The organism is Pseudoflavonifractor sp. SW1122, assembly GCF_012027765.1.
GTDB classification, from domain to species: domain Bacteria; phylum Bacillota; class Clostridia; order Oscillospirales; family Oscillospiraceae; genus Enterenecus; species Enterenecus faecium.
Genome location: NZ_SJOS01000001.1, coordinates 57,672 through 114,165, shown reverse-complemented (window position 1 = coordinate 114,165; position 56,494 = coordinate 57,672). Strand labels below are relative to the sequence as shown.

General features: G+C 57.7%; 57 protein-coding genes, 1 tRNA gene and 2 pseudogenes (2 of these 60 only partly in view). 39 read left to right on the top strand and 21 right to left on the bottom strand.

All coding sequences use genetic code 11. The features are described 5' to 3' along the window. From E0L15_RS00550 to E0L15_RS00465, 18 genes are all read left to right on the top strand, one after another. Positions 1 to 234, top strand: partial view of a J domain-containing protein gene (locus tag E0L15_RS00550; RefSeq protein WP_168124160.1) — the 3' end only. It extends 372 nt beyond the left edge of the window; the window shows 234 of its 606 coding nt (coding positions 373-606); the start codon falls outside the window, past its left edge; the stop codon is at positions 232 to 234. Between the two features lies 1 nt (position 235). Next, on the top strand, positions 236 to 766 hold the full coding sequence (locus tag E0L15_RS00545) for a hypothetical protein (protein WP_168124159.1): 531 nt from the start codon (positions 236 to 238) through the stop codon (positions 764 to 766). A 7-nt stretch (positions 767 to 773) separates the two neighbouring features. Further along, entirely contained in the window at positions 774 to 1,661 is an 888-nt protein-coding gene (locus tag E0L15_RS00540) for a YicC/YloC family endoribonuclease (protein WP_168124158.1), read from the top strand. 15 nt (positions 1,662 to 1,676) lie between these two features. Continuing rightward, positions 1,677 to 1,949 (top strand): DUF370 domain-containing protein, encoded by a 273-nt coding sequence (locus E0L15_RS00535; protein WP_087234086.1) that lies wholly within the window; start codon positions 1,677 to 1,679, stop codon positions 1,947 to 1,949. Then, positions 1,946 to 2,566: a guanylate kinase gene (gene gmk, locus E0L15_RS00530; RefSeq protein ID WP_087234084.1), complete on the top strand. Its 621-nt coding sequence runs from the start codon at positions 1,946 to 1,948 to the stop codon at positions 2,564 to 2,566. The genes E0L15_RS00535 and gmk overlap by 4 nt, the downstream gene beginning before the upstream one ends. 29 nt (positions 2,567 to 2,595) lie before the next feature. Continuing rightward, positions 2,596 to 2,808: a DNA-directed RNA polymerase subunit omega gene (gene rpoZ / locus E0L15_RS00525; RefSeq protein ID WP_087234082.1), complete on the top strand. Its 213-nt coding sequence runs from the start codon at positions 2,596 to 2,598 to the stop codon at positions 2,806 to 2,808. Between the two features lie 88 nt (positions 2,809 to 2,896). Continuing rightward, complete coding sequence (priA, locus tag E0L15_RS00520; protein WP_168124157.1) at positions 2,897 to 5,374, top strand: primosomal protein N'; 2,478 nt, start codon at positions 2,897 to 2,899, stop codon at positions 5,372 to 5,374. Between the two features lie 22 nt (positions 5,375 to 5,396). Further along, positions 5,397 to 5,885 (top strand): peptide deformylase, encoded by a 489-nt coding sequence (def, locus tag E0L15_RS00515; protein WP_087369277.1) that lies wholly within the window; start codon positions 5,397 to 5,399, stop codon positions 5,883 to 5,885. Beyond that, the gene (gene fmt / locus E0L15_RS00510; RefSeq protein ID WP_168124156.1) at positions 5,882 to 6,811 is read left to right on the top strand and encodes a methionyl-tRNA formyltransferase; all 930 of its coding nucleotides are present in this window, start codon (positions 5,882 to 5,884) and stop codon (positions 6,809 to 6,811) included. Before def ends, fmt begins: the two co-directional genes overlap by 4 nt. A gap of 13 nt (positions 6,812 to 6,824) precedes the next feature. Then, entirely contained in the window at positions 6,825 to 8,150 is a 1,326-nt protein-coding gene (rsmB, locus tag E0L15_RS00505; protein WP_168124155.1) for a 16S rRNA (cytosine(967)-C(5))-methyltransferase RsmB, read from the top strand. Positions 8,151 to 8,153: 3 nt separating this feature from the next. Next, positions 8,154 to 9,206 carry a 23S rRNA (adenine(2503)-C(2))-methyltransferase RlmN gene (rlmN, locus tag E0L15_RS00500; protein ID WP_168124154.1) on the top strand — a complete coding sequence of 351 codons (1,053 nt, stop codon included), beginning with the start codon at positions 8,154 to 8,156 and terminating at the stop codon, positions 9,204 to 9,206. Continuing rightward, on the top strand, positions 9,203 to 9,940 hold the full coding sequence (locus E0L15_RS00495; RefSeq protein WP_087234071.1) for a Stp1/IreP family PP2C-type Ser/Thr phosphatase: 738 nt from the start codon (positions 9,203 to 9,205) through the stop codon (positions 9,938 to 9,940). Before rlmN ends, E0L15_RS00495 begins: the two co-directional genes overlap by 4 nt. Before the next feature lie 25 nt (positions 9,941 to 9,965). Then, positions 9,966 to 11,984, top strand: a complete 2,019-nt coding sequence (gene pknB, locus E0L15_RS00490; protein WP_168124153.1) for a Stk1 family PASTA domain-containing Ser/Thr kinase — start codon at positions 9,966 to 9,968, stop codon at positions 11,982 to 11,984. A gap of 3 nt (positions 11,985 to 11,987) precedes the next feature. Then, positions 11,988 to 12,866, top strand: a complete 879-nt coding sequence (rsgA, locus tag E0L15_RS00485; protein ID WP_087234066.1) for a ribosome small subunit-dependent GTPase A — start codon at positions 11,988 to 11,990, stop codon at positions 12,864 to 12,866. Positions 12,867 to 13,081: 215 nt separating this feature from the next. Then, the gene (locus tag E0L15_RS00480; RefSeq protein ID WP_168124152.1) at positions 13,082 to 14,596 is read left to right on the top strand and encodes an SPOCS domain-containing protein; all 1,515 of its coding nucleotides are present in this window, start codon (positions 13,082 to 13,084) and stop codon (positions 14,594 to 14,596) included. A gap of 107 nt (positions 14,597 to 14,703) precedes the next feature. Further along, positions 14,704 to 16,182: a stage IV sporulation protein A gene (gene spoIVA / locus E0L15_RS00475; protein WP_168124151.1), complete on the top strand. Its 1,479-nt coding sequence runs from the start codon at positions 14,704 to 14,706 to the stop codon at positions 16,180 to 16,182. Between the two features lie 1,019 nt (positions 16,183 to 17,201). Further along, a complete protein-coding gene (locus tag E0L15_RS00470) occupies positions 17,202 to 17,690 on the top strand; it encodes a sigma-70 family RNA polymerase sigma factor (RefSeq protein WP_168124150.1) in 489 nt (162 codons plus the stop codon). Then, positions 17,687 to 18,463 carry a zf-HC2 domain-containing protein gene (locus tag E0L15_RS00465; protein ID WP_168124149.1) on the top strand — a complete coding sequence of 259 codons (777 nt, stop codon included), beginning with the start codon at positions 17,687 to 17,689 and terminating at the stop codon, positions 18,461 to 18,463. Before E0L15_RS00470 ends, E0L15_RS00465 begins: the two co-directional genes overlap by 4 nt. Positions 18,464 to 18,506: 43 nt before the next feature. On the opposite strand, the gene E0L15_RS00460 is transcribed toward E0L15_RS00465, so the two are convergent. Further along, entirely contained in the window at positions 18,507 to 19,112 is a 606-nt protein-coding gene (locus tag E0L15_RS00460) for a Crp/Fnr family transcriptional regulator (RefSeq protein ID WP_168124148.1), read from the bottom strand. A 109-nt stretch (positions 19,113 to 19,221) separates the two neighbouring features. Here E0L15_RS00460 and leuC point away from each other — a divergent pair, with 109 nt between their 5' ends. From leuC to E0L15_RS00390, 14 genes are all read left to right on the top strand, one after another. Beyond that, a complete protein-coding gene (gene leuC, locus E0L15_RS00455; RefSeq protein ID WP_168124186.1) occupies positions 19,222 to 20,481 on the top strand; it encodes a 3-isopropylmalate dehydratase large subunit in 1,260 nt (419 codons plus the stop codon). 15 nt (positions 20,482 to 20,496) lie between these two features. Further along, positions 20,497 to 20,982, top strand: a complete 486-nt coding sequence (gene leuD, locus E0L15_RS00450) for a 3-isopropylmalate dehydratase small subunit (protein WP_168124147.1) — start codon at positions 20,497 to 20,499, stop codon at positions 20,980 to 20,982. Continuing rightward, positions 20,979 to 22,055, top strand: a complete 1,077-nt coding sequence (gene leuB / locus E0L15_RS00445; RefSeq protein ID WP_168124146.1) for a 3-isopropylmalate dehydrogenase — start codon at positions 20,979 to 20,981, stop codon at positions 22,053 to 22,055. The genes leuD and leuB overlap by 4 nt, the downstream gene beginning before the upstream one ends. 85 nt (positions 22,056 to 22,140) lie before the next feature. Next, on the top strand, positions 22,141 to 22,953 hold the full coding sequence (locus E0L15_RS00440; RefSeq protein WP_243155327.1) for a type III pantothenate kinase: 813 nt from the start codon (positions 22,141 to 22,143) through the stop codon (positions 22,951 to 22,953). Positions 22,954 to 23,120: 167 nt separating this feature from the next. After that, complete coding sequence (locus E0L15_RS00435) at positions 23,121 to 24,269, top strand: pyridoxal phosphate-dependent aminotransferase (RefSeq protein ID WP_168124184.1); 1,149 nt, start codon at positions 23,121 to 23,123, stop codon at positions 24,267 to 24,269. 83 nt (positions 24,270 to 24,352) lie between these two features. Beyond that, the gene (locus E0L15_RS00430) at positions 24,353 to 24,553 is read left to right on the top strand and encodes a DUF1858 domain-containing protein (protein WP_087234294.1); all 201 of its coding nucleotides are present in this window, start codon (positions 24,353 to 24,355) and stop codon (positions 24,551 to 24,553) included. Positions 24,554 to 24,619: 66 nt separating this feature from the next. Further along, positions 24,620 to 25,300, top strand: a complete 681-nt coding sequence (locus tag E0L15_RS00425; protein WP_168124145.1) for a class I SAM-dependent methyltransferase — start codon at positions 24,620 to 24,622, stop codon at positions 25,298 to 25,300. Further along, positions 25,297 to 26,088, top strand: coding sequence for a Nif3-like dinuclear metal center hexameric protein (locus E0L15_RS00420; protein ID WP_168124144.1), 792 nt, complete (start codon positions 25,297 to 25,299; stop codon positions 26,086 to 26,088). Before E0L15_RS00425 ends, E0L15_RS00420 begins: the two co-directional genes overlap by 4 nt. A 59-nt stretch (positions 26,089 to 26,147) precedes the next feature. Next, positions 26,148 to 26,861, top strand: coding sequence for an N-acetylmuramoyl-L-alanine amidase (locus tag E0L15_RS00415; protein WP_168124143.1), 714 nt, complete (start codon positions 26,148 to 26,150; stop codon positions 26,859 to 26,861). Beyond that, positions 26,862 to 28,229, top strand: a complete 1,368-nt coding sequence (radA, locus tag E0L15_RS00410) for a DNA repair protein RadA (protein WP_168124142.1) — start codon at positions 26,862 to 26,864, stop codon at positions 28,227 to 28,229. It begins immediately after the preceding gene. 307 nt (positions 28,230 to 28,536) lie between these two features. Further along, positions 28,537 to 29,541, top strand: a complete 1,005-nt coding sequence (locus E0L15_RS00405) for a tyrosine recombinase XerC (RefSeq protein WP_087389774.1) — start codon at positions 28,537 to 28,539, stop codon at positions 29,539 to 29,541. A gap of 158 nt (positions 29,542 to 29,699) precedes the next feature. Continuing rightward, positions 29,700 to 30,665: a class II fructose-1,6-bisphosphate aldolase gene (gene fba, locus E0L15_RS00400; RefSeq protein ID WP_087229829.1), complete on the top strand. Its 966-nt coding sequence runs from the start codon at positions 29,700 to 29,702 to the stop codon at positions 30,663 to 30,665. Positions 30,666 to 30,708: 43 nt separating this feature from the next. Then, positions 30,709 to 31,947 (top strand): 6-phosphofructokinase, encoded by a 1,239-nt coding sequence (locus tag E0L15_RS00395; protein ID WP_087229832.1) that lies wholly within the window; start codon positions 30,709 to 30,711, stop codon positions 31,945 to 31,947. A gap of 97 nt (positions 31,948 to 32,044) precedes the next feature. After that, positions 32,045 to 33,028, top strand: coding sequence for a Gfo/Idh/MocA family oxidoreductase (locus E0L15_RS00390; protein ID WP_243155326.1), 984 nt, complete (start codon positions 32,045 to 32,047; stop codon positions 33,026 to 33,028). 54 nt (positions 33,029 to 33,082) lie between these two features. Here E0L15_RS00390 and E0L15_RS00385 read toward each other — a convergent pair whose 3' ends face one another. The 13 genes from E0L15_RS00385 to scfA form a co-directional block, all read right to left on the bottom strand. Continuing rightward, positions 33,083 to 33,232, bottom strand: a complete 150-nt coding sequence (locus E0L15_RS00385; protein ID WP_168124140.1) for a hypothetical protein — start codon at positions 33,230 to 33,232, stop codon at positions 33,083 to 33,085. 15 nt (positions 33,233 to 33,247) lie between these two features. Further along, complete coding sequence (gene mgtA, locus E0L15_RS00380; protein WP_168124139.1) at positions 33,248 to 36,013, bottom strand: magnesium-translocating P-type ATPase; 2,766 nt, start codon at positions 36,011 to 36,013, stop codon at positions 33,248 to 33,250. 208 nt (positions 36,014 to 36,221) lie between these two features. After that, positions 36,222 to 36,719, bottom strand: a complete 498-nt coding sequence (locus tag E0L15_RS00375) for a helix-turn-helix domain-containing protein (RefSeq protein ID WP_168124138.1) — start codon at positions 36,717 to 36,719, stop codon at positions 36,222 to 36,224. A gap of 17 nt (positions 36,720 to 36,736) precedes the next feature. Then, positions 36,737 to 39,409, bottom strand: coding sequence for a magnesium-translocating P-type ATPase (gene mgtA / locus E0L15_RS00370; protein ID WP_168124137.1), 2,673 nt, complete (start codon positions 39,407 to 39,409; stop codon positions 36,737 to 36,739). Positions 39,410 to 39,538: 129 nt separating this feature from the next. Continuing rightward, complete coding sequence (gene pfkA / locus E0L15_RS00365; RefSeq protein WP_087229850.1) at positions 39,539 to 40,525, bottom strand: 6-phosphofructokinase; 987 nt, start codon at positions 40,523 to 40,525, stop codon at positions 39,539 to 39,541. 37 nt (positions 40,526 to 40,562) lie between these two features. Then, positions 40,563 to 41,999: an adenylosuccinate lyase gene (gene purB, locus E0L15_RS00360; protein WP_168124136.1), complete on the bottom strand. Its 1,437-nt coding sequence runs from the start codon at positions 41,997 to 41,999 to the stop codon at positions 40,563 to 40,565. Between the two features lie 227 nt (positions 42,000 to 42,226). Then, positions 42,227 to 42,505, bottom strand: a complete 279-nt coding sequence (locus E0L15_RS00355) for a zinc-ribbon domain containing protein (RefSeq protein WP_087229856.1) — start codon at positions 42,503 to 42,505, stop codon at positions 42,227 to 42,229. Between the two features lie 65 nt (positions 42,506 to 42,570). After that, entirely contained in the window at positions 42,571 to 43,161 is a 591-nt protein-coding gene (locus tag E0L15_RS00350) for a sigma-70 family RNA polymerase sigma factor (RefSeq protein ID WP_168124135.1), read from the bottom strand. Positions 43,162 to 43,261: 100 nt separating this feature from the next. Continuing rightward, on the bottom strand, positions 43,262 to 44,323 hold the full coding sequence (ruvB, locus tag E0L15_RS00345; RefSeq protein ID WP_168124134.1) for a Holliday junction branch migration DNA helicase RuvB: 1,062 nt from the start codon (positions 44,321 to 44,323) through the stop codon (positions 43,262 to 43,264). 16 nt (positions 44,324 to 44,339) lie between these two features. Continuing rightward, entirely contained in the window at positions 44,340 to 44,942 is a 603-nt protein-coding gene (gene ruvA / locus E0L15_RS00340) for a Holliday junction branch migration protein RuvA (protein ID WP_087369302.1), read from the bottom strand. Between the two features lie 10 nt (positions 44,943 to 44,952). Next, on the bottom strand, positions 44,953 to 45,453 hold the full coding sequence (ruvC, locus tag E0L15_RS00335; RefSeq protein ID WP_087229868.1) for a crossover junction endodeoxyribonuclease RuvC: 501 nt from the start codon (positions 45,451 to 45,453) through the stop codon (positions 44,953 to 44,955). An 843-nt stretch (positions 45,454 to 46,296) separates the two neighbouring features. Continuing rightward, on the bottom strand, positions 46,297 to 47,658 hold the full coding sequence (gene scfB / locus E0L15_RS00330; protein ID WP_168124133.1) for a thioether cross-link-forming SCIFF peptide maturase: 1,362 nt from the start codon (positions 47,656 to 47,658) through the stop codon (positions 46,297 to 46,299). Between the two features lie 74 nt (positions 47,659 to 47,732). Beyond that, a complete protein-coding gene (gene scfA / locus E0L15_RS00325) occupies positions 47,733 to 47,876 on the bottom strand; it encodes a six-cysteine ranthipeptide SCIFF (protein ID WP_087229878.1) in 144 nt (47 codons plus the stop codon). Positions 47,877 to 48,034: 158 nt separating this feature from the next. On the opposite strand from scfA, the gene E0L15_RS00320 reads away from it, so the two are divergent. Both E0L15_RS00320 and E0L15_RS00315 read left to right on the top strand, forming a co-directional pair. Next, on the top strand, positions 48,035 to 48,487 hold the full coding sequence (locus E0L15_RS00320; RefSeq protein WP_087390076.1) for a spore coat protein CotJB: 453 nt from the start codon (positions 48,035 to 48,037) through the stop codon (positions 48,485 to 48,487). After that, positions 48,487 to 48,678, top strand: a pseudogene (locus tag E0L15_RS00315) (manganese catalase family protein); the annotation flags it as partial. The gene E0L15_RS00320 and the pseudogene E0L15_RS00315, both read left to right, overlap by 1 nt. Before the next feature lie 95 nt (positions 48,679 to 48,773). Here E0L15_RS00315 and E0L15_RS00310 read toward each other — a convergent pair. The 7 genes and pseudogenes from E0L15_RS00310 to E0L15_RS00280 form a co-directional block, all read right to left on the bottom strand. Continuing rightward, positions 48,774 to 48,850 (bottom strand) — tRNA-Pro (locus E0L15_RS00310). A 139-nt stretch (positions 48,851 to 48,989) separates the two neighbouring features. Continuing rightward, positions 48,990 to 49,673: an ElyC/SanA/YdcF family protein gene (locus tag E0L15_RS00305; protein ID WP_347565955.1), complete on the bottom strand. Its 684-nt coding sequence runs from the start codon at positions 49,671 to 49,673 to the stop codon at positions 48,990 to 48,992. Positions 49,674 to 49,792: 119 nt separating this feature from the next. Then, entirely contained in the window at positions 49,793 to 50,335 is a 543-nt protein-coding gene (locus tag E0L15_RS00300) for a methylated-DNA--[protein]-cysteine S-methyltransferase (protein ID WP_243155325.1), read from the bottom strand. Further along, positions 50,268 to 50,687: pseudogene (locus E0L15_RS00295) on the bottom strand (NifB/NifX family molybdenum-iron cluster-binding protein); the annotation flags it as partial. The gene E0L15_RS00300 and the pseudogene E0L15_RS00295, both read right to left, overlap by 68 nt. A gap of 31 nt (positions 50,688 to 50,718) precedes the next feature. Beyond that, positions 50,719 to 51,402, bottom strand: coding sequence for a DNA alkylation repair protein (locus E0L15_RS00290; protein ID WP_168124131.1), 684 nt, complete (start codon positions 51,400 to 51,402; stop codon positions 50,719 to 50,721). 45 nt (positions 51,403 to 51,447) lie between these two features. Further along, positions 51,448 to 52,923 carry a recombinase family protein gene (locus E0L15_RS00285; RefSeq protein ID WP_168124130.1) on the bottom strand — a complete coding sequence of 492 codons (1,476 nt, stop codon included), beginning with the start codon at positions 52,921 to 52,923 and terminating at the stop codon, positions 51,448 to 51,450. After that, positions 52,920 to 53,105: a hypothetical protein gene (locus E0L15_RS00280; RefSeq protein ID WP_168124129.1), complete on the bottom strand. Its 186-nt coding sequence runs from the start codon at positions 53,103 to 53,105 to the stop codon at positions 52,920 to 52,922. The genes E0L15_RS00285 and E0L15_RS00280 overlap by 4 nt, the downstream gene beginning before the upstream one ends. 121 nt (positions 53,106 to 53,226) lie before the next feature. On the opposite strand from E0L15_RS00280, the gene E0L15_RS00275 reads away from it, so the two are divergent. The 5 genes from E0L15_RS00275 to E0L15_RS00255 all read left to right on the top strand — a co-directional run. Next, positions 53,227 to 53,601: a BlaI/MecI/CopY family transcriptional regulator gene (locus E0L15_RS00275; protein ID WP_087229905.1), complete on the top strand. Its 375-nt coding sequence runs from the start codon at positions 53,227 to 53,229 to the stop codon at positions 53,599 to 53,601. Further along, positions 53,594 to 54,430: a M56 family metallopeptidase gene (locus tag E0L15_RS00270; RefSeq protein ID WP_168124128.1), complete on the top strand. Its 837-nt coding sequence runs from the start codon at positions 53,594 to 53,596 to the stop codon at positions 54,428 to 54,430. Before E0L15_RS00275 ends, E0L15_RS00270 begins: the two co-directional genes overlap by 8 nt. Before the next feature lie 15 nt (positions 54,431 to 54,445). Beyond that, positions 54,446 to 55,147, top strand: a complete 702-nt coding sequence (locus E0L15_RS00265; RefSeq protein WP_243155324.1) for a DUF1287 domain-containing protein — start codon at positions 54,446 to 54,448, stop codon at positions 55,145 to 55,147. Positions 55,148 to 55,162: 15 nt separating this feature from the next. Then, on the top strand, positions 55,163 to 55,831 hold the full coding sequence (locus tag E0L15_RS00260) for a hypothetical protein (RefSeq protein ID WP_168124127.1): 669 nt from the start codon (positions 55,163 to 55,165) through the stop codon (positions 55,829 to 55,831). 189 nt (positions 55,832 to 56,020) lie between these two features. After that, positions 56,021 to 56,494, top strand: the 5' portion of a protein-coding gene (locus E0L15_RS00255; RefSeq protein WP_168124126.1) for a hypothetical protein. The gene runs 69 nt beyond the window's last position; the window shows 474 of its 543 coding nt (coding positions 1-474); it begins with the start codon at positions 56,021 to 56,023; its stop codon lies beyond the right edge, outside the window.

Sequence of the window (56,494 nt, the reverse complement as noted above, 5' to 3'; positions counted from 1 at the left end):
TACTTCCTCATGGGTAGTATCGCCTACCGCCGAGGCTGGCTGGACGAGGCCAGACAGAACTATCAGATCGCCTGCCAGATGGAGCCGGGGAACATGGAGTACCGTCAGGCTCTGTCCATGATGCAGCAGGGCGGCTATGGGTATAATACCAATATGACCGGAGGGCAGTGCGACAGCCTGGACTGCTGTACCACCATGCTCTGCCTGAACTGTCTGTGTGGGGGATGTAATTGATATGAAACCAGGCAAATCTGCCAGCAGCATCACCTATCCGGCCCTGTTGGGGGCGGTGTCCATCATTTTGCTGTACGGCTCGGCCATCTCACCCACCGGAGCCATCGGCCTGGTGGCCTTGGCAGGGGTACCCTGCGCAGGTGTGGTGATTGCCGGGGGAACTTCCGCCGGACTGCTGTGTTGGGGTGCGGTGTCGGTGCTGGGGCTGCTTCTGGTACCGGATAAGTTCTGCGTGCTCCTGTATGCCGCCCTGTTTGGCCTGTACCCGGTGGTAAAGTCCAAGGTGGAGGCCTTGCGCCGCAAACCCTTGGAGATTCTCTGTAAGCTGGTGTTTTTCAACCTGGCCTACACAGTTGTGGTCTTGGTCACCAAGGCGGTGGCTCTGGACGGCCTGCCCCTGGAGCAATTGCACTTGGGGCTGGTGTATTTGCTGGGTAACGTGGTATTTTTACTATATGACTTTGGCTTTAGCGGGCTGATTACAGCCTATCTCTCCCGCATGGGGAAGGGAAGAAACTGGAGAAAGGGCTGATGAAACCATGGTTAAGAGTATGACCGGATACGGACGGGGGGAGTGCAGCTACGAGGGCGGCACTTTCACCGTGGAAGTGCGGTCGGTGAACAACCGCTATCTGGACTGCGGCATCAAGATGCCCAGAGCGTACATTTTTGCAGAGGACGCCATGAAAAGCCGGGTACAAAGTTCCATTTCCCGGGGCAAGGTGGATGTGTTTGTCACCTTGACCGCCCAGGCGGAGGATGACTCCACGGTGACCGTCAACGAGGGCCTGGCCAAATCCTATATCCAGGCTCTGGCCAAACTCTATGATCTGGGCAAGGGCGAGTGGGTGAAGGGCAGCTATTATGCCACCGACTTGGCACGCTTCCCCGATATCCTTACGGTGGAGAAAAAGGAACGGGACCAGGAGCAGGTGAAGGCCGGACTTCTGGGGGCTCTGGATGCCGCTCTGGCGGACTTTGACTCCATGCGGGTGCGGGAAGGGCAGCGCTTGGCAGAGGACATTCTCGGCCGGGCTGTGACCATCGAGGGACTGGTGTCCAAGGTAGAGGAGCGCTCCCCCCAGACGGTGGCGGAGTACCGAGCCCGCTTGGAGGCCAAGATGGCGGAGATTCTCCAGAACACCCAGATTGAGGAGAGCCGGATTCTCACCGAGGCCGCCATTTTTGCCGACAAGGTGGCAGTGGACGAGGAGACGGTGCGCCTGCGCAGTCACATCGCCCAGCTGCGGGAGCTGCTGGACCAGGGCGGCGCTGTGGGCCGCAAGCTGGACTTCCTCATCCAGGAGTTCAACCGGGAGGCCAACACCATTGGCTCCAAGTGCAATGACATCGACATTGCCCGGGTGGTGGTGGACATCAAGGCGGAGATCGAGAAGATTCGCGAGCAGGTCCAAAATCTGGAGTGATATCGAGGTGACGGCATGGAACTGATCAACATTGGGTTTGGCAATGTGGTGTCAGCCCGGAAAGTGGTGGCAGTGGTGAGCCCGGAATCTGCCCCCATCAAACGTCTGGGCCAGGAGGCCCGAGATCGGGGTATGCTCATTGACGCCAGCTTTGGCCGCAAGACCAAATCGGTGCTGATTATGGACAGTGGACATGTGGTGTGGTCGTCCCTGACCCCGGAGGTGCTGGGGCAGCGGTTTGACCCCTCGTCACCGGAAGAAGAGCAGATGGGAGAGAAAGAGATATGAAGAAGAAAAAACGTGGCGAGTTGATTGTTCTGTCCGGCCCCTCTGGGGTGGGCAAGAGCACGGTGATCTCCGAGCTGCTCAGCAGCCGACGGGACATCCATTTCTCGGTGTCCTTTACCACCCGGCAGCCCCGGGTGGGTGAGGAGCACGGCGTAAATTACAACTTTGTCGCCCGAGAAGAGTTTGAGCGCATGATCCGGGACAATGAGTTTTTGGAGTATGCCCAGTATGTGGACAATTACTACGGAACCTCGCTCAAAATCATTGAGGAGAAGCTGCAAGCCGGTGTGGATGTGCTGCTGGACATTGAGGTCCAGGGTGCAGCCAAGGTGCGGGAAAAGTGCCCGGAGGCTGTGTGTATCTTCATCATCCCTCCCTCTCTGGAGGAACTCTCCCGCAGACTGCGCAAGCGCAACACCGACAGCGAGGATGTGATTGCCCAGCGGCTGGCCAAAGCCCGGGAAGAGTGCCGGGAGTGCACCAAGTACGACTACTTGGTGGTCAATGACAACGTGATGTCTGCCGCCCAGGAGATTTTGTCCATCCTGGAGGCGGAGAGTTGCCGAGTCAACAAGCGAATTCAGCTGGCCGAGAGCATCATCGGCACCAACGACTAATTGGAAGAAAACGAAAGGATTGAAGAATTATGTTGCTCTATCCCCCTATGAAGGACCTGTTGGAGAAAGTGCCCAGCCGTTACATGCTGGTGAATGTGGTGGCCCACCGTGCCCGTGAGATTTCCAGCGAGTCGGAGCAGACCGGTATCCCCCTGGAGGAGAAGGCGGTGACTCTGGCCGTGCGCGAGGTGGCCGACGGCCAGCTGCAGGTGGAGGAACCGGTTGAGGAGACCGAAGAGTAAGAAGTCAAAAGGCACGGCCTGTGAAGCCAGGGCAAGCGGCGAGGCGCTGCTTGCCCTTTCGCGGTCAAAAGGAGGAGGTTGACGGGAGGTGCCACAGACAGCAAAAATCGCAGTGGCAGCCGCCGTCTACGCCATTGACCGGCCCTTTGATTATAAAATCCCCCCGCACATGGCGTCCCGTGTGCAGGTGGGAATGCGGGTGGCCGTCCCCTTTGGCCGGGGAAACCGGCTCAGTGACGGCATTGTGCTGGCCTTGGGCCAGCAGGAAAACGTGGACGGATTAAAACCCATCCAGACGGTTCTGGACCAAGAGCCGGTACTGACTGGGGAGAACATCCAGCTGGCGTTGTGGATGCGGGAGCACTACTTTTGCACCGTGTACGAGGCCATCCGGGTGATGCTCCCCGCCGGGCTCTGGTACGCTCTGAAAGAGAGCTGGAGCATAGCTCCAGGACTGGACCGAGAGGCCCTGTATCAGTTGGCTGGAGAGGACCGGCCGTCGGTGCGTCTGTCGGACATTCTATGCGCCTATGGGGGTAGCGCGGAACTCAGTGAGATTCAGCGGGCCTTTGACGGAGCGGACCCTTGGCCTGCCCTGCGCCGCTTGTCTGAGGCGGGGGGTATCATCCGCCGGGCGGACGGCATCCCTGGAGTGAAGGACAAGCTGGAACAGCGAGTAACCTTGGCGGTTGAGCCAGAGGAGGCCTTAGCCCAGGTATCTGGCCGGCGGCGGAGAGCGCCCCTCCAGTATCAGGCGGTCAAAGTCCTGGGCGAGATGGGGGAAGTGTCCGCCAAGGAGCTGTGCTATTTCACTGGGGCCTCCATGAGTACCCTGCGGTCCCTGGAAAAACAGGGGCTTCTCACCCTGCGCAAGCAAGAGGTGTTCCGCCGCCCGCCTCAGGTGGGCGTGCAGAATGCCCAAGCTCCCACCCCTGTGGCCCTCAATGACCAGCAGCAGCAGGCCATGGACGGTCTGTGGGCGCTGATGGAGACCCGGCGGGCCGCTGCCGCTCTGCTATACGGAGTCACTGGCAGCGGAAAGACCCAGGTCTATATCCAGCTCATTCATAAGGGGCTGAAGGAGGGGAGAGGCGCCATGGTGTTGGTGCCCGAGATCTCCCTCACCCCCCAGCTCATGGACCAATTTACCTGCCAGTTTGGCCAGCAGGTGGCCATTCTCCACAGTGGCCTATCCACGGGAGAGCGGTACGACGAGTGGAAACGTGTCCGCTCTGGCCAGGCTATGGTGGTGGTGGGTACCCGCTCGGCGGTGTTTGCCCCAGTGCGCAATTTGGGACTTGTGGTGCTGGACGAGGAACAGGAACCCACCTACCAGTCTGAGCAGAACCCCAGGTACCATGCCCGAGATGTGGCCAAGTTCCGGTGTTCGAAAGAGAACGCTCTGCTTCTTTTGGGCTCGGCTACCCCGTCGGTGGAGACCATGTACCACGCCAAGGCAGGCACCTACCACCTGTTTACTTTGGAGCACCGCTTCAACCAGCGGGAGCTGCCCCAGGTGACGGTGGTGGATATGCGGGAGCAGCTGCGTGAGGGGAACGGAGTTGCCCTCAGCCAGCCCCTGGTGGAGGCATTAAGAGAGACCATAGACCGGGGAGAACAGGCCATTCTCTTTGTTAACCGGAGAGGCAGTAGTCAGATGGTGGTGTGCGGAGAGTGCGGGGAGTCCCCCAGCTGTCCCAGATGCTCGGTACACCTGACCTACCATAAGGCCAACGGACGGCTCATGTGCCACTACTGCGGCTATTCTCAGCCCTTGCCCCAGCACTGCCCCCAGTGCGGTGGCATTTACAGCTTTGTGGGGCTGGGCACCCAGAAGGTGGAGGAGGAGCTGCAACGCCTCTTTCCCGGCGTATCGGTGATGCGTATGGACACCGACACGGTGTCTGGCGTCCAGGGCCACGCCAAGCTGCTGGCCCAGTTCCGGGAGGAGAAAATCCCGGTGCTGGTGGGCACCCAGATGGTGGCCAAGGGGCTGGACTTTGAAAATGTGACTTTGGTGGGGGCTGTAGCCGCTGACCAGACCCTGTATGTGGAGGACTACCGGGGCGGAGAGCGCACCTTCTCTCTGCTCACCCAGGTGGTGGGCCGGGCAGGCCGGGGCGGCAAGACCGGTCGGGCCTTTATCCAGACCTTCACCCCCGGCAATGAGGTCATTCAGTGCGCCTCCCGTCAGGACTATGACGGGTTTTACGAGCAGGAAATCCGCATGCGCCAGCTCCGGGATTGTCCCCCCTTTGGGGACTTCTTCGTGTTGCACATCACCGGAGACCAGGAGCACGAGGTGTTGCGGGTGTGCATGCGGCTGCGCCAGGCCTTTGAGCAGATTCTCTCCCAGCCCGGCTATCGCTCCATGGCGTGTCGTCTGCTGGGCCCCGCTCCGGCGGCGGTGGTGAAGGTGAATAACCGCTACCGCTATCATTTGACGTTACAGACCAAAAACACCAGGCAAGCCCGGGAACTGGTGGCCCACATGGTGCGCCAGGCCCAGACAGACAAGGCCAACCGGGGCGTGTCGGTGTATGCAGATATCAACCCGCAGGATTAATCCAACAAAGGAGGACCTAACAATGTCTTTGAGAACCATTTTGACCCAAGGAGATCCGGCGCTGGCTAAGACTTGCCACCCGGTGGAGAAATTTGACGAGAAGCTGCACGATCTGCTGGACGATATGAAGGAGACTCTGGCCCAGGCCAATGGCGTGGGCCTGGCCGCTCCCCAGATCGGCATTCTGCGCCGAGTGGTCATCGTCATGGATGACCAGGAGAACATGGTGGAGCTAGTCAACCCCCAGATCATTGCCTCGGATGGAGAGCAGACTGGTCTGGAGGGCTGTCTGTCCGTGCCAGGGAAGTACGGTGTAGTCACCCGTCCCGCCACCGCCACCGTGCGGGCCCAGGACCGCAACGGCAACTTCTTTGAGATGAGCGGCGAGGGCATTGTGGCTCGCTGCTTCTGCCACGAGCTGGAGCACCTGGACGGGCACCTGTTTGTGGAGCACACCGACCGGCTCTACACGGTGGACGAGTTGGATGCCATGGAGGACGAGGACGCATGAGAATCGTCTTTATGGGCACCCCGGACTTTGCCGTCCCCTCTCTGCGCCGCCTGGTGGAGGATGGCCATGAGGTGTGTGGAGTCTTCACTCAGCCGGACAAGCCCAAAAACCGCGGCATGAAGCTGCTGCCGCCTCCTGTGAAGGAGTATGCCTTGTCGGTTGGGATTCCCGTGTTCCAGCCTTCCACCCTGCGGGATGGAAGCGCTCTGGAGCAGCTGCGGGAGCTGGCTCCCCAGCTCATTGTGGTGGCGGCCTACGGCAAAATCCTCCCCGTGGATATTTTGCAGCTGCCCCCTCTGGGGTGCATCAACGTCCACTCCTCTCTCCTCCCCAAGTACCGGGGTGCAGCCCCCATCAACTGGGCCATCCTCAACGGGGAGAGCGAGACCGGGGTGACCATCATGTATATGGCGGAGGGGCTGGACACCGGCGACATGCTAGCCAGCGCCGCCACGCCCATTGATCTCAACGAGTCTGCCCAGCAGCTCCACGACCGTCTGGCCCAGATGGGGGCGGACCTGCTGCCCCAGGTGCTGGACCAGTTGGAGCAGGGAACGGCGGTGGCGGTGCCACAGGACGACACCCAGTCCTGTTATGCCCCCATGCTCTCCCGAGCCCTGTCCCCCATTGACTGGACCCACACGGCCACCCAAATCCACAACCAGGTGCGTGGCCTGACCCCCTGGCCCGCTGCCACGGCTGTGGTGGACGGCGTGCGGTGCAAGATCATCCGCACGGCGGTGGGAACCGAGCAGACGACCCAGGCCCCTGGCACCTGCGTCAAGGCAGACAAGCGAGGCCTGTGGGTGGCCTGTGGAGAGGGCACCGTATTGGAAATTTTGGAGCTTCAACCCGACGGGAAGAAGGCCATGGCGGCCCACGCCTTTTTGCTGGGCCACCCCCTGAAGGAGAAGGAAGCCATCTGAGAGGAGTTTACCTATGGGTTCTGCCAGAGAAGCGGCCATGCTGACCCTGACAGCCTGTGACAAGCAGGGGGCTTGGTCTGAGGGACATTTGAAACGAATTCTGAAAGAGAGCGCCCTGGACCGTCGGGATGCCGCCCTGGCCACCCGGCTGTGCTTTGGCGTGCTCCAAACCCGGATGACCTTGGACTGGTATCTGGAGCGCCGCTGTGCCGGAGGCTTGAAAAAGCTGGAACCCAAGGTGTTGTCCATTCTGCGCCTGTCCCTGTATCAAATCCTGTATATGGACAAGATTCCGCCCAGTGCGGCGGTAAATGAAGGGGTGCAGCTGACAAAAAAGCACTGCCGCAACCCCCGAGCGGCTGGGATGGTCAACGGCGTGCTCCGGGGCATCCTCCGGGACATGCCTCTGCCGCCTCCCCAGGGGAAGGACGAGCTGGAGACCATCGCCCTCCAGACCAGCCACCCCCGGTGGCTGGTGGAGGAGTTTGCCCAGGTGCTGGGCGTGGACGGCGTGAAGGCCTGGGCCCAGGCAGACAACTGCCAGCCCCCCACCACGGCCCAGGTAAACACGGTGGTATGCACCGTGGACCAGGCGGTGGAGGAGCTGGAGCGAGACGGGGTGGAGGTACAGCGTCACCCCTGGCTGGAAGGCTGCCTGCTGCTGAGTGGTACCGGAGATATGGAGCGGCTGAACGCCTACCAGAAGGGCTATTTCTACATCCAAGATGCGGCGGCACGCCTGGCCGTGACGGCGGCACATGTCCAGCCGGGCCAGCGGGTTTTGGACTGCTGTGCCGCTCCCGGCGGCAAGTCCTTTGCCGCTGGCGTGGACATGAACAATCAGGGGGAAATCATCTCCTGTGACATTCATCCCCACAAAATCAAGCTGCTGGAGGCGGGGGCTAGCCGTCTGGGCCTGTCCATTCTGACCGCCCAGCTGCAAAGCGCCGCCCAGCGCCGGGAGGATTGGGTGGAGCGGTTTGATACGGTGCTGGTGGATGTACCCTGCTCAGGTCTGGGCATCATCCGCAAGAAGCCGGACATCCGCTACAAGGACCCCAAACCTCTGGATGGGCTGCCCCAGGTGCAAAAGGGCATCGTGGACAACTGTGCGGCCTACGTGCGCCCCGGCGGGGTGATGATCTACGCCACCTGCACCCTGCGGGAGCGGGAAAATCAGGACGTGGTGGCGTGGTTTTTGCAGCAACACCCAGAATTTACGTTGGAGGCATTTGATTTGCCCCATTTTGGGCGCCAGGAAGGCATGATGACGTTCTGGCCCCATATACATCACACAGACGGCTTTTTCGTGGCCCGTCTGCGAAAGAAGGAGGGCTAAGCCGTGATCGACATCAAATCCATGCTGCCTGATCAGCTGGGGGTGTATCTCAAGGAGTTGGGACAGCCCGCTTTTCGCTCCAAGCAGATTTTTCAATGGCTGCACCGTGGCGTGACCTCCTTTGACCAGATGACAGATCTGCCCAAGGCTCTGCGGGAGACCTTGAAGGAGCAGTGCTACATCACTGCCCCCATTGTGGAGCGCAAGCAGCAGTCCGCCTTAGACGGCACCATCAAATACCTGTGGCGGCTGCGGGACGGCAACTGCGTGGAGACGGTGCTCATGCGCTATCAGCACGGGAATACCGTGTGCGTGTCCTGTCAGGTGGGGTGCAACATGGGGTGTAAATTCTGCGCCTCCACCCTGGGCGGAAAGGTTCGGGACTTGCAGCCCAGCGAAATTTTGGACCAGATCATTTTTACCCAGTTGGACAGCGGGGCGGAGATTTCCAACATCGTGATGATGGGAATCGGGGAACCTCTGGACAATTTTGACAATGTAATTCAATTTTTGCACCTGGTTAACCACCCCCAGGGTGTAAACATCGGCATGCGCCACATCTCCCTGTCCACCTGTGGTCTGGTGAAGAAAATTGACAAATTGGCACAGTTGGGGTTACAATTAACCCTAAGCGTATCCCTTCACGCCCCCGACGACGAGACCCGCTCCAAGCTGATGCCGGTGAACCGGGCCGTGGGGGTAGACCTGCTGATGGACACCTGTCGGCGGTATTTCCAGCAGACGGGACGGCGTATCTCCTACGAGTACGCCATGATCGACGGCGTCAATGACGGCGACCAGCAGGCGGACCTGCTGGTGAAACTGCTGCGGGGACAGCCTGGACATGTGAATTTGATTCCCCTGAACCACGTGGAGGAATCTCCCCTCAAGCCCAGCCGCCGGGTGCGGCAATTCCAGAAACGGTTGGAATCCCAGGGCGTCACAGCCACCGTGCGGCGTAAGCTGGGGGGCGACATTGACGCCTCTTGTGGTCAGCTGCGCCGGAAGCACATGCAGCAAGATCAGCTCCAGCCCGGAAAGGACGAAGCCCTATGAACATCTTTGGAATGACGGATATCGGCTCGGTACGCAGTGAGAACCAGGACAGCTATGCCGTGCGCCAGCTCAGCGAGCAGGTGGCCATTGCGGTGGTCTGCGACGGTATGGGCGGCGCTCGAGCGGGCAATGTGGCCAGCGCCATTGCAGTGGAGAGTTTTGCTGCGAAACTGGAGGAGCTGTGCCAGGATGGGGTCCCGGAGGGGGAGCAGGACTGTACCCAGCTGCTCCGCCAGGCCTGTGACCAGGCCAACACCCACGTCTACCAGCTCTCCCGCACCGATGAGCAATATCGGGGGATGGGGACCACCTTGGTGGCGGCATTGCTGCTGGACCAGGAGGCCTATGTCATCAACGTAGGGGATAGCCGCTGCTATCACATCCACGATGGAGAGATTCAGCAGGTCAGCTGTGACCACTCCCTGGTACAGATGCTGGTCTCTCGGGGGGATATCACCCCGGAGCAGGCCCGTACCCACCCCAAGAAGAACCTGATTACCCGGGCGCTGGGTGTGGACCGGGATGTGACGGCAGATTGTTACCATGTGACCTGGCAGGAGGGAGACAGCTTGCTGCTGTGCAGCGACGGCCTGTCCAACGTCCTCACCGACCAGGTTTTGCTGGAGCAGGCTGTGGAGCAGCGACCCCTGGAGGAGCGGTGCCGCAGTATGATGCGTATGACGTTGGAGCACGGTGCGCCGGACAATGTGACCATTGTCATGGCGCAGCGGTGAACCACAACGAGGAGGAACATTTACCATGGATCAATACATAGGTAAAATGCTCGACAATCGCTATGAGATTTTAGAGCGTATTGGCGTGGGTGGCATGGCCGTGGTGTATAAGGCCCGCTGCCATCGGCTCAATCGGCTGGTGGCCATCAAGATCCTAAAGCCAGAGCTGGCCAGCGACGCGGAGTTCCGCCGTCGGTTCCAGGCGGAGTCTCAGGCGGTTGCCATGCTGTCCCATGTCAATATTGTGGGTGTCTATGACGTGTGCCAGAGCGATGGGCTCAACTACATCGTCATGGAGCTCATTGACGGCATGACCTTGAAGCAATATATGCAAAAGCGCGGCACTCCCTTGAAGTGGCAGGAGGCCCTGCACTTTATCTCCCAGGTGCTGCGGGCACTGGACCATGCCCACAGCCGGGGCATCATCCACCGGGACATCAAGCCCCACAACATTCTGGTGCTGCGGGACGGCAGCATTAAGGTGGCCGACTTTGGCATTGCCCGCCTGACGTCCTCTCAGGCCACCCTGACCCAGGAGGCCATTGGGTCGGTGCATTACATCTCCCCAGAGCAGGCCAAGGGCAGCCATATTGACGGGCGGTCTGACCTGTACTCTGTGGGTGTCATGCTCTATGAGATGCTCACCGGACGGCTGCCCTTTGAGGGCGAGACCCCGGTGCTCATTGCCATTCAGCACATCAACTCCATTCCCATTCAGCCTCGGGAATTGAATCCTGATATCCCCGTGGGTCTGGAGGCCATCACCATGAAGGCCATGGCCCCCAATCCCAACCAGCGCTATGCTTCCGCTCAGGATATGTTGGATGCGGTGACGGAGTTTCAGAAAAATCCCGATGCCGTTCCCTCGGACACCATCCGTATCGACAACATCGAGGAGCCCACTCGGGTGATCCCCGTTCCCGGTGCCCGGGAGCCGGAGCAGCAGCAACCAGTCTCCGACGACACTGGAGCATTGTACGACGAGGATGACGAGTACTATGACGAGGAGGGAGAGCGGACCGAGCGCATCAAGCTGTTCGGAGGCCGTGTCAAGCTTCCGCCCATTGCGGTGGCCGTGGCGGCTATCCTTATCTTCGTAGTGGGTATTGTGATCTTCCTCTTTAATTTCATCCGAGGTGCCATCTTTGCTCCGGCCAAGGAGTACACCGTACCCAATCTGTTGGGCTATACCCTGGAGGAGTTGGAAAAGGACCCCTCCATCCTGGGCGATTTCACCATTGAGGTGGGCGAGACGGTGTTCAACGAGGAGTATGAGAAGGACCAGATCTGTGAGCAGACCCCTGAGGCCGATGAAAAGGTCAAGGATGGCAAGTCCACCATCACCGTTACCATCAGTGGCGGAACAGAGGAACTGAAGATGATTGACGTCACGGGTTGGGAACTGGAACGGGCATTGAAGAAGCTGGAGGAGGATATGAAACTCAAAGTGGTCACAGAGGAGGAGTATTCCTCCACCACGGAAGAGGGCTATATCATCTCCTATACCCCCAAGAAGGATACCGAGCTGGAAGAGGGGGACGAGGTGACTCTGGTGGTCAGCAAGGGCAAGGAGAATCAAAAGGTTGCTGTGGGCAATTACGTGGATTTGAGCCTGGAGCAGGTGAAGGCCCAGCTGGAGTTGCAGGGGCTCAAGGCCAATGTGAAGGAGTATCACAGTGACACCTATGCCGCCGGCAAGGTGATGTGGCAGAGTATTGAAAAGGGAACCATGGTGGACCCTGGCACCACCATTGACCTCCAAGTCAGCCTTGGCCCAGAGGCCACCCAGCCTCCTGTCACCAATCCCCCGGTGGTGACCACAGACGCCCCGGTGAAGAAGACCATCACCGTGGACCTCAGCGACTACTCCGGTACCATTGATTTGAAGGTGACGTTGGGTTCCACCACCGTCTTTGACGGCAAGTGGAATGCCGATGAGAAGGGAGACTTCTCCCGTGAAGTGACCCAGAGTCCCGGCACCACCAAGCGAGTGACCATCGAGATCAATGGGGAGCGGGTGGAGAGCTATGACTTGGAGTTTTAACGTATGACGGGTACCATCATTAAGGCCCTCAGCGGCTTCTATTATGTGGACGTGGGGGCAGAGCAAGAGCCCATCACCTGCCGGGGCCGTGGGAAACTGCGCCACCAGAAGATCACCCCTCTGGTGGGGGACCACGTGGCCATTACGGTGACCGAGGACGGCACCGGGATGGTGGATGAGGTCCTGCCCCGCTCCAACCAGTTCCAGCGGCCTATGGTGGCCAATATGGACCAGCTGGTGATTTTGGCCTCCGGGGCTATCCCGGTCACGGACCCATTCCTCATTGACCGGATGGTGTCTCTGGCGGAGTACAAGGGGTGCCAGCCCATTATCTGCTTTAACAAGTGCGATTTAGAGCCCGCCACTCAGCTGGTGGAGCTGTATCAGAGGGCTGGATTTCAGTCCTTTGCCATCAGTGCCCAGACGGGCGAGGGCCTGGAGCAGCTGCTGGGGGTTCTGGATGGGAAGATCTCCGCATTTACTGGAAATTCTGGTGTGGGCAAGTCCAGTGTGCTCAACGCCCTGTGCCCGCAATTCGGCTTGAAGGTGGGCCAGGTCAGCGAAAAGCTGGGCCGTGGCCGCCACACCACCCGCCACGTGGAGCTGTTCCGCGTAGGGGGCGGACTGGTGGCAGATACCCCCGGATTCTCCGCCTTCGATGTGGAACAGATGGAGCTCATCCCCAAGGAGGAGCTGGCCAACACCTTCCGGGAATTCCACCCCTATTTGGAGCAGTGCCGCTTTGTGGGGTGTGCCCACGTCAAGGAGCGGGGCTGCGCGGTGCGGGAGGCGGTGGACAACGGTGCCATCGCTCCCAGCCGCTATCAGAGCTATGTGCGCCTGTATGATCAGGTGAAGTCCCGCCCCCAGTGGGAAAAATAAATTGGATTAGGAACCAGACAGCCTCTTCTTTCATATGCTGTAGTAGATTTCAGCGTGGAAAGGAGAGGCTGTTGTTTATGCGGATCGTAGTTGTAAAGTTTCCCAAAGCCCTGTGTGGGATTATGCGCCGGATTTTCGGCATCTCGGGTTGAGGGCATATCCCGGCCTCCATGGTCATATAGATACCTCAGAATGTGGACAAAGGGAGGATGTCTATGGATATGGAGTTACAGCCTGTGGTGCTGGAGGGATACCGCCAGGTTCTGGACACTGCGGTGACCCAGGAGGAGACGCTGGAGAGCATTGTGCCGGATACTTACCCGGACATTGCCCGCATCGTTACGGCGGTGGGGCGGGTGTATGTCCGGGACTGCGAGCCGGGAGAGGGAACGGTGCGGCTGACAGGCACCATCCAGACCACGGTGTTCTACATCCCTGAGGGGGAGCAGCTGCCCAAGACCTTGGAGGTGGCCATTCCCTTCCAGTGCCTGAAAGACCATCCATCGCTGCGCACCACCACGGTGGTGCAATCCAGCGCCACGGTCACCTTCGCGGATGCCCGGGCGATCAATCCCAGAAAAGTGGTGGCTCGGGCGGAAATTATGGTGGAGCTCACCGCCTATGAGCTGGCGGCCAAAGAGGTGAACACCGACGTCCAGGGCGGCCCGGAGGGGAGCTTGGAGAAGCGACTTCTGCCCGCTCGGGACATTGTGATTACCGGGGTGGTGGAGAAACCCTTCCTCTTTTCCGACTTGGTGCGCATGCCCCCCTCCAAGGGAGAGGTGCAGCAGCTGCTGCTATGCCGACCCCAGCTGGATGTGATGGAGGGAAAGCTCATCGGCCGTAAGCTGGTGGTAAAAGGCTCTGTGAAGCTGTACCTGGTATACCAGTGCGGGGACAGCGTCACTTCCACCTGTTTCGAGCTCCCCTTCTCCCAGGTGCTGGACGTGGAGCAGGAGGCGGGGGACCAGGGCTCTCAGGTGGACGTGCGCCTGAAAAGCGTGGACTGTCGCCTGCGAGAGGGAGAACTGGAGGTCACTGTGGAGGCCTGCGCCCAGGCGGTGGTTCGTATGGAGCGGGAGGTGACACTGCTCTCCGATGTGTACTCTGTGAGCTGTCGGCTGGATGCCCAACGTTCTCCCTGTCCTCTATGTACCCTGGCGGAGACAGGCGGCACCAGCCAAAGTGTCCGGCACTTCTATCAGACCTCGGTGGAGGCCAAGCAGGTGCTGGACAGCTTCGCCGTGGTCAAGGAAGTGACCCAGCGCAGCGGAGAGCACGGCAACGAGCTAGCCGCCCAGATTCAAGTACACATGTTGTATTTGGACGAGGAGGGAGAGCTGCGTGGGGCTACGGACAGCGTCCTGGTCACCTGTCCCTATCAAATCCCGGAGGGGTGCCAGCGCAAGGTACACTGCAGAGCGGTGGGTGATTTAACTGCGGCGGCCGTCAGCGGCGGCATTGACCTGCGTTTTGAGTTGGAATTCCGCTGGCTGACCACCAAGGAGGAAGAATTGCTGTGCGTCAGCTCGGTAGCTTCCACTGGAGACTATGAGGGCCCGTGTAGTCGTCCGTCTCTGGTCATTCGTCGGGTAGATGCAGGCGAACAGCTGTGGGATGTGGCCAAAGCCTGCGGCGCCACCATTCAGGACATCTGTACCGCCAATGAGTTGGCCTCTGAGACGGTGCCGGAGGGAATGATTCTACTTATTCCCACCAAGCGAGTCTAACACGCCAAAATCGGCCGGAGGGTTTCTCCGGCCGATTTTTTGATGTGGCATATTACACAGCTTATCCCCATACACATGTAGAGAACTTGCGGTGAGGAGGAATTGCTGTGGATCACAACAAATTGTATGAGGATATCGCCCAGCGCACTCAAGGCGATATTTACATTGGGGTGGTTGGGCCGGTACGTACGGGAAAATCCACCTTCATCAAGCGTTTTATGGAGACCATGGTGCTGCCGGAAATCCAGAACACCTACCTGCGGGACCGGGCCCGGGATGAGCTGCCCCAGAGCGGGTCCGGCCGTGTGGTGATGACCGCCGAGCCAAAATTCGTCCCGGAGGATGCGGTGAGCCTGTCCATGGATGACGGCAGCTCCTTCTCCGTGCGGCTCATTGACTGTGTGGGCTACATGGTGCCTGGAGCCATGGGGCAGATGGACGGAGACCAGCCCCGGATGGTGACCACCCCCTGGATGGACCACGAGATTCCCATGACCCAGGCGGCGGAGCTGGGGACCCAGAAGGTCATCACCGACCACTCCACCATTGGCATTGTGGTGACCACCGACGGCACCATCGCCGACATCCCCCGGGAGGACTACCTGGAGGCGGAGGAGCGGGTCATTGAAGAACTCAAAGCCATGGGCAAGCCCTTTGTGGTGCTGCTCAACTCTGCCCAGCCCTACAGCGACCGGGCCCAAGCCATCCAGGCGGACATTGCCCAGCAGTACCAGGTCACCTGCCTGGCGGTGAACTGCCTGACCCTGGATGAGGAGACGGTGGAGGCCATTTTAAGCGGAGTGCTCCACGAATTTCCCATGAAGCAGTTGGAGCTATTCCTCCCCTCCTGGGTGGATGTGCTCCCCTTTGACCACCCCATCAAAAGCCAGCTCTATGGGATGATTCGCCAAGAGGCCGGAGGGTTGGAGCGGCTGCGGGACACAGAAGCAGCGGTGGAGGCCCTGGACCAGCGGGAGGAAATTGCCTCTGCCCAGATCACCCGCATGGACATGGGCAGCGGCGTGGTAACGGCGGTGCTGGAGCTGCCCCGCAGCCTGTTCTATGAGACGGTGTCCCAGCGCTGTGGCCTGGAGATTCACGACGACGGGGACCTCATTGGACAGCTGGTCCAGATGGCCTCCATGAAGCGGAAGTATGAGAAGGTGGAGCAGGCCCTGGCCCAGGTGGAGGAGACAGGCTACGGCATCGTCATGCCAGACCCCCAGGAGATGACTTTGGAGGAGCCGGAGATCGTCAAGCAGGGCGGGCGCTACGGGGTACGCCTCAAGGCCTCGGCGCCCTCCATCCACATGATGCGGGCGGACATCAAAACCGAGGTCTCCCCCATCATGGGGACGGAGAAACAGTCGGAGGAAATGGTGGACTTTCTCCTGCGTCAGTTTGAGGGGGATACGGGAAAGATTTGGGACTCCAACATGTTTGGCCGCTCCTTCCACGAACTGGTGGGGGAGGACTTGCAGGCCAAACTCAAGCGTATGCCGGAGGACGCCCGGGAGAAGCTGCGGGACACCCTCCAGCGCATCATCAACGAGGGGTCCGGGGGCCTGATTTGCATCATTCTGTAAGGAAAAGATGTGTCGCAGAACATGGGTTCTGTGGCACATCTTTTTTTGTAACGCTTTGTCTTGTGAGGGGTCTAACAGGCAGAAGAGAACAAAGAGGGGATGCCCCATGGTGAAAATGAGGGAGGCCAATTACTGCAATCTGAAGCTGCTTTTGATTTTTCTGGTGGTATACGGCCACTGGATTGAGCTGTCCATCCATGACAGTGAGATTTTGATGCTCCAGTACCGTATCATCTATTCCTTCCATATGCCGGTGTTTGTCTTTCTCACTGGGCTCTTCCTACGGAGGCAGGCGGACTGTACCCGGCAACTCAAACGCCTGGCGCCCACCTATTTGATTTGCCAGACCGGGGCGGTGCTGTGGGGCGTGGACCCCAGAGAGCCATGCTGGATTTTGTGGTACCTGTTCAGTACATGTATTTGGGCCGCTCTGGGGGCGGTGTGGTTCCGCTTGGGGCGAAAACGGCTGGCATGGGTGTTGCTCCCGCTTTCCGTTCTGGCGGGCGCTGTAGCTGGGTATTTGCCATTTCTAAACCGCATGTGGAGCGGGTCTCGGACGGTGGTGTTCTTCCCCTATTTCTTCGCAGGACTGCTGTGTGACCCCCACACAGAGTGGAGAAGATACCGGACAGCTGGTATAATAGCAGGGATGATTGCTGTATGTGGCATCTGGGCTTTGGCAGACGGTGTACCCGTATCCTTTTTGTACCACGCATCCAGGTATGGGAATTTGGAGCATGGGTTTGTGCTCCGGCTAAGCTGCTATGGAATCGGGGCGTTGATGTGTTTTTTCCTGTTGACGTGGACTCCCGGACGAAGATTCCCGTTTACTAAGGCAGGAGCGGACACCATGCCGGTGTATCTGGTCCATGCACCAGTGGTGGCGTGTATCCGGTGGTTCCCCGTTCCGTGGATTGGCTGTGCAGGACTTTCCGCTGTGCTGATCTATGCCATATACCGGATCAATTTATGGAGAGGTCCGTGTTTCGGTGTCATGACGCAGGCTAGGAGGGAGAGACGTGTCAGGATTTCAAGAAATTTATGAGACATACAGTCGGCCTGTCTATCGCTTTCTCCTGTCCCTGACCCGGAACGAGACCATGGCCGAGGATTTGTTGCAGGACGTGTTCTATCAGGCTCTCTTACATATTGACCGATTCGAGGGGCGCAGCAGTTTGTACACCTGGCTGTGCCAAATCGGGAAAAATGCCTGGCTGAAGGAGTGCCGCAGACAGAAGCACCATGAGACATGTCCTATGGAGGAGCTTGGAGAGTTAGTTTCCCAAGACCTGACCCCGGAGGAGCAGACTATTCAGCAGGAAGAGCGTCTGCGAGTGCGTCAGGCGGTGCAGCGGCTCAGTGAGCCCTACAAGGACGTATTTATTCTCCATACCTATGCTGAGGTAAAACTCAAGGAGATTGCAGAATTATATGAAAAATCCGAGACGTGGGCCAGAGTGACCTACTATCGGGCCAAGCAGAAGATCATTCAGGAGGTGTCAAGATGAAGCTGCCATGTGATATTGTACAGGACTTGTTGCCGCTGTATGAGGACGACTTATGCAGCCAGGCCACCCGGGAGGCGGTGGAGGAGCATTTGCGGGAGTGTGAGACCTGCGGAAAGCAGCACACAGCTGTCCAGGAGCTCACAGAGCCGGAGGTGGTGGTGGAACCCAGACAGGAGAAAAAGGCCGTAGCCAAGAGCTTCAAAAAGATTCGCGACCGCTGGATTGCATCCATTGTGATTATCCTTTTGTTGATTCCTGTGCTCTACCTGGGTGTGGGACAAGTGAGAGGTGTAGGCCCCAGCTTTTCTAACCTGCGGCAAATTTACCTCAGCAATCGGTTTATGCAGTGTATGGAAGCGGGAGAATATGAGAAAGCCTTTGAATATCTGAACTTGGAGGATACCAAGCAGCGATGGTTGGAAGAGGGCCATATCCCAGCGGAAGAGCTGGACCATTTTGAGGAGGACACCAAGGCACGTTTTCTGGAGTTGGGGGAAGAGCTGGAACAGGCTGGAGGAATTCAAAATGTTCGGTACATCGGTGTAAACGGTTATGCAGATCATTTCGTTGGGGATTACGAGTATGAAATATGGTTTGCCGCAGAATACAAGGGAGTGGACCGACAGATTATTTTGTGGGTGACCAAGGACGGCGTAGATTCCGGCCATGCAGAGTTGAGTCTAACCGACCCCCTGGAGGCAATGGTGTCGTGGAACTATACCATGTACAATCAATATACTGGAGTGGATATCTCTGACGATCATGGAGCATGAGAGAAGGCCGGGAAGCTGGATGAGGCTTCCCGGCCTCGCTGGTTTATCGGTTTTGCAACACTTGAAGCTGTCCTTCGTCCAAAATCTGTACTGTGCCGTACCCCGTCTCCACAGCTCCTTGCTGTACCAATTGCTTCATGGCCCGGCTGACGGTGATGCGGCTCATGCCGATGGCCTGGCCGATGCTCTCGTGCGTACACGCCACGGTGTTGTTCTCGCCTCGGGGTAAGGTCAGCAGGTACCGAGCTACCCGGCCAATGGCTGGGAGAGAGGCCGTGTCCACGTGGTCGGAGAGAATCCGAATGGTGCGGGCCAGATAGCGCAGCATGGGCTGGGCCAACTGGGGGTGCTCCATGAAGATCTGATCCAGTCGCTGCTGGTCAATGGATACCACCAGGCTGTCCTCCAGAGCCATGGCGGAACTGACCCGGGGGTATTGATCAAAAAAAGATGCCTCCCCCATCAGGTCTCCACTGCGGTGGATGGTCAAAATCCGCTCGTCTCCCTCCGGGCTGCTGAGAAAGCTGCGGGCGGAGCCGGACACCAGGTAGTAAAAGTGGTGAGGCTGCTCTCCCTGGAGATAGATCATCTGCCCCTTGGTGTACAGCTTTGGGGTCTGCCCCTGGGCGAAGATATCCCACTGTGCCATGCCGTTCCCTCCAATCTACTCAAGATTGTATCACATGTTACATTCTTTTTCCAGAGGCTTTGGCATAATGAATGTATCGAACAACCTGAGAAACGAGGAGGTGCGTCTCATGGGTATGACCATGACGCAGAAAATTTTGGCCCGGGCAGCGGGTTTGGACCAGGTACAGGCCGGACAGCTCTTAGAGGGCAAGCTGGACCTGGTGCTGGGCAACGACATTACTACCCCTGTGGCCATCAAAGAGTTTGAGAAGGCGGGGTTGTCCACGGTGTTTGACCAGGAGAAGATCGCCATTGTGCTGGACCACTCCACCCCCTGTAAGGACATCAAGTCCGCCCAGCTGTGCGCCAGGTGCCGGGACTTTGCCCACAAGCACCACATCACCCACTTCTACGATGTGGGCCAGATGGGCATTGAGCACGCCCTGATTCCCGAGAAGGGCTTGGCTGCCCCCGGTGAGGTCATCATTGGCGCAGACTCCCACACCTGTACTTATGGCGCTCTGGGTGCGTTCTCCACTGGCGTGGGCTCCACCGATATGGCGGCGGGCATGGCCACCGGTCTTGCCTGGTTCAAGGTGCCCCAGGCCATTCAGGTCAAGCTCACCGGAACTCTCTCCCCCTATGTCAGTGGCAAGGACGTGGTGCTCCACCTCATCGGTATGATTGGAGTGGACGGAGCCCTGTACCAGTCCCTGGAGTTCTGCGGGGATGGCGTGGCTTCCCTGGAGATGGACGATCGGTTCACCATTTGCAACATGGCCATTGAGGCGGGAGCGAAAAACGGGATTTTCCCCGTGGATGAGAAGACCATCGCCTACTTGAACGGACGAGTGGAGCGGGCCTGGACCGCCTTTGAAGCAGACGAGGACGCCGTGTATGCCCGTACCGTGGAGATTGACCTGTCTACTCTGCGGCCCACCGTGGCGCTGCCCCACCTGCCCTCCAATACCCAGCCGGTGGACGAAGTGGCGGGCAAGCCCATCCAGCAGGTGGTCATTGGCTCCTGCACCAACGGACGCTTGAAGGACCTGCGAGAGGCCGCTGCCATCCTCCGGGGCAAGAAGGTGGCCGACGGGGTGCGGTGTATTGTCATTCCTGCCACCCAGCAGATCTATCTCCAGGCCATGGAGGAGGGACTTATCGCCGACTTTATCCAGGCCGGGGCCGCGGTATCTACCCCCACTTGCGGGCCCTGTCTGGGCGGCCACATGGGCGTGCTCAGTGACAACGAGTGGGCCATTGCCACCACCAACCGCAACTTCGTGGGCCGCATGGGCCCCACCAGTTCCATGATCATTCTGGCAAGCCCTGCGGTGGCAGCGGCTTCTGCCATCACCGGCGTGGTCACCGACCCCGCCACCATCTGAGGGAGGGATGAAAAGATGAAGATTTACAAATACGGCGACAACGTGGATACCGACGTCATCATCCCCGCCCGCTACCTCAACGCCCCGGACGAGAAGTCCCTGGCCTCCCACTGTATGGAGGACATCGATGCCGACTTTGCCACCACTGTGGAACCCGGCGATATTGTGGTGGGTGGCAGCAACTTCGGCTGTGGCTCCTCCCGGGAGCACGCCCCCCTGGCCATCAAGGCCTGTGGCGTGAAGTGCGTCATCGCCAAGAGCTTTGCCCGTATCTTCTACCGCAACGCCATCAACATCGGCTTCCCCATCATGGAGTGCCCGGAGGCGGTGGACGGTATCTCTCCCGGTGACAGCGTCACGGTGGACTTTGCTACGGGTGTCATTGAGAATCAAACCACCGGGCAGACCTTCCAGGCAGCGCCGTTCCCCGAGTTTGTCAACGGCATTATTGAGCATGGCGGCCTGCTCCACTCTCTGAAAGCTAGGGGGTTTGCCAAATGAATTATAAAATTGCACTGATTCGGGGGGACGGGATCGGCCCCGAGATTGTCCATGAGGCGGTAGGTGTTCTGGACAAGGTGGGAGAGAAGTTCGGCCACACCTTCACCTATGTGGATGTGCTTCTGGGGGGCTGCGCCACCGATGCGGTGGGAAAGAGTTACCCCGACGGCACCGCTGAGGTGTGCAAGAGTTGCGACGCCGTGCTGTTGGGCGCCGTGGGCGGTCCCAAGTGGGGCAGCGACAAGCCCGCCGAGCAGCGGCCGGAGACCGCTCTGTTGGCCATCCGCAAGGACTTAGGGCTGTATGCCAACCTGCGTCCTGCCGCTCTGCGCCCCGCTCTGGCCGAGGCCTGCCCGCTGAAGAAAGAGACTGCCGAGAAGGGTATTGACCTGATGATGGTGCGAGAGCTCACGGGAGGCGTGTACTTTGGCAAGCGGGACCGCTACGACACCCCGGACCGGGGCGTGGAGTGCACCGACCTGATGGCCTACTCCGAGATGGAGATCGAGCGCATTGGCCGCCGAGCCTTTGAGATGGCCCGGCTGAGACGGAAAAAAGTGTCCAGTGTGGATAAGGCCAACGTGCTGGAGACCAGCCGCCTGTGGCGGTCTGTGATGCACCGTCTGGCGGAGGAATACCCCGACGTGGCCTATGAGGACGTACTGGTGGACAACTGTGCCATGCAGCTGGTGCGGGACCCGGGCCAGTTTGACGTGGTGGTGACCGAGAACATGTTCGGAGATATCCTCTCCGACGAGGCCTCCATGATCACCGGGTCCATTGGCCTGTTGCCCTCTGCCTCCATGGGAGATACCGCCCCCGCCCTCTATGAGCCCATCCACGGCTCGGCCCCCGACATTGCCGGGCAGGACAAGGCCAACCCCATTGCCACCATTCTCTCCGTGGCCATGATGCTCCGCTACTCCTTCCAGCTGTCCGCTGAGGCGGACGCTGTGGAGCAGGCGGTGGATCAGGCCCTGGCTGACGGCTGGCGCACGGCTGACATTGCCAAACCGGGAGAAGACATCATCGGCACCCGTCGAATGGGTCAGATCATCCGGGACAATATTTAACCACCTGGGGAACCTCCGCCGGACCGGATTCGGGCGGAGGTTCCCTCTTGCATTGCTCTGGATTGCTGGCTATAATAAAAATAATATGAATCTGATCATGAAGGGGTTGGGCGCTTTGATTTTGGCTGTGGCTATCAGCAATATCCATGTCACCATCGCACTGTTTGAAGAAAACGGAGACATCCGTTTTCGCTCTGAGCTGGAGAGTGAGCGCAGATACAGTGAAGATCGGTGCGCCCTGGACCTCATGGGGGTGTTCCAGCTGTACGGCGGGAAGATTCAGGAGGTACAGGGGGCCATTGTGTCCAGTGTCGTGCCCCAGGTGACAGATATTTTTGTCCGGGCCATTCAGCGCTTGACGGGGAAGCGGCCCATGGTGGTGGGCCCGGGGGTGAAAACTGGGCTGAACATCCGAGCGGATGTGCACAACCAGCTGGGCAGCAACATTGTGGCCTCGGCGGTGGCAGCGGTGGCCCTGTATCCGTCCCCATCCATTGTCATCAACTCGGGTACCGCTCTGTCCTTCTCCTACATGCGTCAGGCCTCTTATGAGGGATGTTCCATTATGCCTGGTATGGCCATTGCTCTGGAGGCCCTGTCTGACAACGGGGCCCAGTTGCCCCACATTGCCATGGGGAAGGTGGATTCTCCCCTGGGCCGCAACACCGTGGACTCCATGCGAGCGGGCGTGGTATACGGCTATGCCGGGTCCATTGACCGGCTCATCGACGAGATGGAGCAGTCTGCCGGAGAAAAGGCCGCCTCTGTGGTGGCTACGGGCGAGTATGCCCCGGAGATTTTTCGCCACTGCCACCATGAGATTCAGTACGACCGGGACCTGATGGTCAAGGGGCTGTACTTCCTCTACCGCAAGAACACCACCAAGCGCACCCGATAAATTTTGCAGCACAAGACGTTATAACATGCAAAATAACCCGTATCCATGGGATTGACTCTTGCATATGTGCAAGAAAGACGATATAATATGTCACAAATGAAGTGTACGGAGGGATTGACTTGAAAGAATTGTCCAAGATTGCCTCTCAGGTGCAGGCATCCAGCACCATGGCCATTGACTCTCTGGCCAAGCAGATGAAGGCCGACGGCATTGACGTGGTGGGATTTGGCGCCGGTGAGCCGGATTTTAACACCCCAGACGAGATCAAGGCCGCTGGTATCCGGGCCATTGAGGAGAATAACACCCGCTACACCCCCGCCTCCGGTCTGCCCGGCATTAAGAAGGCGGTGTGCGAGCGTGTGAAGGCGGACTTCCACGTGGAGTATGAGCCGTCCCAGGTGATGGTGGCCGCCGGTGCCAAGCACTGTGTGTATGTGGCCCTCCGGGCCCTGGTCAATCCCGGGGACGAGGTGATTGTCCCAGCCCCCTACTGGGTCAGTTACATTGAGCTGGTCCGCATGATGGGCGGTGTGCCTGTGGTGGTGACGGCGGAGGAGTCCGCCGGGTTCAAAATCACCGCTCAGCAGTTGCGGGATGCCATTACCCCCAAGACCAAGGCTATGATTCTCAACAATCCCTCCAACCCCACCGGCATGGTGTACAACGGGGAGGAGCTGAAGGCTCTGGTGGATGTGTGCGTGGAGAACGACCTGTACATCATCGCTGATGAGATCTACTCCTGCCTGCTCTATGATGGGCTGAAATTTACCTCTGTGGCCAGCCTGGGCGAAGAGGTAAAGAAGCGCACCATCCTCATCAACGGTGTCTCAAAGGCCTACGCTATGACGGGCTGGCGCATTGGCTACGCTCTGGCTGAGCCTGAGATCATCAAGGTCATGAGCAACTACCTCAGTCACTGTGCGGGCTCCTGCTGCACCATTTCCCAGAAGGCGGCAGAGGCGGCCCTCAGCGGCTCTCAGGAGAAGATTGAGACCATGCGGCAGGCCTTTGAGGAGCGGCGCAACTACCTGGTGGAGCGTATGAACCAGGTGGAGGGTGTCAGCTGCATCAAGCCCGAGGGCGCTTTCTACGTGATGATGAACATGGAGAAGCTGGTGGGCCGCACCGTCCACGGCCAGGTGATCAATACCTGTGATGACTTCTCCCAGGCCTTCTTGAAGTATGGTCTGGTGGCCACCGTGCCTGGTACCGCCTTCGGTGCCCCCAACTTTGTGCGCTGGTCCTATGCCACCTCCATGGAGAACATCAAGAAGGGTATGGACCGCCTGGAGGCGTTCTTGAAGGAATTCCAGTGAGTTCCCCAACTGACCCTTGCAAAACCTTGCAGGGTTGGATATACTATCACTGTTCGACAAACTAGATCAGGAGGTCATATCACATGGCTAAGATTACCAAGGATACTATCATCGGCGATATTCTGGACATCGCTCCTCAGACTGCCCCCATTTTCCTGTCCATCGGCATGCACTGCCTGGGCTGCCCCTCTTCCCGGGGTGAGACTGTGGAGCAGGCCTGCATGGTCCACGGCGTGGACGTGAACGCTCTGCTGGAGCAGCTCAACGCCAACATCGGCGAATAAAAACCATTGCGGGAAAAGAGCGGGTAACCGCTCTTTTCTTGTATCTGATGAAAATGAGGGATTTTTATGGAATTGACGCCGAGATTGCGTGCCATTGCCCAGCAGGTCCCCCAGGGCTCGGTGCTGGCCGATGTGGGCACGGACCATGCACTGCTGCCGGTATGGCTGCTGTTAGAGGGGCGCATCCCCTCCGCCATCGCCTCGGATTTGCGGGAGGGCCCCTTGGCCCGGGCCAAGGAGACGGTGGAGCAGCACGGAGTGGCGGACCGGGTCTCTCTGCGCCTGTGTGACGGGCTGTCCGGCATTCAGGCAGGGGAGGCGGACGTAGTGGCCATCGCAGGCATGGGCGGGGAGACCATTGCCGCCATTTTGGAGCAGGCCCCCTGGACGAAGGAGAACACCTTGCTGCTCCTCCAGCCCATGACCTCCTTCCCGGACCTCCGCCAGTGGCTGGTGGAAAACGGCTACCGGGTGGAGCACGAGACCCTGTGCCAAGAGGGGAGCCGCATGTATACCGTGCTCACCGTGCGGGGCGGTCAGGATGCTCCCATGACCCCGGCAGAGCTCTGGGTGGGGCGCAACACCCCCCAACCCCTGAGAGGGGCATACCTGTCTATGATGGAGGGCAAGGTGCGCCGGGCTTTGGAGGGACAGAAGGCCTCTGCCAACCCGGACCAGGCTGTGGTGGAGCAGCTGGAGCAGGTACTGGCAGGCATGGATGAGATGAAAAAGGAGCTGGAAGCATGAACACCGTACAGCAAATCTATGAGGCCATCCAGAAGAAGGCCCCCTTTCAATATCAGCTGGGGTTTGACAACGCCGGTTTCCTGGTGGGGCGGCGCAACGCCCCGGTGGACCGGGTTCTCATCGCCTTAGACATCACCAGAGACGTGGTGGACGAGGCCGTAGAGCTGGGGGCACAGCTCATTGTGTCCCACCATCCGGTGATCTGGGAAGGGGTCAAACAGCTCACTGACGTCACCCCCGGCGGAGACCTGCTGCTGACCATGGCAGAGCACGGCATTGCCGCCATCTGCGCCCACACCAACCTGGACGCTGTGGCGGAGGGTGTCAACGACGCCCTGGCCTGCAAGCTGGGGTTGACCCAGGTGGAGCAGCTGAGCCAGGATGGGGTGGACGAACTGGGAAACCCCTATGGCATTGGACGGATTGGCCAGGTGGAAGCCCAGAGCGTGGAGGCCTTTGCTGCCCTGGTGAAGGAGCGGCTGGACGCCGCCTGCGTGCGGGTGGTGGACAGCGGCAAGCCGGTGCACCGGGTGGCTGTTGGCGGCGGCTCCTGTGGCAGTATGCTGGGGGATGTGGTGGCCGCTGGGTGTGACACCTTTGTCACCGCTGACGTGAAGTACGATGTGTTTCTGGCGGCCAAGGCCCAGGGTCTGAACCTGTTGGACGCCGGACACTACCCCACAGAGAACGTGGTGTGTCCTGTGCTGGTGGTGTGGCTGAAGGAGGCGTTCCCCGACCTGCGGGTGGAAATTTCCCAGCGCCACCGAGAGGTCTATCACTGCGTCTAACATAGGCTGGTATGAGTTGTCCCCCTGCTTCATATGGATGGAGGGAAGGGGGGATGGCTATGAAGCCATGGATGGTGATTCTGCTCATCGCGGCATGTATCCTCTGTTTTTTCGCCCGATGGGGCAAGCTAGTGGTGCCCACAGTGGCTCAGGTAGATACTGGACATCCTGTTGTGGTGCTGGATGCTGGACACGGTGGGGAGGACGGGGGAGCCGTCACCGCTTCGGGACACCGGGAGAGTGAGATCAATCTCCAAATCGTAAAGAAGCTGGAGTATTTCATGGCTCTGTGCGGAGTGGAGCCGGTGCTCACCCGGACGGAAGACGTCTCGCTCCACACGCCGGGGGCAGAGGAGAGGGGAGAGCGGAAACGCTCCGATTTGGACTATCGGGTCCAGTTGGTCAACGACACCCCAGGGGCCATGCTCATCAGCATCCATCAAAACCAATATTCCGACCCCTCGGTACGAGGGGCACAGGTGTTTTACACTCTGGGCGATGTGGGGCGGCAGTGGGGAGAATATACCCAGCAGATGCTCCAGGAGACGGTGGACAGCTCCAACACCAAAAAGGCCAAGCAGGTGTCTGAGGACGTGTATCTCTTTTCCCATATCTCCTGTCCTGGCCTGTTGGTGGAGTGTGGCTTTCTCAGCAATGGGCTGGAGGCCTCGCTGCTCCTCACAGACGGGTATCAGACCCGGCTGTCCATGGCCATTACCGGAGCCTACCTCCACCAAATGCAAATGATAAACCGAGCCTCAGGAGGAATCTGAATGGCAAAAAATAAAACTGTGTACTACTGCACCCAGTGCGGCAACGAGACTCCCAAATGGCAGGGCAGATGCCTGGCCTGCGGGGCCTGGAACACCATTGTGGAGCAGCCCGCCGCCGCGGCGGAGAGCAAGAAAAAAGCAGGGGGGAGCCTGTCCACCTCGCCCCTGCGAAAGCCCCGTCCCATGGACGACGTGGAGGCCACCGACGAACTGCGTTTCCCCACGGGAATGAGCGAGTTGGACCGCGTGCTGGGCGGGGGGGCCGTGAAGGGCTCTCTGGTGCTGGTGGGCGGCGCTCCGGGTATCGGTAAGTCCACCTTGATGCTGCAAATCTGCAACAGCCTGTGCCAGTTTGCCTCGGTGCTCTATGTGTCCGGCGAGGAGTCGGAGCGGCAGATCAAGTTGCGGGCCCAGCGGCTGGGTATCTCCGGGCAGGGGCTGTATCTCTACTCGGAGACCAACCTGGACGATGTGGTGGCGGCGGTGGAGGAGCAAAAGCCGGATATTTTGATTGTGGACTCCATTCAGACGGTGTACAACGGGGAGTCCAACTCCTCTCCAGGCAGTGTGGCCCAGGTCAAGGAGTGCACCATGACTCTGATGCACCTGGCCAAGGGGTTGGGGATCACTGTCTTTGTGGTGGGGCATATCAACAAAGAGGGCTCCCTGGCAGGCCCCAAGGTGTTGGAGCACATGGTGGACTGTGTGCTGCATTTTGAAGGGGAGGAGCACAACTCCTACCGCATTCTCCGGGCGGCCAAAAACCGCTTCGGCGCCACCAACGAGATCGGTGTGTTTGAGATGGGAGACCAGGGCCTGTCCCAGGTGCCCAACCCCTCGGAGGCGTTGCTGTCCGGGCGGCCTCAGAATACCCCGGGCTCCTGCGTCACCTGTGTCATGGAGGGCGTGCGCCCGGTGCTGGCAGAGATCCAGGCGCTGCTCACCCCGTCGGCCTACGGCACGTCCCGGCGCTCCTGTAACGGCTTTGACTACAACCGGGCCATGATGCTCTCCGCAGTGCTGGAAAAACGTGGAGGACTCATGGTGTCCAACTGTGACGTGTACGTCAACGTCATTGGCGGCTTGAGCATTACAGAGCCGGCGGCGGACCTGGCGCTCATCGTGGCCTTGGCGTCCAGCTTCCGGGACAAGCCGGTGCCGTATGATTTGGCGGCCATCGGCGAAGTGGGCCTGACGGGCGAGCTGCGGGCGGTGCATGCGTTGAATCAGCGGCTCAGTGAGGTGCAGCGGCTGGGCTTTACCAAATGCTTGATTCCAGCCCGGCACAGCGGAAAGCTGGTGGTGCCGGATGGCTTACAGCTCATTGAGGTGCACAACATCCGGCAAGCGATTGCGGTGCTTGTGTGAGTCTTTGGGCTCATAATTCAGACAAGGGTGGTCGGTGCCGTCCTGAGCGGCGTTGCGCATAGGTTGTGCACCCGTTGTGTACAGGGTGCACCGGCCATCGGTCTGATGCCGACAGGAGAGGGTACACGGAATGAGACTCATAACTTGACCTCCAATTCTGGTGTGCCGGGAACTCCTGTTTGAACACACTAGCAACTCAACAAAATTAAAATTTTGTTGAGTTGAGGGTAGGGGGCTCCCGGAAATTTGATACCCATAGTATGATCCGGCCAGCCTGGCTTTATGTATGCAAATATGGTGATTTTACATGAAAATTGACTATCAAACTCAAGCGCCGCCGGTGCTGCGGGATTTTCTCGCGTATCACGAGACCATTCAGGGACATTCGTCCAAAACGGTTGATGAATATTTTCTTGATCTGCGCAACTTTCTCAGATACATGAAACTTGAAAAAGGCTTGGTGCCCAGATCCACGCCGCTGGACGAAATCTCCATTGACGACGTGGATGTCTCGCTGGTGCGCTCTGTGACGCTGGCCGACGTGTACGCATATCTCAGCTTTCTCAGCCGCAGCCGCGCCAAGAATCACAATTCGCCCCAGGCCGGTTGCGGCCTTGAGGCGTCTACCAGAGCTCGGAAAGTTGCGTCAATCCGTTCCTTTTATAAGTATCTTGTAAACAAAGCCAAAGTTCTCACGGAAAACCCCATTCAGGAACTGGACGCGCCCAGACAGCGCCAGACACTGCCGCGATTTTTAACTCTGGATGAGTGTATTCAGCTGCTGGACAGCATCGACGGGGCCAATTCTGAGCGAGATTTTTGTATTATTACCTTATTTTTAAACTGTGGACTGCGAATTTCTGAGCTGGTGGGCTTGAACCTCAGCGATGTGCGGGACGACCGTATGCGGGTGTTAGGCAAAGGTAACAAAGAGCGCTTTGTCTTTCTCAATACCGCCTGCCGCAGCGCGCTGGATGACTGGCTGGCGGTTCGAACCCAGTCGGCGGCCGTGGACCCCTATGCGTTGTTTATCAGTCGGCGGCGCACCCGCGTGACCAAGGACGGCGTGCACTACATGATTAAAAAGCGTCTGGCGGAGGCTGGATTGGATCGGGACAAGTACTCCGCCCACAAGCTGCGGCACACAGCCGCCACTCTGATGCTGAAAAATGGCGTCGATGTGCGTACGTTACAGGAGATCCTCGGCCACGAGCATTTGAACACCACGCAGATCTACACGCACGTGGACAGCGAGGCCATGCGTCAGGCTGCCCAACTCAACCCTTTGGGAGATCGGTGCAAGAAAAAGTGAGCCTCTCTCCTGCTGCTTTGGCACTTCGCACAAAGGGTATTGGGGTGGTGTATATAATTTGTCTTAAAAAAGATGGCTTGATACCTTGCAATTTGGGGCGAACGCTGTTAAAATGATGAAGTGCAAGACCAATTAATTCTACTAAGGAGTTGATTCAAATGCCACTGGTCACTACTACCGAGATGTTCAAAAAGGCATACGATGGTGGGTATGCAATTGGTGCTTTCAACGTCAACAACATGGAGATCGTTCAGGGCATCACCGAGGCCGCCAAGGAGGTTAACGCTCCCCTGATTCTTCAGGTTTCCAAGGGCGCTCGTGCTTACGCCAACCACACCTACCTGGTGAAGCTGGTTGAGGCTGCCATCATCGAGACTGGCCTGCCCATCGCTCTGCACCTGGATCACGGCGACAGCTTCGAGACCTGCAAGAGCTGCATCGACGGCGGCTTCACCTCCGTCATGATTGACGCCTCTTCCAAGCCCTTCGCTGAGAACATTGAGCTGACCAAGCGTGTTGTGGAATATGCTCATGATCACGGTGTTGTGGTCGAGGCCGAGCTGGGCGCTCTGGCTGGCGTGGAGGACGAGGTCCAGGTTTCCGCCGAGGACTCTCACTACACCCGTCCCGAGGAAGTTGAGGAGTTCGTCTCCAAGACCGGCTGCGACTCTCTGGCCATCGCCATCGGCACCAGCCACGGCGCTTACAAGTTCACTGCTGCTCAGTGCACCCGCAACGAGAAGGGCGAGCTGGTTCCCCCTCCCCTGCGCTTCGACATCCTGGACGAGGTCGTCCGTCGTCTGCCCGGCTTCCCCATCGTTCTCCACGGCTCTTCTTCCGTGCCCCAGGAGTATGTGAAGATGATCAACGAGAACGGCGGCAAGATGCCCGATGCCGTTGGTATCCCCGAGGAGCAGCTGCGTCAGGCCGCCCGCGGCGCTGTGTGTAAGATCAACATTGACTCTGACCTGCGTCTGGCCATGACCGGCACCATCCGTAAGTTCTTCGCTGAGCACCCCGACAAGTTTGACCCCCGCGAGTACCTGAAGCCCGCCCGCGCCAACATCAAGGAGCTGGTCAAGCACAAGCTGATCAACGTCCTGGGCTGCGACGGCAAGGCCTAATCAGCGCGTTTCAAACGCATTACAACATTAGGAGGATTCAAACATGTCTCAACTGAAAGGCGCATGTATCATTGGTCAGTCCGGCGGTCCTACCTCCGTGATCAATGCCAGCGCATACGGTGTCATTCGCACCGCTCTGGATAACCCCAACATCACCGCCGTGTACGGCGCTGCTCACGGCATCAAGGGCGTTCTCAACGATCGCCTGTATGACATGAGCCAGGAGGACGCTCACGAGCTGGAGCTGCTGCTGAACACTCCCTCTTCCGAGCTGGGTTCCTGCCGCTACAAGATCGCCGATCCCGATGTGGACGACACCGACTACAAGCGGATTCTGGAGATCTTCAAGAAGTACGACGTGCGTTACTTCTTCTACAACGGCGGTAACGACTCCATGGACACCTGCTCCAAGGTCAGCCGCTTCATGGCCAAGTCCGGCTATGAGTGCCGCGTCATGGGCGTGCCCAAGACCATCGACAACGACCTGTTCGGCACCGACCACTGCCCCGGCTTCGCCTCCGCTGCCAAGTACATCGCTACTTCCTGCGCTGAGGTGTACAAGGATGCTCGTGTGTACGACACCGGCATGGTCACCATCATCGAGATCATGGGCCGTCACGCTGGCTGGCTGACTGCCGCTGCCGCTCTGGCTGGCGTCGTGGGCTGCGCTCCCGACCTGATCTACGTTCCCGAGGTGGACTTCGACATGGACAAGTTCCTGGCCGATGTCACCTCCATCTACGAGAAGAACGGCAACTGCATCGTGGCTGTCTCCGAGGGCATCCACTATGCTGACGGCTCCTTCGTCTCCGAGGCTAAGACCTCCGCCACCGACGGTTTTGGTCACGCTCAGCTGGGCGGTCTGGCTGCTATGCTGGCCAACATCGTCAAGGAGCGCACCGGCGCCAAGGTCCGTGGCATCGAGCTGTCCCTGCTGCAGCGCTGCGGCGCTCACCTGGCTTCTCAGACCGACATTCAGGAGTCCTTCCTGGCTGGTAAGACCGCCGTGGAGGCTGCTGTGGCCGGCGAGACCGACAAGATGGTGGGCTTCGAGTGCTCCCGTGAGAACGGCTATGAGTGCAAGACCAAGCTGTTCAACCTCTCTGAGGTGGCCAACTTCGAGAAGAAGGTGCCCCTGGAGTGGATCAACGAGGCTGGCAATGGCATCAACCAGGGCTTCATCGACTACGCTCTGCCCCTGATCCAGGGTGAGAACACCCGCGCCACTGAGCACGGTCTGCCCCGCTTCGCCCGTCTGAAGAAGGTTCTGGCCAGCAAGTAAGAAGAGTAGACCTCTTCCCTGCTTTGTGCTATGATGATGAGGAATTACAGAGATGTAATTCCTCATCATTTTTTATGTTCTCAAGGAGATGAAAAAGATGCTTCATATGGCTATTTTGGGAGCTGGCCGCATGGCCGCAACCATGGCGGAGACCATCAACCGCATGAATCAGGCGGGAAACCATGCCGTCTCTCTATATGCTGTGGCAGCCCGGGATTTGGAACGGGCCCAGCAGTTTGCCAAGACCCATGGCGTAGAGCGGGCCTACGGCAGCTATGAGGAGATGCTCCAGGACCAGCAGGTTCAGCTGGTGTATGTGGCCACTCCTCACTCTCACCACTATCAGCATGTCATGATGTGCCTGGAGCACGGAAAGCATGTTCTGTGCGAGAAGGCCTTTGCCGCCAATGCCCAGCAGACGCGAGAGATGCTCCAGCGGGCCAAAGACAAGGGCCTGCTGCTCACCGAGGCCATCTGGACCAGATATCAGCCTATGCGGGAGATCATCTCCCAGGTGGTGAACTCTGGCGTCATTGGAGAGCCCCGAATGCTCACCGCCAACCTGGGCTATGAGATCATGGGGAAAGAGCGCATTGTGGAGCCTGCCTTGGCCGGTGGTGCCCTGCTGGACGTGGGGATCTATCCCCTGAACTTTGCCCAGATGGTGTTTGGTGCCCCGGATCAGGTCCACGCAGTGGGCGTCCTCTCAGACAAGGGAGTGGACCTCCAGGACAGCATGACCCTGATGTGGAAGGACGGAAAGATGGCAGTGTTGAACGCCGGGGCCAACTGTGTCTCCGACCGGATGGGGGTCATCTACGGTACCCGTGGCTTTGCTGTGGTGGAGAATATCAACAATCCCCAGTCCATCACCGTCTATGATGCCCAGTACCAGCAAGTAGAGCATCACCCCTGCCCTGCTCAGCTCACAGGCTATGAGTATGAGGTGGTGGAGGCGGTCAGGTGCATTGAGGCGGGAGTGCTGGAGTGCCCCTCTATGCCCCACCAGGATACTGTGCATATGATGGAGCTGATGGACGAGATCCGCCATCAGATGGGTGTGCATTACCCCTTTGAATAAGACAGAAAACCCCTCCGGTGTAGTGCTACATCGGAGGGGTTTTCATAGATCCGTTTATTTTTGAGGCTTCATGGACCAGAATACCACATTCATCAAGATGACAATGAGAAACACCACGCCAATGGCCACCCAAAATCCCATGTCAATGCCCCAAAGAGAAGTGGTTCCAAATACGTCCATCCACAGGTTTGCCCAGTTTATCATGATATCCCTCCGTTCTTATAACAATTCACCGTAGTGCCGTACATAGGCCTTTTTGAGACTGGTGGCCAGAATCATGTAGAGGAGAATGCACGGAATCAGATAGGCGAAGTAGGCGGCAGGCAGCGCCACAAACCCCAGAGCGGCTCCAAGCGGGGTAAAGGGGATGACAGTGAGCACGGTGATACCCGTCAGTGTTAGAAGGGTCAAGGGAGCGGAAGCACGGCTCTGGAGAAAGGGCAGCTTGGGGGTGCGAATCATGTGGATGACCAAGGTTTGACTCCACATAGATTCCACAAACCAACCAGCCTGGAACAGTCCGATATACTTGGCTTGCATCAAGGCCAGCTCTGCCCCGCAGAAATGGGCAGGCAGATCATTGAACAATACGCCACCCGAGATAAACATAGGACAGAAGACAAAGTACATAAACAGATAGGTGGTAAAGTCGAAAATGGAGCTGGTGGGGCCAATCCAGAGCATGAAGTTGCCCACACTGGAGGCGTCCCATTTCCGAGGCTTGGCGATAAACTCCTCGTCCACATTGTCCCAGGGAATGGCGGTGCAGGACAGATCATAGATCAGATTCAAAAAGATCAGGTGCACGCTCATCATGGGCAGGAATGGCAGCAGCGCAGAAGCTGCCAACACCGAGAACATGTTGCCGAAGTTGGAAGAGGCGGTCATTTTGATGTACTTAATCATGTTGGCGTAGGTTTTGCGCCCCTCGATGATGCCCTGCTCCAAGACCATCAGGTCTTTTTCCAGCAGAATGATATCAGCAGATTCCTTTGCCACATCCACGGCGGTGTCCACGGAAATACCGATGTCGGCGGACTTCATGGCTGCAGCGTCGTTGACACCGTCCCCCATAAAGCCAACGGTGTGGCCGTTTTCCCGGAGGATGGAGACCACACGGGCCTTCTGCTCAGGGGTCAACTTGGCGAACACGTCGGTGGATTCGGCGGCTCTGGTCAGTTCGGCATCGCTCATCTTCTCCAAATCAGAACCCAGGAGCATATTGCGCACTTTGATGCCCACCTGTTTGCAGATGGTGCGGGTCACTTTGTCGTTGTCACCGGTGAGAATCTTGGTGGTTACTCCATGGTCCTTTAGTGCTTGGATGGCATCGGCAGTGGACTCCTTGGGTGGGTCTAAAAAGGCCAGATAGCCCATCAGAACCATGTCGCACTCGTCTTTGACGCCGAACGCACCCACAGGAGAGGGATTGCTCTTTTGGGCAATGGCCAGCACACGGAAGCCTTTGTCGTTGAGGCTGTCTACGGTCTGGAGAATGTGGCGGCGGACCTCATCAGTCAGCGGCTGCACGCCACCGTCACACTCTGCAAAGGTGCAGATGGAGAGCATTTCTTCCACAGCGCCCTTCGTCACCATCTGGGTCTTCCCTGTCTGGTCCTGTACCACGGTGGTCAACCGACGGCGTGTGAAGTCAAAGGGAATTTCATCCACCTTTACATAGTGTTCCGACAAGTCCACCAGCCGAGGGTCCTCCGCCTCGGCTTCCTCGGTCTTGTGGATGATGGCCAGGTCCATCAAGTTCTTATAGCCGGTCTGAAAGTAGCTGTTGAGGTAGGCGTGGCGCAAGACCCGGGTGTCATCCTCGCCGTTGATGTTCAGGTGATATTCCAGCACCACTTGATCTTGAGTCAAGGTCCCAGTCTTATCGGTACACAGAATATCCATAGCTCCGAAGTTTTGAATGGAGTTGAGGTTTTTCACAATGGTCTGCTTCTTGCTCATGGACACCGCACCCTTGGCCAGGCAGGTGGTGACGATCATGGGCAGCATCTCCGGGGTCAAACCCACGGCGATGGAGATACCGAACAAAAAGGCGTCCAACCAGTCTCCCTTGGTGATGCCGTTGATGAAAAACACCAGGGGGACCATAATGAGCATAAAGCGGATGAGTACCCAGGAGACGGCGTTCACACCCTTGGTGAAGCTGGTTTCTACCGCCTCGCCTGCCACGGCGGAGGCCATAGAGCCAAACAGGGTGTGGTCACCCACGCAGACGGCCACAGCGGTGGCGCTGCCAGAGACCACATTGCTGCCCATGAAAGCGATGTTGGTATAATCCGTGATGCTCTCCGCATCGTCACACACACGGGGAGTCTTCTCCACCGGCTCGCTTTCACCGGTGAGGCTGGCCTGACTGACAAACAGGTCTTTGGCCTCCAAAATGCGCACGTCTGCGGGAATCATATCGCCGGCGGACAGGTGCACAATGTCCCCCACCACAAGATCGTCCATGGGAATCTCCACCTTTTCCTGTCCCCTGCGGGTGACGGTACAAGTGGTGGTGATCATCGCCAGAAGCTTCTCCGCTGCGTTGCCGCTCCTGGACTCCTGGACAAACCGAAGCGTACCGGAAATCAGCACCATGGTGAGAATAATCACCACCGTTAGGCAATCGAAATCCTCCGGTGTGCTGCCCAACAGGGAGAAATAGGGGAAAATCATATCGGTCAGGGTGGATACAAGGGCCAGACAGAACAAAATGGCGGTGAAGGGATTGATGAAAGCGCCGGCCAGCCGTTTGGCCAGGGATTTCTTCTTTTCATGGGTCACTTTGTTGTTGCCGTATTGGCTGCGGTGGTGAATCACCGTCTCCTCGTCCAGTCCGCACAGGGCGGCTTGTAGGTTCATCAGGACATGTTTGTTGGAAGTGGTTGCCGCATCTTGGATGCGGCGATTTTGCTGTTCACGGGCGTTGTCTCTCTCGGCGGTGGGACGGACCGCCATGGATTTTTCTTTCAGGTGCATTGGTCTTACCTCCTTGCATAGAATCAAGGCAAAGACAGACATGTGTAGACATGGGACTCCGGGTCCCCCATGCCGTGCCAAGCCTTCGTGTATGATCGTCAGAGTCCATGTCGTTCACCTCTCTTTCTCCGTAAGTATAAAAAAATCGCAAGGAGAATCCCATGGTCAAAACCTTGCGATTTCCTTGCGATTTGGTCAGAATAGGCGGTTAGAGTTTGTCGTTAAACTTATACCCAATGCCCCAAATGGTCAGGATATACTCCGGTGCATCCGGGTTAGGCTCAATTTTCTTCCTGAGTTTTCGGATAAATGCCATGATGTTGCTGTCATCCATCAGATAATCGTTTTCCCATACGGCCTGATAGATCTGTTCCTTGGTGAACACCTCGCCCCGGTTGCGGGCCAGGAAATAGAGAATGTCAAACTCCTTGGGGGTCAGGGAGATCTCGGTGTCGTCCCGTCTCACCCGCCGCAGTCTCAGGTCGATGGAGAGCGCACCGCATTGGATGGTTTCGATGGAAGGAATAACAGAGTCGGACTCTCCTATCTCCACCATCAGAGAGCTTGTCCGGCCATCCATCAAATCGGTCAGACCTTCCAGCAGTTCCTTGGCGGCAGGAGTATCTGGTGCGGAGGTGCGAAGCTTTTCCATCAGCCATTTGGTGAGAGAGAAATCCAGAGCGATAAAACCGATGTTCTTTTTCATTCCAGACTCCTCCTCTCTCAAAGTAGTTCACGGTATTTCTTGATATAGAAGCTTTTTGCCCATGTGACCAGCAACAGGTACAGCAGTACCACCACCACCAGGAAGATGAAATAAGGGATGGGCAGCGCAGTCAATCCGATAAGGTGCCCCATGGGGGTGAAGGTCAAAATGGTGAAAAACAGAATGCCCAGAGTTGTGACTAACATCACGGGCCGGGAAGGCCTGCTCTGGAGCAGCGGCACTTTTTTGGTACGGAGTAGGTGCAAAATCAAGACCTGTGTCCACATGGACTCCAAAAACCATCCCGTTTGAAATAGGGCGATAAATCGAAGCTGCTCCTCGCTCCCTGCCAGAGAAACAAAACTTCCATGGCAGACGGTGGGACAGAGTACAAAGAGCAGGAAGGCAAAGGTCACAAGATCGAAAATAGAACTGATAGGGCCAAAAAAACGCATGAAACGGCCCAGTGTGCGCCCAGACCATTCCAGCGGCTGGGCACAGGCTTCCTGATCCACGTTGTCCCACGGGAGGACCAGACACAACATATCATAGAGCAGGTTTAGCAGCAACAGCTGCACCGAGGTCATGGGGAAAAAGGGCAGGAATACGCTGGCGATCACGATGGAAAAGATGTTTCCAAAATTGGAGGAGGCCGTAATCTTGATGTATTTGGATACGTTGGAAAAGGCTTTCCGCCCCTCCTGAATGCCTGCCTCCAGCACGTTGAGGTCTTTTTTTAGAAGGATGACATCGGCGCCTTCCTTGACCGCGTCAGCAGCTGTATCCACCGAAATACCCACGTCCGATTCCACAATGGCGGGTAAGTCGTTCATGCCGTCCCCCAGGAATCCCACGGTATGCCCATTGGCCTGTAGGGCCTGTACAATCTGTACTTTCTGTTTGGGTGATAGCTCTGCAAAGACGGTGGTGCGCTCAATTTTGATGGGAAGTTCGTTGTCGCTCAATTTCTCTAGCTCTGCTCCCGTCAAGGTCTCGGTGGCGTCAATGCCAAGCCTGCGGCAGATGGAGACCGCCACGCTTTTTTGATCGCCTGTCAGCACCCGAATACCCACGTGGTGGTCCTGTAATGCCCGGATGGCGGCGGCAGCGGTGTGCTTGGGGGCGTCGAAGAAGGCCAGATAGCCCAGGAGAATGAGGCCTTGCTCGTCTACCGTTTCCAGGCTCTCATGGCCCAAAGGTTTATAGGCGATGGCCAAGACTTTCATTCCGTCCTCCAGCATTTCGTCCACAATAGCATGGACGCTGGCAAGGCCGTCTGTACCCATGACGCTGCGCTGGCCTCGATACTCCACGTGGCTGCACCGAGAGCACACGGCGTCAGTGCTGCCTTTGACCAGGAGTAGCTTTTCCTCCCCCTGTTTCACCAAAATGCTGGCCAGCTTCCGGTCGTCATAATCGAAGGGAAACTCGTCCAGCTTTCTGTACTCCGCTTCCAATGCTTGAAAATGGTCACCATGCCCCGGCATATTCCGACATGTGAGAATGGCATCATCCAGATGATTGCGCACCCCGGTATGGTACAGGCTGTTCAAATAGGCAAAGTCCAGCACCTGTTGGCTTTCATTGCCCAGCACGTCCATGTAATACTCCAGGGCAATGCGGTCCCCCGTCAGGGTTCCGGTTTTATCCACACAGAGTACATCCATGCTGCCAAAGCCCTGCATGGCATTGATGTTTTTCACCACTGTCTGCTTTTTCCCCATGGCGGAGCTGCCTTTGGCCAGACAGGCATTGATGACCATGGGGAGCAGTTCTGGGGTCAGACCCACGGCCACGGACAGCGCAAACAGGAACGCAGAGAGCCAGTTGCCTTTAGTGGCGCCACAGGCGATGAATACCACGGGGACCAGAGTGACCATGAAATGAATCAGGACCCGCGCGATGGAATTGGCCCCCCGGTCAAATCGGTTGTTGCGGCTTGTCTCTGAGCTGGAGAAACCGCCGTATACGGTATCTGGGCCAACAGCCAGGACCACGCCCTCTCCAGTGCCTCCGATGACGGAGGAACCCATAAAGGCCAGATTGCTGTACTCCGCATAGGAGCGGGCTGTTCCCTGGGAGAGCGTTTTTGCGTGCTTCTCCAGAATGGTGCTCTCGCCCGTCAGGACGGATTGGGAGACAAAGAGGTCCTTTGCATCTGTGAGACGGAGGTCTGCCGGGACCCGATCTCCTGCAACCAGGCGAACGGTGTCCCCCACCACCAATTGTGTGGATGGCAATCGAATCCACTGCCCATTCCGAAGCACTAAGACGTTGGAGGCGATCATCTTGGTGAGGTGATCTGCCACACGTTTTGCCCTCAGCTCCTGGATAAACCGTACCATCCCGCTGATGAGCAGCATACTCACAATGAGGGTCACGGTGGTGAAGTTGCGGCTGAAGTTGGAGGCCAGAAATACATCGGTCACCAGAGAGATGGCCGCCAAGACAAACAGAATGATGGAAAACGGGTTGATAAAGGCACGGCGCAAACGGTAGAGCACCGTGTCCGATGCCCGGCCGGACAAGATGTTTTTTCCATATTGCCCGCGACTGTCTTCTACCTGCTCGTCGCTGTACCCTTTCTGGGAAATGTGAAACTCTTTGTACAGTGCATTGGTCCCGGTATATGCATAATCCAGTACACGTGGGTGAATGGTTCGATCCCCTTTCACTTGCCTCACCTCCATGTGGTCTGGTCTATCATACCATAGAATGGCCAGTTGGAAATCTTGCTTTTTCCTTGTTTTGTACCGTAGCAAAAAAATAGCCTCAAGCCAAACCTGTGGCTTGAGGCTATTTTTCAATCGTTGAATGAATTAGCCGTGGACGCCGGTGAGGTCACGGAGCATGCACAGGCTGCCCTCGTCAATTTCCTTCTTCATGCCCAGGGCTTCGTTGATGTCGTAGTCCACAATGTCATCCCCGTTCATGGCCACCACACGGCAGGTCTTGCCCTCGGCCAGGAGGCGGACAGCATGATAGCCCATGTTGGTGGCTACCATACGGTCACGGGCAGTGGGAGAGCCGCCGCGCTGGACGTGGCCCAACACGGTGACACGGGTGTCCAGAGCGGTGTACTCCTTGATCTGCTGTGCCACGCCGTAGCCGCCGCCGGGCACGCCTTCGGCCACGATGACCATGAAGTGGGTGCGGCCACCCAGACGGGCCTGACGGATGGGGGTGATGACGTCCCGCTGGAAGTCCACGGGCTGCTCGGGGACCAGCACCACGGTGGCACCGCAGGAGATGCCGACGGCCACGGCCAGGTGTCCGGCCCGGTGGCCCATGACCTCCACCACAGAGCAGCGCTCGTGGGACTTCATGGTGTCACGGAGACGGTCGATGCTCTCCAGAGCGGTGTTGCAGGCGGTGTCATAGCCGATGGTGTAGGAGGAACAGGCGATATCATTGTCGATGGTACCCGGGATACCGATGACAGAGATGCCGCTCTCAGCCAGAGTCAGCAGACCACGGAAGGTACCGTCGCCGCCGATACCCACCAGGGCATCCAGGCCCAGGAGCTTACAGGTGGCCAGGGCCTTCTCGCGGCCGGCAGGCTCCTTGAACTCCAGGCTGCGGGCGGAGTACAGAATGGTACCGCCCCGACGGGAGATATCGCTGACGCTTTCAAAATCCAGACGGGCAAAATCGCCGTTGATAAGGCCGTGATAGCCACGACGAATGCCGATACACTCAATTCCCATGTGCAGGGACGTTCTGACAACGGCGCGGATGGCGGCATTCATGCCGGGAGCGTCTCCACCGCTGGTAAATACGCCGATACGATGCACTGCTGTATCCATGTTCATTCCTCCCAAAATATGAAATTGATGCGTGAAATTAAACCTTGAGTTCGGTGTGAACTCCAGTCAGAGCCTGAGAATGGGCCTCCAGTACGGGGGTGATGCACTCAGCAATGAAGTCCTCCACCTGCTGGGGGCAGCGGCCAATGTAGCGGGAAGGCTCCATGTGGGCCACCAGCTCCTCCCGGCTCATGCCGAAGAGGGGATCTTCTGCAATGAGGTCGATGAGGTTGTTGTTCAGGCCCAGGTCCTTCACATTGCGGCCAGCTTCCAGGGCGTGGACGCGGATGCGCTCGTGGAGCTCCTGACGGTCGCCGCCCTTCTTCACGGCGTCCATCATGATGTTCTCGCTGGCCATAAAGGGCAGCTCCTCCAGGATGTGCTTCTCAATTACCTTCTCGTGGACCACCAGGCCGGCGGACACGTTCTCGTAGATGTTGAGAATGGCGTCCACAGCCAGGAAGGCCTCGGGCACGGAGATGCGCTTGTTGGCGGAGTCGTCCAGAGTGCGCTCAAACCACTGGGTGGCAGCGGTGAAGGTGGGGTTCATTACGTCGGCCATTACATAGCGGGCCAGAGCGCAGATGCGCTCGCAGCGCATGGGATTGCGCTTATAGGGCATTGCAGAAGAGCCGATCTGCTTGCTCTCGAAGGGCTCCTCCACCTCCTTGAGGTGGCACAGGAGGCGCACATCGGTGGCAAACTTGCTGGCGGACTGGGCGATGCCGGAGAGGGTGGAGACGATGGCGGAGTCCACCTTCCGGGAGTAGGTCTGGCCGGATACGGGGACGGAGGCCTCGAAGCCCATCTCCTTGGCGATGCGGCGGTCCAGATCCTTGCACTTCTCGTGGTCCCCTTCAAACAGCTCCAGGAAGGAGGCCTGAGTTCCGGTGGTGCCCTTGCAGCCCAGCAGCTTCAGGTTGGCGATGCGGTACTCGATCTCCTCCAGGTCCATGAGCAGCTCGTACATCCACAGAGTGGCGCGCTTGCCCACCGTGACCAGCTGAGCGGCCTGGAAGTGGGTAAAGCCCAGGGTGGGCAGAGCCTTGTATTTCAGGGCGAACTGGGACAGGTTGGACAGCACCCGCACCAGCTTGTCGCGAATCAGCTCCAGGCCTTCCCGCATGATGATCACATCGGTGTTGTCGCCCACATAGCAGCTGGTGGCGCCCAAGTGGATGATGGGCATGGCCTTGGGGCACAGGGTGCCGAAGGTATGAATGTGAGCCATGACGTCGTGGCGCAGCTCCTTCTCCTTCTGAGCGGCCAGGTCATAGTCGATGTCGGTCAGGTGGGCCTCCATCTCCTGAATTTGCTCCTGAGTCACGGGCAGGCCCAGCTCCATCTCGGCCCGAGCCAGCGCCACCCACAGCTTGCGCCATGTGGAGAACTTCTTGTCCGGAGAGAAGATGTACTGCATCTCATCACTGGCATAGCGAGACGAGAGAGGACTTTCGTAAATAGATTTGTTCACGGTGAAAAGAACCCCCTTATTGGATATGAGCAGGGAAAAACCTTGGATTCCCCACTTCGTTCAGGAACAAAAAACGGCTATCATTTCAATGTCCCGTAATGATAGCATTATATCACAGTTCGACAACCGGAACAAGACGTCCTTAGAAAAACGTTACCATGAACTGGACAAATAAAAACGGAGTTGCCGAGAAGACAACTCCGTTTGGATGCAACAAAGATAGAGGCTTAGCCCTCTTCACGCATCTTGGCAAAGCACTCGCTGCAGTAAACAGGGCGGTCGGACTTGGGCTCAAAGGGAACCTTCGCCTCACGGCCACAAGCGGCGCAGGTGGCGGTGAAGTACTCACGGGGACCACGGGCGGCAGCCTTGCGAGCGTCGCGGCAGGCCTTGCAGCGCTGGGGCTCATTCTGGAAGCCACGCTCAGCGTAGAACTCCTGCTCACCGGCGGTGAACACGAACTCCTGGCCACACTCTTTGCATACTAAAGTCTTGTCTTCGTACATGGAAATACCCTCTCTTTTGATGCCCAGAACCGGGAAATGCCTCTGCTGGGACTGTAATATTTGCGTCAGCTCTCGCTGAAATCGCCATAATATGGGGCAACCTTTCGTCGAATCCGTTGTACTGCGTTGTCCACAGACTTCACAGAGCGACCGACGTGGCAACTGATTTCCTGATAAGAGAGTCCTTGCAGGAACAGGGTCAAAACCTGCCGTTCAAGACAAGACAAACACTTGGTGAGCTGTTCCATCCGCTCCGTCTCTTCCTCTCTGGAGATATAGAGCTCTTCCGGACTGGAACCGCTCTCTGCCTCAATGGAGTCAAAGGGGACGCTGTCGTTCAAAGGTGTGTGTTTCCCCCGGGATGCAGAGGTAACGGCGGAACGAATGCGATTGCGAATGCAGACGTCGGCAAAGGTGCGAAAGGTAGCGTCACGACTGGGGTCAAATTCACGGATGGCTTTGATCAGTCCGAACATGGCCTCCTGAATCAAATCCTCGCTGTCGCCACCTGCCAAAAAGAAGGGGCGGGCGCAGATGCGGACCTGCCGCTGATAGCGCAGAACCAACTCTTCCTCAGCCGTCAAATCGCCCTCTCTGGCCTTTGCACAAAGTGCCTCATCAGAATATTCTGTTGTCAACTCCTCAATGTCCTTCATACTGTAACCTTGTTTATTTTTATCACAAACTGGCGCGATTGTCAATGATTTTTATGCAAAATCTAAAAAGCATCTGGAAAGGTTCTGGAAAACCTGGCAATCAAAAGGAAAGTTGTTCCATTTCTCCGCGGTTGGGTGGTGTCAGTCCCAGGTGTTCAAAGGCCTTGTAGGTGACGCAGCGGCCCCGGGGCGTGCGGGTGAGAAAGCCCAGCTGCATCAGATAGGGCTCGTACACATCCTCCAGGGTGACGGACTCCTCGTTGATGGTGGCGGCCAAGGTGTCCAGGCCTACAGGCCCGCCGTTGTAATTTTCAATGATGCTCAACAGCATGCGGCGGTCGATCTGGTCCAGGCCCAGGGCGTCAATCTCCAGCGCCTGCAAAGCCCGGTCGGCTACTCCCTGGGTGATGACGCCTCCGGCAGTGACCTGGGCGAAGTCTCGCACCCGCCGCAGCATCCGGTTGGCGATACGGGGTGTGCCCCGGCTGCGCCGGGCAATCTCCATGGCTCCGTCTGGCTCGATGGGCACATTGAGAATGCCGGCCGAACGGGTGACAATTTCACTGAGCTCTTCGGGGGTGTACAGCTCCAGACGGAGGGTGACGCCAAAGCGGTCCCGCAGAGGGGCGGACAGCTGCCCTGCCCGGGTGGTGGCGCCGATGAGGGTGAACTTAGGCAGGTCCAGGCGGATAGAGTTGGCGGAAGGGCCTTTGCCAATCATGATGTCAATGGCGTAGTCCTCCATGGCTGGGTAGAGAATTTCTTCCACCGAGCGGTTCAGCCGATGGATTTCGTCCACAAACAGAATGTCATTTTCCTGGAGGTTGGTGAGCAGAGCCGCCAAATCCCCCGGCTTTTCAATGGCGGGGCCGGAGGTGATACGGATCTGTACCCCCATCTCGTTGGCGATGATGCCGCTGAGGGTGGTTTTGCCCAGGCCCGGGGGGCCGTGGAGCAGCACGTGGTCCAGGGGCTCGCCCCGCATTTTGGCCGCCTGGATGAACACCTCCAGGTTGGCCTTGGCCTTGGATTGGCCGATGTACTGGTCCAGGGTCTGAGGCCGCAGAGAGGCCTCCCCATCGTCCGCTCGCGTCAGAGAGGTGCTGACCAGGGGCTCGAAGTCCGACCCTTCATATTCGTGGTTGGAAAAATCAATGCTCATATCTGTCACACCTCATTTAGCGGACCATGCGCTTGAGCGCCTGCTTGATGATCTCTTCCAAGGTCAGCTGGTCCACATCCAGGCCCTTCAACGCAGCGGCAATCTCGGGCTGGCTGTATCCCAGGACGGCCAGAGCTGCCGAGGCCTCGCTGGTCTTGTTTTCGGGAATGATGGTCACGCCGCCGGCAAAGGCTTCCCCGCTGCTGGTGGTGAGCTGTCCTTTGGACAGCTTGTCCTTGAGCTCCAGGATGATGCGCTGGGCGATCTTCTTTCCGATGCCAGGGGCGCAGGTCAGGGCTTTCTCGTTTTCCGAGACGATGGCCAGAGCCAGTCCCTCCGGCGTATTGGAGGAGAGAATGGCCAGAGCGGCCTTAGGGCCCACACCGGACACCCCAATGAGCATCTGGAAGCTGGACAATTCGCTCTCCGTGGAAAATCCGTAGAGCTCAAAAATATCCTCCCGGACGTGGAGGTAGGTGTAGAGCTTGGCCTGTGCCCCGCGGGTCAGACCAGCCAGAGTATGGTTGGTGGTGCGGCAGGCATAGCCCACGCCGCCGCAGTCAATGACGGCCAGATAGGGGCCAATATGGGCCACCGTTCCGTTGAGATAGTAAAACATAGCTTGCTCCTTAGGTATGGTTCATAGATCGGGACAGCAGCGAGGTGCAGCTGCGGGCATGGCACAGGGCGATGGCCACCGCATCGGCGGCGTCATCCGGCTTGGGCACACTGGCCAGGTGAAGTAACTTTCGGGTCATCTCCATCACCTGCCGTTTTTCCGCCTTGCCGTATCCCACCACGGCCTGCTTGACCTGGGAGGGGTTATACTCCACCACAGGCAGACCACATTTCTCTGCAGTCATTAAAATCACCCCTCTGGCCTGGGCCACGCCGATGCCAGTGGTGACGTTTTGGTTGAAGAACAGCTCCTCAATCGCCAAAACCTCCGGGTGAAACTGCCCAATCAGCTCCTCCAGGTCTGTGGCAATCTGCCACAGTCGGGCGGGCAGACGCACCCCTGCCGGGGTGTTGATGGCCCCGCAGGCCACCAGCTGTTGTCTGCCAGGCTGGGAGTCGATGAGGCCAAATCCCACAATGGCATAGCCTGGGTCAATCCCCAATATCCGCACTCGGTTCTCCCTCCCCTGCCCTGGAAATTTACTCGAACTATTGTATCATAATTTGCCACCAGCCGCAAGGGAAAGGGAGTGCTGGGTACCCCGGACTTTTCAGCCCAAGGGGAGCAGAGAGAGCAACTTTTGACACAAACCTGGGAGAAGGAATGGGAGCAAATGCCCTTGCAGGAAGTAGGAAAGACCAAACAGAGCCCCACAGCAGACCAGCGCAGACCATGGAGGCAGGAGTTTGGCCGAGGACTCCTGGGGGATACATTTTCGCAGGGCGTTGGTAAACGACCACTTTGCCACATACAGGGTGAGAGGTAGCACCAAAATGGCGGAGATTCCAAAGAATAGAGCCCCCCATCCCAGACCAGAGAGGCCGAACATGGCGACAAAGCTGGAGCAGGCATAGCTGAGGAGAAAGCACCGGATGAGGAGTACGCATGGTACCCCTACCACGCCGGGAGGACCAAAGCTCAGCAGCACCAATAGCAAGGGCCAGCAGAGAATGTCCCAGACGGTGGACCAAAAGGAGACGGGAGGAACTGTTCCCTGGGCCACCGACTGAAAATAGCTGGTCAATTGGTCGGAGAACTGGGGATGACGGCCTCCAAGCGCAGCAAAAATGCTGCCTAGCAGTACGCCCACCAGGCAGAATATGCATAGAAAGAAGAGCGGGCCTCTCTCCCGCCGCTTCCCCTGTCCCCGGGATGTTCGTGGCGAATATAGCCGCTTGGGATGCGTCATCGTTTCATCACCTCTTGCTAACCTATGCATCCCCGGGGAAACTATGCAAAAGAGAATCGCCGCCCCTGTGAAAGAGGCGGCGATTGAGATAGCCTGGAAAGGAATTTAGACCATACCGGCACGGTGGGCCTTCATGGCGATGGCGCACTCCAGACGCTTGCGCTGCATGTCGCAGCCAAACCGATTGGGAATCATCATGTCTCCGTTGACCTCCAGATTGGAGGCGGAGCAGCCGCCGCTGCAATAGAAGCGGGCCCAGCAGTCCTTACAGTCGGGGCGGGTGTAGATGTTCAGCCCGGCAAACTTCCGGGAAATGTCCATGTCAAAGGTGTTGTCATACACGTTGCCCAGCTTGTACTCTTCCTTGCCCACAAACTGGTGGCAGGGATAGATGTCGCCGTCGGGAGTGATGGCCACATACTCACAGCCAGCGCCACAACCGCGCATCCGCTTGATGACACAGGGGCCCTGGGTGAGGTCCACGTTGAAGTGGAAGAAGTTGATGTCGTCCCGGTCCAGCAGTTCCCGGGCCAGGTTCTCGTACTCCTCCAGAATGCCGGGCAGGTCCTCCTCCTTGAAGGTGTAGTCATACTTGGAATCTCCCACCACAGGCTCCACAGACACGTTGCGGAAGCCCTGGTCAGCGATGTGGATGACATCCTGGGCGAAGTCCCGGTTGTGACGGGTGAAGGTACCACGCAAGTAGTAGTCCTTGTCACCACGTCCAGCCACCAGCTTCTGGAACTTGGGGAGAATCATATCGTAGCTGCCCTTGCCGTTGACGGTGGGGCGCATGTTGTCGTTGACCTCAGGGCGGCCATCCAGAGAGAGCACGGCGTTGGACATGTTCTCGTTGATGTAGTCGATGGTCTCATCGTCTAGCAGAATGCCATTGGTGGTGATGGTGAACCGGAAGTTCTTGTTGTGCTCCTTCTCCAGGGAACGGGCGTAGTCCACAGTGGCCTTGACGGTGTCCATGGCCATGAGGGGCTCGCCGCCGAAGAAGTCCACTTCGATGTTGTGGCGCTTGCCGGAGCGGGCGATGACGAAGTCAATGGCCTTCTTGGCGGTCTCCACATTCATGGTCATGCGGTGGCCGGTACCGAAGTCGCCGGTGGAGGCAAAGCAGTACTTGCAGCGCAGGTTGCAGTCGTGAGAGACGTGGAGGCACAGGGCCTTGACGGGGGCATCCTTCTGCATGAGCACAGCGGCCTCAGGGTCGATGTAGGTATCGTCCGTGAAGAGAAGCCCCTGCTGCTGCAGCTGGTAGAGATCGTCCCAGGCGCAGTTGAGAGACCCGCGGTCGTACTGGGGCAACTTGGCGGCCACCTCGTCCGGGCAGTGCTCTGCCATGGGGCCGTCCAGCAGGGACAGCAGGTCGTAAGCGGTCTGGTCCAGCACATGAACGGCACCGCTGTTCACATCCACCGCGATATTCGCATCCAAACAGTGAAAAGTATGTACCATAATAACTAGTTCTCCTTCAAACACACAGAAAAAGGGTGGGACAAGGCCCACCCTTTCCGGTGTCTAATCAATGATTAGTGATTGTTCTCACACTTCTGATTGGCGACAGTGCAGGAAGTCTTGCAAGCGGACTGGCAAGAGGTCTGGCACTCGCCGCAGCCACCGTGAGCAGCGCTCTGCTTCAGAGTAGCACCGTTGAGAGTCTTGACGTGAGTCATGGATATCCCTCCATTCAGCTTATTTAATGGCATTGTACCACAGTTTTCACAGCATTTCAATATGCAGTTTTTGCGGGTGGCTGTCAACCTGGGTGAGGATGGCATAGGATGATGTGGCATGTGATGCTAAAATGTTTGAGGAGGCTATTCTTTTGAATATGAACGAACCCACCAACCGCCCCTGCGGTGACGGGATGGGGACACTCCCATCCTGCGCGCCCTTGGCGGTCCCCTATGTTCCGTTTCAGCAGAACGGGAGCCAGACCTATTCCCAGCAGGACGCTCTGGCCAACGGCACCCTGTTTCCCGGCCTGAATCTGCCCTTCCAGATCAACGCAGTGGCGGCCACTCCGGCCCAGACTGGGGCCTTGGAGCTCCAGGCCTTGAGTTTTGTCCTCACCGAGCTGGGCCTGTATCTGGACACCCATCCCCAGGACAAAGAGGCGTTCGACCTTTTCCGGGAGTATGCCAAGCTGGCCAAGGAGGGCCGACGCCGTTACGAGGCCATGTATGGGCCGCTCACCCAGCAGGCGGCAGCCAATCAGGACCAGTACACCTGGCTCAATGACCCCTGGCCCTGGGAATACCGCCAGGAAGGAGGAATGCGCTGATGTTTGTCTATGAGAAAAAGCTACAGTACCCCGTGCGTATTAAGAATACCAATCCCAAGCTGGCTGCCCTGATTATCAGTCAATACGGCGGCCCAGACGGCGAACTTGGGGCCTCCCTGCGCTATCTCAGCCAGCGGTATTCCATGCCATGGCCAGAGCTGAAAGGGCTACTCACCGATATCGGTACAGAAGGGTCAAAATGATACCATGCAAGGTGCAGGTTCACACAGCCAGCCGAGGCAATAAAAAAGACACCACCGACCTTTGTCGATGGTGTCTTTTTTATTGGTCCGAGTGACAGGACTTGAACCTGCGGCCTCTTGACCCCCAGTCAAGCGCGATACCAAACTTCGCCACACCCGGATGTTCAATTTTGCTCTGTCGATTGACCTTAGATATACTAGCATACGAGAAAGAAAAATGCAAGAGGGAATTTGCGTTTTTTTTGAAAAAATTTTTCGTCCAGGCGGCGGGGCTCAAAACTGCCCCGCCGCCCCAGAGGTTAACCGTCGTTGGTCACATCTCCGTCTCCACTGACGGGGATGGCTTCGCCTAGATAAGTAGGCTCAGGCTTCCAGATGGAGGTGAAGAAATCTTTGACCCGAGCCAGGACTTCCCGGGCATCTCTCTGCCACTGCCCTGCGTAGTCCTCCCCGTCGGCGGCGACTCCGTAGGCATCCAGCCCCAGCGCCTGGGCAATGTAGATGGCCCGATACAGGTGGTATTCCTGGGAGACAATGACCACCTTCTGGGCTTGGAAAATCTCCTTTGCCCGGTACATGCTCTCATAGGTGGAAAATCCGGCGTGGTCCATAAAGACGTCGGAGGACGGAACGCCGGCGTCCATGGCATACTGCTTCATGGCGTTCACTTCGTCATAGCCTTCCCGTCCGTGATCGCCGCTCATCAGAAGCTTCGGCGCCACATTTAGCTCATAGAGTTCCACGCCCCGCTCCAGACGATCCGCCAGCATGAGACTGGGGGTGCCATCGGCCTTGACGCCGCAACCAAGTACCAGAATGCAGTCCACATCGGTCAGGTCTGCGGCCTGTTCAGCGGTGAGGATTCGCTCCCCTCCCACATGGGTGACACGTGCGTTGATGGCAAATACAGACACAATGCCCAGCACCGTGCACGCCAGCACAATGCAGGTAAAAATCTTGGTGATACGCAGCAAGAGTTTCACTGGGGAATCTTCCCCCTTTCTATTTAAGTAGCCACAGTGTATCTCATTTGGCCACCGTTGTCCAGAAACAAACTGTGAATAACAGCAGCGATAAGCCAGGACTTACCGCTGCTGTTCAATCATAAAGTATGGTGTTGTTCCAGGGATAGAAGAAATCGCTTTAGTTCTAGCCCTCCGGCGTAACCGCCCAAAGAGCCGTCTGCTCCAATGACCCGGTGGCAAGGCACCACCAGCATCATGGGGTTTCGGTGGTTGGCCATGCCCACAGCCCGGCAAGCTTTTGGCTGTCCAATTTCTTCGGCGATGTCCCGGTAACTGAGGGTCTGGCCGTATGGAATCCGGCATAGTGCCTGCCAGACCCGCTCCTGAAACGGGGTGCCATGAAGGGAATATGGGATATCAAAGTCCTTACGTTTGCCCTGAAAGTATTCCTCCATCTGGCTGGCCAGCTGCTGGGTCAGCGGTGTGGGGGTCCCATAGTCCAGAACCGGACCTTGCACAGCGGAGATAGAGACAATACAGTCCCCCGCTTGCTCGATGCGAAAAGAACCACAGGGAAAGGTGTATACAGCGAAAATCTCCGCTGCGTTCCGCTTATTCATGGGAGCAGTGTTCCCCGTGGTCATGACCGCCACAGCCATGGTCGCCACAGGTGTGGTCATGGTGATGGTGCTCCCCGTGGTGGCTGCACGTTACATCGGGGGTGTAGTTCAAGGTCTGGGCCAACAGTGCCTCTACCGCCTGATCGGCCCCGCCGGAGACGCCGCCGTAGAGCCGAATGTTGGCATTGGCCAAGGCGTTCTGAGCGCCTCCGCCGATGCCGCCGCAGATGACGGCATCCACATGCAGGTTGCCGAGGAATCCAGCCAGGGCCCCATGCCCGCTGCCGTTGGTGTCCACGATCTGGGTGCTTGCCACGGCTCCATCTACGATGTCATATACTTTAAATTGCTTGGTGTGTCCAAAATGCTGGTAAATCTGTCCGTTCTCATAGGTAACTGCAATTCTCATGATAAAAACTCCTCTCGGTATTTGATATACAGGTTTATTTGACCCGCAGAGAGCGCAAAAATGCCTTCTGTTCCGGGTCAATGCGAAAACTCTCCGTGGCCTTCTGAATGGTCTTGTTGTGAATCCAGGGGGAGAGTCGGTGTTGGGTAAGATAGGGTAAGGCGGCATCCCATTGCTTCACCAGGCCCTCTGCAAAGTACCATGCCACCATCATCTGGACATAGTAGTCCTCTGCTCTTACCTCTGCGGCCCAATCCAGATACTCTGGCGAAAAATAGCTATCCAGGTAGAAACGCAACAGAACGCCTAGGCCAAAGCGCACCGTATAGGTATGGTTCGATTGCATCCAGGTCCACGCCTGGCGAGACAAGGCCTCCGGGTGCTTTGCAAATGCTTTCGGGCTGAGCAAATCACAGGTGGCCCAGTTGTCCACATAGGGAAGGAAATGGTTCAGGGCGTCTACGGTCTCCTCATATTCCTTGCACTCACACAGCAACAAGCCGTGGAGGTTGTTTTCCTCGTAGTAGGTGTGTGGGAGCTGGCGGAGAAAGTGTTCTGCCTCAGGAGTGCCCCGCAATTGCTTTGCCAGTCGGCGGAGTTCAGGCATGCGTACACCGATGACCACGTCCGGATTGACGGTGGGCATAAGCCTACACTGAAACCTCTGATAGGTCAGATCTTGCAGGGAAAACAGGCGCTGCACAATGGGAGTGTCCACGGTGGCCCCTCCTTTTCTGAGGATACCACTAGTATAGTCTTTTTCCTACCCGCTGGCAAGCGGAGTTCCATCTCGAAATTGGAACCTCATGGGGAGATGAGATAGCTTTAGCTCCACAATTCGCTGGGGGCAGACCGTGATGCTCTCCACTAGCAGCTTACATAGGGCATCGCTGGCCTCTGGGTGTTGGAGAATGTGCTCCACTGCTTCCTCTGGGATGATATCTGGCGAAGGGGCTTGCAACTGCTGTTCCAGATTGGTGAGTTTTCGGTCGTACGTCTCTTTCATAAGGGCCAGTTCCTCCTTGGTAATATGCCCAGAGGCGTAGGCGTCCAGAAGGACGGTTTTTCGGTCTAAGATGTGCACTTGTTCTCGCTCCATCTGTTCTCTGTTGGGGTTCTCTCCATGAAGCAGATGGGTCATGGAGGTAAGTAGGCTGGAAGGACTCAACTCCAGAGCAAACAGGGCTTGACGGAACATCTGCCTGGCATCATCGTCCCGGAGAATGCGGGCAATCTTACACCCTCCACGGACGGATGAGGCGCAGCTCCACCGGAGAATGACTCTTCCGTCCGGGAGCTTGCGCCGCCGAGCTACGAAGGTGGCACCGCATACCCCGCATTTGATCTTACCGGACAGGGCATAATGCACGGAACAGCTGCGAGGGGTGTGCTTGCTGCGCTGCTGTAACTCCTGTTGTACGGTATTCCACAGCTCCCGGGAGATGATGGGAGGGTGATGGTCTTTCAGAGTAACCAGCGGCTCTTCTCCGTGGTTTTGCCGTTTTGCATGGCTGAGATAATCGGGAGTATAGGTCTTTTTCTGCACCAGGTCCCCCACATACTTTTCATTTTTTAAGAGCTTCACCAGGTGGCTGCTGCTCCAATGGGGGTTCCCGGAAAAGGTACGCACTCCCTCCCGCTCCAGCAACCGGGCAATTTGTGTGGTGCCCAATTTTTCCGCCCCATACAGGTGGAAAATACGCTGCACCAGACGGGCTCCCTCTGGGTTGATGGAGAGTACCCCATCTTTCACATCGTACCCCAGCATGGACCGCCCGAATACCACCCCCCGCTCCATCTGCCGGGTCTGTCCCCATTTCACCCGGGCTGAGGTCCTTCGGCTCTCCTCCTGGGCAATGGAGGCCATAATGGACAGCCGTAGCTCTGCGTCCGGGTCCATGGTGTTGATGCCGTCGGTGAGAAAGAGAACCGAGATCCCCAGGGCCTTGAGTTTCCTGGTATAGGCGATGGTGTCCAACAGATTTCGGGAAAAACGGCTGACTTCCTTGGTGAGAATGATGCGAAATTTCCCGTCCTGGGCGTCCTGAATCATCCGCTGAAAGGCTACCCGCCGTTTGGTGCTGGTGCCTGTGATACCCTCGTCGGCATAGATGCGATACAGCTCCCACTGGGGATGCTGGCGGATGTACTGGGAGAAGTAGCGCTGCTGAGCGGCAAAGGAGTTTGCCTGGTCCTCCTTATCGGTGGAGACTCGGCAATAGCTGGCCACGGAAATCATGGCTGATTGCCCTTTTCTAGCTGCTCTAAGGCCAGGTCTATCTGCTCCCGCTCCAATATCCCTTGTTCGCCTAGGGCCAGAAGTAGACTGGTACGGAGTAGCTGAAAAAATTCCGGGTCTGTCTCCGGTGAGACAGGGCGGGCATCTTGGATTTCGTACAGGGTTGCAAATCTGGGCTTCATGTGTCTCCCCTCCTCCTTCTTGGCTTCATGTATACGGAGAGAGATAGGCAAAAATCCCTTGACAACCATCTACTTCAAGTGTAGTATATAATTAACTACTACATATGAAGTTGGTGATACCATGAAGCATTTGCCAGACAGCGAGCTGGAAGTGATGAAGGCCCTGTGGGCCTGCGGAGGTGATGCCTCCCGGGCGCAGCTGGAGGAGACCTTGGCGCCCCTGGGGCTGGCTTCCAACACGGTGAACACGTACCTGACTCGTTTGACGGAAAAGGGGTTTGTCAGCGCCAGACGGGACGGAAAGCTCAACCGCTACACGCCTCTGGTGAGTCGGGAGGAGTACCTCACCTTTGACAGCCATTCCATTCTCTCCAAACTGTATGACGGCTCTCCCCGCAAATTTGTGGCCGCACTGGCCAAGGGGGGTATGACGAAACAGGAGGTGGAGGACCTCCGGTCTCTCCTGGACCAATTGGGTGGAGGGGACCATGGATGAGATTTTGATGGATCTGTTTGCCCTGTCCCTGGGGGGCGGCGTGGTGGCGCTGGTTCTCATGGGAGTGGCACGAGTTACCCGGGCCAGATATGCGGCCAAGTGGCGGTGTGTGATTTGGGCGCTGCTGTGTTTGCGTCTGATTGTTTTGTTGCCCCTAGTGCCCCAGGTCCAAGCCCCGGTTCAGATGACCGTGCCCCAGATGGACCGCCCGGTGGCGGTATCCGCTGCGCCTACGGTTGCCCCGGATGGGGGAACCTCTTCCCTGCTGCGTCCCGATGGAAAGGAAGAAGCGCCAGGGCTTACCATGTCTCACATCGTCAGCGGGGTGTGGCTGTTGGGAATATGCGGGGTCCTGGTGTGGAGCGGGGTGTCCCACATGAGACTGCGCCGCTATCTGAGACGCTGGGCATCGGTGGAGACCCGGGAAGAGGTGTGCTGCCGATATGCGGCACAGGCCCAGCGGTTGAATCTTAAGCGTGTACCTAAGTTATTGGCGTGCCCCGGGCTGGAGGTGCCCATGTTGACGGGACTGGTGGCCCCTGCCCTGATGTTACCTCAGAACGCATCGCCAGAGGACGGATTGGACTATGCTTTGCTCCATGAGCTGATTCACTACCGCCGCAGAGATATCTGGCTGAAAGCGTTGGTGATGCTGACAGTTTCGGTGCACTGGTTCAATCCGGTGATGTGGCTGATGGTGCGTCAGGTGGACCGAGACATTGAACTGGCCTGTGACGAGATGGCACTGACCGTGCTACCAGAAGAGGAGCGTCTGGCTTATGGGGAGACCATCCTCCAGGCGGCAGCCAGAGTCCATCGGCAAACATGATGGGAGGGATGGGAGATGCATAAGAGAAAAACCTGGGTGATGATTCTGGCAAGTGTAGGAGTTTTGGTGTTAGTTCTGGTCTTAGTTCTGCAATATTACGGCATCTTGCCCAAGCGGACCTACTCCTCCCAGCACTTTGGCATTGACGTGGTGTACAGCTCCCAGGACTATAACCACAACGGGGTGGATGACTACACGGATTTTCTGCTGGGAGCCAAGCAAGACGCAGAGAACCACCCCACCTATGACGGCACATACTATGCCGGCGGTTATCCGCCAGAGGACATTGGGGTGTGTACCGATGTGGTTTGGCGGGCGTTTCGGCAGGCGGGCTATTCTCTGCGGGATATGGTGGACCAGGACGTGCGCCAATACCCGGACCGCTATCCAGACATCCAATACCGGGATGCCAACATTGATTTTCGCAGGGTGAAAAATCTATGGGCCTTCTTCCAGACCTACGCCCTGGAGTTGACCTGTGATATCACAGATCTTGACCAGTGGCAGCCTGGTGACATTGTGATCTTCAACGGGGGCAAACACATCGGGGTGGTGTCCGATCTGCGCAACCGCAGCGGCCAGCCCTATATTCTGCACAATGCAGGTCAATTTCGCCGGGAAGAGGATTATCTGGGGCGGTCTCCAGTGGAAGCTCACTTCCGCTTTGATGCCTCCCGTGTGCCCCAAGAGGTCCTGGTGGCCTGGGGCGGTGTGTGAAAGGAGTTTGAAGCTATGAAGAGAAACAAGCATCCGGTTCCACCTCATTCTCCCTTTACCACGCCCTTTTCTCCAACGGCACAGGAGATGGGATTGCGCCTGCGCAGTCTGTTCCAGTGGAAGAAGAAACGGCCTCCCCTGGCGGTGCTGGGCCTAGTGTGTGCTGGAGTGGTGCTCAGCGGCTCTTTGGTCTCCTGTCAAACTGCCACAGTGGATGACCCACCTCCTCTGGCAACGGACTCTGTGCCAGAAGGGACAGAGAAGCCGCAAACTACGGGGATGCCAGAGGAGAGCCAAATGTCACAGACTTCGGAGGTGCCTGACCTCAATTACTTCTTTGGCGGTGGCTGGGGTGATCTTTCCTGGGAGGACCTGCTGAACAGTGGAGCGCGGTTTAATGGAAACAGCCTGTTGAATCCCGATGAGATGGCCCTGGACTATACCATTCTCAACGGAAGTTTCACCCACACCATGCGCTTGCAGTCCGGCGATGTGCTGGATGTGGCGCTTCAGGTGGATGAAGAGACCTTGGGGATCGCCATTGAAGGGAGCGATGGAACCCCGCTCTACCAGAATGACAATCTGGATACCTCCCAATTCCATCTGGAGATTTCTCAAACCGATTCCTATCATGTCACCATCACCGGGAGTCATACCAAGGGAAGCATTCATTTGAAAGTTTGATGGGAAAGGAGAATTGCTATGAAATCGGTTCGACCGACTCCGCCTCGTTCGCCTTTTACCACGGCGTTTTCCCGGACGGCTCGTGAGACGGGAATTCGCATTCTCAACCTGTTTGAGTGGAAGCGGAGACGTCCGCCCACGTTCCTTCTGTTGCTGATATGTGGAGCTGTGTTGTTGTGCGGGTCTCTGGTGTCTTGCCGACCGAATGAGGCTACACATTCTCTGAGCCAGGAGGAGCTGGACTATTTCAATCAGGAGTTCTTCAACGGAAGCACCGGGAACATGCACAATCAATTTCTAACCAGCGAGTATACCTCCCCCGGTGAAATCAATCTATTTGAGCTGTTTTACAACGGGATAGACGGAACGGCTGCCCAGCTCTCTCAGGCGGAGCGGGAGCAACTGAGTGAACTGGAACCCATGACAGAGTACAACGATGTCATCAAGGTGACCAGGCAGGAGATGGACCAGGTGCTGGAGGAAGGTCTGGGCATGGGCCTGACGGATACCCAACAGCAGGGGCTGGAACAGTTCCACTACCTGGAGCAACCGAACGCCTATTATCTGGTGCACGGAGATACCAACTTCCAATGGTGTACCATTACCTCAGGTACCCATATCTCGGACCGTCAGGTACAGTTGCAATACACCAAGGATGACGGT

What these genes read in the sequence shown, in the direction of transcription:
- mgtA (WP_168124139.1), bottom strand. Translation starts at nt 36,013, where the DNA reads ATGCACCTGAAAGAAAAATCCATGGCGGTCCGTCCCACCGCCGAGAGA.
- rpoZ (WP_087234082.1), top strand. Translation starts at nt 2,596, where the DNA reads ATGTTGCTCTATCCCCCTATGAAGGACCTGTTGGAGAAAGTGCCCAGC.
- E0L15_RS00275 (WP_087229905.1), top strand. Translation starts at nt 53,227, where the DNA reads ATGAAGCATTTGCCAGACAGCGAGCTGGAAGTGATGAAGGCCCTGTGG.
- E0L15_RS00540 (WP_168124158.1), top strand. Translation starts at nt 774, where the DNA reads ATGGTTAAGAGTATGACCGGATACGGACGGGGGGAGTGCAGCTACGAG.
- rsgA (WP_087234066.1), top strand. Translation starts at nt 11,988, where the DNA reads ATGACGGGTACCATCATTAAGGCCCTCAGCGGCTTCTATTATGTGGAC.
- E0L15_RS00265 (WP_243155324.1), top strand. Translation starts at nt 54,446, where the DNA reads ATGCATAAGAGAAAAACCTGGGTGATGATTCTGGCAAGTGTAGGAGTT.
- pknB (WP_168124153.1), top strand. Translation starts at nt 9,966, where the DNA reads ATGGATCAATACATAGGTAAAATGCTCGACAATCGCTATGAGATTTTA.
- E0L15_RS00355 (WP_087229856.1), bottom strand. Translation starts at nt 42,505, where the DNA reads ATGTACGAAGACAAGACTTTAGTATGCAAAGAGTGTGGCCAGGAGTTC.
- E0L15_RS00300 (WP_243155325.1), bottom strand. Translation starts at nt 50,335, where the DNA reads ATGACCACACCTGTGGCGACCATGGCTGTGGCGGTCATGACCACGGGG.
- pfkA (WP_087229850.1), bottom strand. Translation starts at nt 40,525, where the DNA reads ATGGATACAGCAGTGCATCGTATCGGCGTATTTACCAGCGGTGGAGAC.
- E0L15_RS00280 (WP_168124129.1), bottom strand. Translation starts at nt 53,105, where the DNA reads ATGAAGCCCAGATTTGCAACCCTGTACGAAATCCAAGATGCCCGCCCT.
- E0L15_RS00260 (WP_168124127.1), top strand. Translation starts at nt 55,163, where the DNA reads ATGAAGAGAAACAAGCATCCGGTTCCACCTCATTCTCCCTTTACCACG.
- E0L15_RS00395 (WP_087229832.1), top strand. Translation starts at nt 30,709, where the DNA reads ATGTCTCAACTGAAAGGCGCATGTATCATTGGTCAGTCCGGCGGTCCT.
- E0L15_RS00430 (WP_087234294.1), top strand. Translation starts at nt 24,353, where the DNA reads ATGGCTAAGATTACCAAGGATACTATCATCGGCGATATTCTGGACATC.
- ruvB (WP_168124134.1), bottom strand. Translation starts at nt 44,323, where the DNA reads ATGAGCATTGATTTTTCCAACCACGAATATGAAGGGTCGGACTTCGAG.
- E0L15_RS00350 (WP_168124135.1), bottom strand. Translation starts at nt 43,161, where the DNA reads ATGAAGGACATTGAGGAGTTGACAACAGAATATTCTGATGAGGCACTT.
- def (WP_087369277.1), top strand. Translation starts at nt 5,397, where the DNA reads ATGTCTTTGAGAACCATTTTGACCCAAGGAGATCCGGCGCTGGCTAAG.
- E0L15_RS00535 (WP_087234086.1), top strand. Translation starts at nt 1,677, where the DNA reads ATGGAACTGATCAACATTGGGTTTGGCAATGTGGTGTCAGCCCGGAAA.
- fba (WP_087229829.1), top strand. Translation starts at nt 29,700, where the DNA reads ATGCCACTGGTCACTACTACCGAGATGTTCAAAAAGGCATACGATGGT.
- radA (WP_168124142.1), top strand. Translation starts at nt 26,862, where the DNA reads ATGGCAAAAAATAAAACTGTGTACTACTGCACCCAGTGCGGCAACGAG.
- E0L15_RS00425 (WP_168124145.1), top strand. Translation starts at nt 24,620, where the DNA reads ATGGAATTGACGCCGAGATTGCGTGCCATTGCCCAGCAGGTCCCCCAG.
- E0L15_RS00375 (WP_168124138.1), bottom strand. Translation starts at nt 36,719, where the DNA reads ATGAAAAAGAACATCGGTTTTATCGCTCTGGATTTCTCTCTCACCAAA.
- E0L15_RS00480 (WP_168124152.1), top strand. Translation starts at nt 13,082, where the DNA reads ATGGATATGGAGTTACAGCCTGTGGTGCTGGAGGGATACCGCCAGGTT.
- rsmB (WP_168124155.1), top strand. Translation starts at nt 6,825, where the DNA reads ATGGGTTCTGCCAGAGAAGCGGCCATGCTGACCCTGACAGCCTGTGAC.
- leuB (WP_168124146.1), top strand. Translation starts at nt 20,979, where the DNA reads ATGAATTATAAAATTGCACTGATTCGGGGGGACGGGATCGGCCCCGAG.
- E0L15_RS00440 (WP_243155327.1), top strand. Translation starts at nt 22,141, where the DNA reads ATGAATCTGATCATGAAGGGGTTGGGCGCTTTGATTTTGGCTGTGGCT.
- E0L15_RS00285 (WP_168124130.1), bottom strand. Translation starts at nt 52,923, where the DNA reads ATGATTTCCGTGGCCAGCTATTGCCGAGTCTCCACCGATAAGGAGGAC.
- E0L15_RS00415 (WP_168124143.1), top strand. Translation starts at nt 26,148, where the DNA reads ATGAAGCCATGGATGGTGATTCTGCTCATCGCGGCATGTATCCTCTGT.
- ruvA (WP_087369302.1), bottom strand. Translation starts at nt 44,942, where the DNA reads ATGTTTTACTATCTCAACGGAACGGTGGCCCATATTGGCCCCTATCTG.
- leuC (WP_168124186.1), top strand. Translation starts at nt 19,222, where the DNA reads ATGGGTATGACCATGACGCAGAAAATTTTGGCCCGGGCAGCGGGTTTG.
- E0L15_RS00545 (WP_168124159.1), top strand. Translation starts at nt 236, where the DNA reads ATGAAACCAGGCAAATCTGCCAGCAGCATCACCTATCCGGCCCTGTTG.
- E0L15_RS00435 (WP_168124184.1), top strand. Translation starts at nt 23,121, where the DNA reads ATGGCCATTGACTCTCTGGCCAAGCAGATGAAGGCCGACGGCATTGAC.
- leuD (WP_168124147.1), top strand. Translation starts at nt 20,497, where the DNA reads ATGAAGATTTACAAATACGGCGACAACGTGGATACCGACGTCATCATC.
- E0L15_RS00385 (WP_168124140.1), bottom strand. Translation starts at nt 33,232, where the DNA reads ATGATAAACTGGGCAAACCTGTGGATGGACGTATTTGGAACCACTTCT.
- E0L15_RS00495 (WP_087234071.1), top strand. Translation starts at nt 9,203, where the DNA reads ATGAACATCTTTGGAATGACGGATATCGGCTCGGTACGCAGTGAGAAC.
- E0L15_RS00320 (WP_087390076.1), top strand. Translation starts at nt 48,035, where the DNA reads ATGAACGAACCCACCAACCGCCCCTGCGGTGACGGGATGGGGACACTC.
- E0L15_RS00390 (WP_243155326.1), top strand. Translation starts at nt 32,045, where the DNA reads ATGCTTCATATGGCTATTTTGGGAGCTGGCCGCATGGCCGCAACCATG.
- E0L15_RS00420 (WP_168124144.1), top strand. Translation starts at nt 25,297, where the DNA reads ATGAACACCGTACAGCAAATCTATGAGGCCATCCAGAAGAAGGCCCCC.
- E0L15_RS00405 (WP_087389774.1), top strand. Translation starts at nt 28,537, where the DNA reads ATGAAAATTGACTATCAAACTCAAGCGCCGCCGGTGCTGCGGGATTTT.
- fmt (WP_168124156.1), top strand. Translation starts at nt 5,882, where the DNA reads ATGAGAATCGTCTTTATGGGCACCCCGGACTTTGCCGTCCCCTCTCTG.
- gmk (WP_087234084.1), top strand. Translation starts at nt 1,946, where the DNA reads ATGAAGAAGAAAAAACGTGGCGAGTTGATTGTTCTGTCCGGCCCCTCT.
- scfB (WP_168124133.1), bottom strand. Translation starts at nt 47,658, where the DNA reads ATGGTACATACTTTTCACTGTTTGGATGCGAATATCGCGGTGGATGTG.
- E0L15_RS00460 (WP_168124148.1), bottom strand. Translation starts at nt 19,112, where the DNA reads ATGGCACAGTGGGATATCTTCGCCCAGGGGCAGACCCCAAAGCTGTAC.
- E0L15_RS00465 (WP_168124149.1), top strand. Translation starts at nt 17,687, where the DNA reads ATGAAGCTGCCATGTGATATTGTACAGGACTTGTTGCCGCTGTATGAG.
- scfA (WP_087229878.1), bottom strand. Translation starts at nt 47,876, where the DNA reads ATGACTCACGTCAAGACTCTCAACGGTGCTACTCTGAAGCAGAGCGCT.
- E0L15_RS00270 (WP_168124128.1), top strand. Translation starts at nt 53,594, where the DNA reads ATGGATGAGATTTTGATGGATCTGTTTGCCCTGTCCCTGGGGGGCGGC.
- mgtA (WP_168124137.1), bottom strand. Translation starts at nt 39,409, where the DNA reads ATGGAGGTGAGGCAAGTGAAAGGGGATCGAACCATTCACCCACGTGTA.